Raw genomic sequence first — 57,671 nt, 5'->3', positions numbered from 1 at the left:
TCCCGGGCGCGATCGCAGGCTTCGTTGCGCAGGCCGTTTTCACCGGACTGATCGAACTCTCTGCACGGGCTGGGCCGATTGAGGTAGATCGAGCAGGACACGGCTTTGCCGATCTCGCCGTCCAGCGCGTTGCAGCGGGGGGACTTGCTGTTGGTCCCCTGCATGCAGCGCAGGAACGGGGTCAAAGGCTCCGTCAGGGAAAGAGGGACGGTGCCGCCGCCGTCTTCGGCTTCGGCCCAATAGAATGACACTCGAAAATAACCGCAGCATGCGCCGCAGCTGACACAGGGATTAAGGATTTCGCTCATCTTGATTGCCCGCCGACTCCTCACGGCACCAACCAAAACCAACACGGAAAATGAAATTACCTCAGCCGCAATTTTCTCCGCAACCGAAATTTGAACATGTAGATAATTTGCAACAAAATCGATTTTTTGATGCAGATCAATCCTTGATTTATTAGGCGGTTAGGTAACCTTGTTTTTAGTAGGATTTTAAATTTTTACACATAAGATGTGATCTCGATGGGATCACAAATACCCGAAAGTAGGTATATTCCATCCCGAGAGATTAACCACACAAATGGAATGGATAATGAAAAAGACAACTCTGATGGTATTGGCGACGATGATGGCGCCTATGTTGGCAAGTGCGCATCAGGCCGGTGATTTCCTGTTCCGCGCGGGCACCGCGACGGTGCGTCCAAATGCGGGTTCGGACAACGTGCTGGGGTTGGGTTCGCTGGATGCGAAAAACAACACCCAGCTCGGTCTAACCTTCGGTTACATGGTGACGGACAACATCGGCGTTGAGTTGTTGGCCGCAACGCCATTCCGCCACAAGGTGACGCTGGGCGGCACCGATCTGGCGACCGTTCACCAGTTGCCGCCTACGCTGATGGCGCAATACTACTTCGGCGACAAGCAGGACAAACTGCGTCCTTACCTGGGCGTCGGCGTTAACTACACCACTTTCTTCGATGAGAAGTTCAACGACTACGGCAAAAGCGCCGGGTTGAGCAATCTCGATCTGAAAGATTCCTGGGGTGTGGCGGCGCAGGCCGGCCTGGATTACAACCTGGATGAGCACTGGATGCTGAACATGTCGGTGTGGTGGATGAATATCGAAACCAAAACTCGCTTCAACGATGCGAATGGCGGGCACCACAGCTTCGATACGCGTTTGGATCCGTGGGTGTTCATGTTCGGGGCGGGGTACCGCTTCTGATGAAGGCTCCAAGCAGGGAGGCGTTGCGCCTCCCTGTGTCGGTATTATTTAATCTGCATTACGTTTTCAACCGATTTCACGCCGGCCACGCCGCGTGTGACCTGCACCGCACGGTTGGCGTCATCGCTGGACGTCACGAAGCCGCTCAGCTGTACGCGCCCTTTAAAGGTTTCCACGCTGATTTCGCGTGACTTGATGTTTTTATCCGCCAGCAGTGCCGATTTCACTTTGGTGGTGACCACCGTGTCATCGATATAACCGCCCGTTCCCTCTGATTTTGCCGTCGGCGCGCAAGCGCTCACCGCGACCGCCACAACGGCTGCCATGCACAAGGCCGAAAGGGTTTTAAACAGCTTCATAAATTACTCTCCATGCAATGTTATGGTTGAAATTCGCTACGGTTTTTCGCCGCAGCGGGCGCATTCCCCAAATCAAACGAAGAAATGCATAGCGAACAAAGTTCATTGTGAGACAAGACCTGGGTTTGTTCAAATTTTTGCTGTAAATAAATGGAACAAACTTTGAGGGGAAACAAGCTGTTAAAGCGAGCGCCGGCAGGGCGCTCGCTGAAGAGGATCACGCCCGGGTGGCGCGCTTCATATTGCTGACGAAGGCCGCCAGCTTGGTCAGCATCTCCGCCGGGTTGGCATGGTGCTGTTCGATGATTTTGACGATTGCCGAGCCGGAGATCGCGCCGGCGGCCCCGGCCTGCAGCGCGGCCTTCACCTGCTCGGGTTCGGAGATGCCGAAGCCCTGCAGCGGCGGCGCGGCGTGGTACTCGCGCAGCTTGTTCACCAGGTGATGCAACGGCAGCTGCGCCCGGCTTTCGGTGCCGGTGACGCCGGCACGCGACAGCAGATAGGTGTAGCCGCGGCCGTGCGACGCGATTTCCCGCAGCAGATCGTCATCGGCGTTCGGCGGGCAGATGAAGATCGGCGCGATGCCGTGGCGCGCGGCGGCGGCGCGGAACGACGCAGACTCTTCAAACGGCACGTCGGCGACCAGCACCGAGTCCACGCCCACTTCGGCACAGCGTTGGTAAAACGCATCGATGCCTTTATGGAACACCAGGTTGGCGTACATCAGCAGGCCGATGGGAATGGTCGGGTGCTTCTGGCGGATGGCCGCCAGCATCTCGAAGCACTGGGTCGGCGTGACGCCGGCGGCGAAGGCGCGCAGCGTCGCGCTCTGGATGGTGGGGCCATCCGCCAGCGGATCGGAGAACGGGATGCCCAGCTCCAGCGCGTCCGCGCCGGCTTCGATCAGGGTGTCGATAATCTGCAGCGACAGCGCCGGATTAGGATCGCCCAGCGTCACGAACGGGACGAAGGCGCCTTCCTTGCTGCTTTCCAGACGCGTGAACAGTTGCTGATAACGTTCCATCAGATTTCTCCCCGTGCTTTCAAAATGTCGTGAACGGTAAATATGTCTTTGTCGCCGCGGCCGGACAGGTTGACCACCAGGATCTGCTCTTTCTGCGGCGTTTCACGGATCATTTTCAGCGCGTGCGCCAGGGCGTGCGAGGATTCCAGCGCCGGGATGATGCCTTCATGGCGCGACAGCGCCTTGAACGCTTCCAGCGCTTCGTCGTCGGTGATCGACACGTATTCGGCGCGGCCGGTGCTGTTCAGGTAGGCGTGCTGCGGCCCGACGGACGGGAAGTCCAGCCCGGCGGAAATTGAATAGGATTCTTCAATCTGGCCTTCGGCGGTCTGCATCATCGGCGCCTTCATGCCGAAGTAGATGCCGACGTGGCCGTGCTTGAGCGGCGCGCCGTGCTGGCCGGTTTCGATGCCCAGGCCGGCAGGTTCCACGCCGATCAGCCCAACGTCGGCGTCATCGATAAAATCGGCGAACATGCCGATGGCGTTGGAGCCGCCGCCGACGCAGGCGATGACCGCATCCGGCAGGCGGCCTTCGCGCTCCAGCACCTGCGCTTTGGTTTCTTCGCCGATCATGCGCTGGAATTCACGCACGATGGTAGGGTACGGATGCGGGCCGGCGGCGGTGCCGAGCATATAGTGCGCGGTTTCATAGCTGCCGGACCAATCGCGCAGCGCTTCATTGCAGGCGTCTTTCAGGGTGGCGGAGCCGCTGTGCACCGGGATCACTTCCGCGCCCATCAGCCGCATGCGGAACACGTTAGGCGACTGGCGCTCGACGTCTTTGGCGCCCATATAGATACGGCATTTCAGGCCGAGCAGCGCGCAGGCCAACGCCGACGCGACGCCGTGTTGGCCGGCGCCGGTTTCCGCGATGATCTCGGTTTTGCCCATACGCTTGGCCAGCAACGCCTGGCCCAGCACCTGGTTGGTCTTGTGCGCGCCGCCGTGCAGCAGGTCTTCACGCTTCAGGTACAGCTTGGTGTTGCTGCCGGCGGTGAGGTTTTTACACAGCGTCAGCGCCGTCGGGCGGCCCGCGTAGTTCTTCAGCAGATCGATAAATTCCGCCTGGAATGCCGGATCGCGCTGGGCGCTGACAAAGGCTTCTTCCAGTTGTTTCAGGGCCGGCATCAGAATTTGCGGCACGTATTGGCCACCAAATTCGCCGAAGTAGGGGTTAAGCAGCGTCATGAGAGTTCCCGTTATTATCCGTTATTAATGTTGAGCCGTATTCAGTAGGCGCGCAGGGTCTGGAAGACCGAGGCCAGGCGCGCGGGATCTTTGATGCCCGGTTCGCTTTCCACGCCGGAGTTGAAGTCCAGCCCGGCGCAGCCGAGCTTGGCCGCCTCGACGCAGTTGTCGGCGCGCAGGCCGCCCGCCAGCATCACGTTAGTCAGATCTTCACCTTGTAATACCGACCAGTCGAAGCGTTGGCCGGTGCCGCCGGCGCCGTTGTCGAGCAGATAGCGATCCACATGCTGCAGATCGCGCGCCGGCACCCGATCTTTCACGCTCAGCGCTTTCCAGATGCGGCACTCGGCCGGCAAGCGGGCGCGCAGGGCGTTGATATAGGCCTGGTCTTCCGCGCCGTGCAATTGCACCGCGTGCAGACCGAGGCGCTCAACGGTCAGCGCCACGGTATCGACCTGGGCGTCGCAGAACACGCCGACGTACTTCAGCGGCGCGCCGGAGATCACTTCGCGGGCGCGGGTGATGTCCACATAGCGCGGCGAGCGGCCGACGAAAATCAGCCCACCGTAGATGGCGCCGGCCTGATAGGCGGCGGCGGCGTCCTGCGGACGGGTCAGGCCGCACACTTTGTTGTCGCCCAGGATCACGCGGCGCACGGCGGCGCGCAGATCGGGTTCCGACATCAGCGCGCTGCCGATCAGGAAGCCGTTGGCGTAATGGCTCAGCTCGCGGATCTGCCCGTAGTTGTTGATGCCCGATTCGCTGATCACCGTCACGCCGTGCGGCACGCGCGGCGCCAGCTGACGGGTGCGGTTCAGATCGATGCTCAGATCGCGCAGATCGCGGTTGTTGATGCCGACCACGCGCGCTTCCAGCGCGATCGCGCGCTGCAGCTCTTCTTCACTGATCACTTCGGTCAGCACGCCCATGTTCAGGCTGTGGGCCACCGCCGCCAGCTGGCGGTACTGCTCGTCGGTCAACACCGACAGCATCAGCAGGATGGCGTCTGCCTGATAGTAGCGCGCCAGGTAAATCTGATAGGGATCGATGATAAAGTCTTTGCACAATACCGGTTGGCTGACGGTTTTACTGACCAGCGGCAGGAAATCGAAGCTGCCCTGGAAGTATTTCTCGTCGGTCAGCACCGAGATCGCCGAGGCGAAATCTTTATACACCGTGGCGATCTCTACCGGATCAAAGTTCTCGCGAATCAGTCCCTTGGAAGGCGAGGCCTTCTTGCATTCGAGAATGAAAGCCGTCCGGGTGCCCTGCAGCGCGTGATAGAAGCTGCGTTCGCTCGGTACGATGTCGTTCTGAAAGCCGGCCAGGGGCTGTTGCTGTTGTCGCGCCGCGATCCATTGCGCTTTGTCGCGGACAATCTTGTGTAGCACGGTTTCCTGCATCATTTATCCTCTTGCCGCCAGTGCGATGACACGCTCATAGGCCTGCCCGCTGTTGATCATATCCAGTGCCTGCCGCGCATTTTGGCGCAGGTCTTCATGTCCGAATAACTTCAGAAGCAACGCGACGTTGGCCGCGACCGCCGCGGCGTGCGCCGGCTCGCCTTTACCTTGTAACAGCCGCGCCAAAATGTCACGGTTTTCTTCCGGCGTGCCGCCCAGCAAGGCTTCCAGCGGATAGGTTTCCAATCCGAAGGACTGCGGCGTGAGCTGGTAGCTGCTGATTTCGCCGTTGTTCAATTCCGCCACGTGCGTCGGGGCGTGGATCGCCACCTCGTCCATGCCGCCGCCGTGCACCACCGCCGCACGCTGATAACCCAGCACGCGCAGGGTTTCGGCGATCGGCAGCACCAGTTCCGGGCTGTAAACGCCGATCAGCGCCAGCGGCGGACGCGCCGGGTTGATCAGCGGGCCCAGCACGTTGAACAGCGTGCGGGTTTTCAGCTGCTGGCGTACCGGCATGGCGTGACGAAAACCGGTGTGGTACTGCGGCGCGAACAGGAAACACACGCCGAGATCGTCCAGTGCCTTGCGCGCTTCTTCCGCCGGCAGATCCAGGCGGATGCCGAATGCCGCCAGCAGATCCGAAGAGCCGGAGCGGCTGGAGACGCTGCGGTTGCCGTGTTTGGCGATCTTCGCGCCGCACGCCGCCGCCACGAAGGCGCTGGCGGTGGAAATATTGATGCTGTTGGTGCCGTCGCCGCCGGTGCCGACGATATCGGCGAACGGGTAGTCAGGGCGCGGGAACGGCTGAGCGTCGTCCAGCAGCGCTTTGGCGGCGCCGGCGATCTCTTCCGGGCGCTCGCCGCGGACTTTCATGCTGATCAACGCCGCCGCCAGTTGGCTCGGCTCCAATTCGCCGCGCACGATGGCGCTGAACAGCTGTTGGCTTTCCTGCTGGCTCATCGACTCGGCGCGGTACAGTTTCTCAAGAATAGGTTGCATCGTCGTGTTCCTTATATTACTTCGCCAGCGCCCAGGCCAGGGTCTGCTCAAGCAGGCGCGCGCCGTGGGTGGTCAGAATCGATTCCGGGTGGAACTGGAAGCCGCACACGCGGCGATGATCGTCGCGCACCGCCATCACCATCTCGCCGAACCGGGCGTTGACGGTGAGATCGGCCGGGATATTGCTGCCGACCAGCGAGTGGTAGCGTGCTACCGGCAGCGGGTTGGCCATGCCGGCGAACATGCCTGCGCCATCGTGAACGATCGCCGAGGCCTTGCCGTGCAGGATCTCGCCCGCCTGGCCGACCTGGCCGCCGTAGGCTTCGACGATCGCCTGGTGGCCGAGGCAGATGCCGATGATCGGCAGCCGGCCGCGCAGGCGCTGCAGCAGTTCCGGCATGCAGCCCGCTTCGGACGGGGTGCCGGGGCCGGGCGACAGCATCAGCACCGGCTGGGTCATGTGCTCCAGGCGTTCGATGATCACCTCGGCGGCGATCTGGTTACGGTAAATCACCACCTGGTGGCCGCTGGCGCGCAGCTGATCGACCAGGTTGTAGGTAAAGGAATCGACGTTGTCGAGCAGCAGAATATCGGCCATCAGAACACCTCCTTGGCATGGTGCGCTGTGGCGATGGCACGCAGCACGGCACGGGCTTTGTTGCGGGTCTCGTCGGCTTCCGCCTGCGGGACGGAATCCAGCACCACGCCGGCGCCGGCCTGCACGGTGGCGATGCCGTCTTCAACGTAGGCGGAACGAATGACGATGCAGGTATCCAGATCGCCGGTGGCGGTGAAGTAGCCTACCGCGCCGCCGTAGCTGCCGCGGCGCGTGCCTTCGGAGGCGGCGATCAGCTGCATCGCCCGCACCTTCGGCGCTCCGCTCAGGGTGCCCATGTTCATGCAGGCCTGGTAGGCGTGCAGCACGTCGAGATCGGCGCGCAGGGTGCCCACCACCCGGGAAACCAGGTGCATGACGAACGAATAGCGATCCACCTTGGTCAGATCGGCGACGTAGCGGCTGCCGGCCTGGCAGATGCGTGCCAGATCGTTGCGCGCCAGATCGACCAGCATCAGGTGCTCGGCCAGCTCTTTGTGGTCGGTGCGCATTTCCAGCTCGATGCGGCTGTCGAGATCCAGATCCAGCGAACCGTCCTTACTCCGGCCGCGCGGGCGGGTGCCGGCGATCGGGTAGATTTCGATTTGCCGATTGCTCGCGTCGTATTTCAGCGCGCTCTCCGGCGAAGCGCCGAACAGGGTGAAGTCATCATCCTGCATGAAGAACATGTACGGGCTGGGGTTGTTGTCTTTCAAGGTCTGATAGGCCGCCAGCGGCGCCGGGCACGGCAGGGAGAAGCGGCGCGACGGCACCACCTGGAAAATCTCGCCCTGGCGGATCGCTTCCTGCAGCCCGCTGACCACCGCGCCGTACTCTTCGTCGCTCTGGTTGCAGCTCAGCTGCATGTTCTCCAGCGTTTGGTGCGGGATCGGCTGCGGGGTTTGTTGCAATTCGGCCTGCAGCTGTTCGAGGCGTTGCTGCAAACGCTGCGCTTCACTCGCCTGCTCACTGAAGACGCTGGCCTGCAGACGGGCCGTACCGCGTTGGTGATCCAGCACCAGCAGGGTTTCCGCCAGATAGAAGCAGAAGTCCGGGCAGCGCTGATCCTGGCGCAGCGCCGGCAGGTCTTCGAAACCGGCGACCAAATCGTAGGCGAACAGGCCGCCCAGCATCACGGCTTCGCGCTCGTCCGCCGGGGAGTCCACCAGGGTCAGCAGCGTGCGCAGCGCGTCGAACACCGACAGTGAACGCAGGCGGGCGTCTTCGTCCTGCACCGCGTCGATCGCCGGGAAGCTCAGCTCGCGGCCGTTGGGGCGCGCCTGATTGCGCACCTCGGGCGGCAGCGCTTCGTCCAGCAGCGGCAGCAGCGCCGCGCCGTTGGCGCTCAGCGCCTGCACGCTGACGGTGTGGCCCAGTGCGGTAATGCGCAGCGCGCTGTCGATCACCAGCAGGCTCTGCAGATTCTGTTTGCTGTTGATTTCCGCCGATTCCAGCAGCAGGGTGGCCGGACGGGCACCGCACAGCTGGTGGAAAATGGTGGTGGGATCGCCCCGGTAGCTGGCTTGCGCCTTCAGCAATGTCATTTGTGGTTTGATGTTCATCATCGGTGGTTCCAGTGAATTCTGTCCATAAAAAAGCCCGCATCAGGTGCGGGCTCAGGAAATCTGCATTGTCAGATGACAGCTATGCGCGATTACACCGCCCGCAAGAGGGAGGTACGCCACCAACCGTGAAGAGAAATGTAGTTGTTCATTTGTAGACTCTCTCTGTTAACGCTCATCCGACACGGCCGTTGCCGTGAACTTGTGTACTAGTTAACTGGTTCGAGAGGGCAAAGTCAACCCTCTTTTTGCACAATGTTTTAGCGGTCAGCGTGAATTCTATTCATCATTCCGCCTGGCGTCCGCGGCCGGGGCAGAATAGATTTCCGTCCGGCCGCCGATCGCGGGTATGATAGAAAACCAAGCCATTGCCGGATAGCCGTTTTGACAGACAGTAACCCCCCATCCACCGCCTTTACTCTGTACGACCTCCACAGCCACACAACCGCCTCCGATGGCTACCTGACGCCGACGCAGCTGGTGCAGCGGGCGGTCGAGATGCGCGTGGGCGTGCTGGCGATCACCGATCACGACACCACCGCAGGCCTGGCCGAGGCCGCCGCCGCCATTGCGGAGCAGGCGTTACCACTGCGGCTGGTCAACGGGGTGGAAATCTCGACGCTGTGGGAAAATCATGAGATCCATATCGTTGGATTGGGCATGGACGTCGCGCACCCGGCGCTGGTGGCGCTGTTGGCGGAACAAACCGAACGGCGCAATCGGCGTGCGCAGGAGATCGGCGTGCGTCTGGGTAAGGCGCGCATTCCCGACGCCTATGCCGGCGCCCAGCGGCTGGCGGGTGCCGGCGCGGTGACCCGCGGCCATTTCGCCCGTTATCTGGTGGAGATTGGCGTGGCGGACAACATGGCGCAGGTGTTCAAGAAATACCTGGCCAAGGGCAAAACCGGCTACGTGCCGCCGCAGTGGTGTACAATAGAACAAGCCATTGATGCGATTCATCAATCGGGCGGCCAGGCGGTGATGGCGCATCCCGGCCGTTACGATCTGACCGCGAAGTGGTTGAAACGTTTGCTGGCGCATTTCGCCGAACACGGCGGCGACGCCATGGAAGTGGCGCAGTGTCAGCAGGCGCCGCATGAGCGCTCGCAATTGGCGAAATACGCCCAGGACTACCGCCTGTTGGCCTCGCAAGGCTCTGATTTTCATCAGCCTTGTTCGTGGATCGAATTGGGCCGCAAACTGTGGCTGCCGGGCGGCGTCGAGCCGGTGTGGCGCGATTGGCCGCAGCCTGGCGAGGCGGTCTGATTTTACGCGCGTAGCAACGCGCGCGGGCATCATTTTAGGAGCAAGTCATGAGTCAGCTTTTTTATATTCACCCGGACAACCCGCAGCCGCGTTTGATTAACCAGGCGGTCGAGGTGTTGCGCAAGGGCGGGGTGATCGTTTATCCCACCGATTCCGGCTATGCGCTGGGTTGCATGCTGGAAGAGAAGGCGGCGATGGAGCGCATTTGCCGCATCCGCCAGTTGGACGGCAACCACAACTTTACCCTGATGTGCCGCGATTTGTCCGAGTTGTCGACCTATGCGCACGTCGATAATACGGCGTTTCGCCTGATCAAAAACAATACGCCGGGTAACTACACCTTCATTCTGAAAGCGACCAAGGAAGTGCCGCGCCGCCTGATGAATGAAAAGCGTAAAACCATCGGCCTGCGCGTGCCGTCGAACCCGATCGCGCTGGCGCTGCTGGAGGCGCTGAACGAACCAATGATGTCCACCACCCTGATGCTGCCGGGCAATGATTTTGCCGAATCGGATCCGGAAGAGATCAGCGATCACCTGGGCAAGGTGGTCGATCTGGTGATCCACGGCGGTTTCCTCGGTCAACAGCCGACTACGGTTATCGATCTGACCGAATCCTCGCCGGAAGTGGTGCGTGAAGGGGCGGGCGACGCGGCGCCTTTCCGCTGATGTAAACCGTCGCCGACTTGCCCATTGTCTGAAAATCGGCTGAAGCGACGCTATTTCGGGTGAAAGCAGCTATTCTTGACTACTTCAGAATTGATAATGGGCAGGATGCGCACCAATGATTAAACGGGTTTCTTTTTTAGCGGCCTTATTATTTTCCTCGATGGCAAATGCGGGTTTTTATTCGGGCAGTTCCTTGCTGGCGGAATCCGGCGGTTACGTAAAAAATAAAAACGGTGAGGCCACCGTTGCCGAAGCGCTTAACGGCGGCATGTTTATGGGATACGTCGCCGGCGTATTCGATACTTATTCGATGCAGGGCAACCGCAATATTTGCCCGGAAGCCGGGATGAGTATCGGCACGGCCGCCGATGCGGTGATGCGCTATTTGAACGAGCATCCCGAGCAGTTGCATTACTCTGCGCCTTCGGTGATCATGCTGGCGTTAAGCGCCGCCTATCCCTGCGTGCGCCATTAAATTTGCATTCCATTTAGTGCGCATTTTTTCATAAGGTGCGCTCTCATACTTTCCGCACGAACTTCAATAGATCAATCTCCGCGGCGCTGTCACCTTAGCATCGTCGGCATCCCCCGAACGGGTCGGGGAGAGACGCGCAGGAGGTTATATGACCACATTTCACAGCGCCAACATCGCTCTCGATTATCAGGATATCGGCTCAGGGCCGCTCACACTGGTGCTGCTGCCCGGCTGGTGCGAGCCGAAAACCGTGTTCGATCCCTTCATCGCCCTGGCGGCAGAACGTTATCGGGTGATCAGCATCGACTGGCGCGGCCACGGCCTGTCGTCAAAAACGGCGGAGATGTCGCTCGCGGCGGACGATTTGCTGGAAGATGTGCGTCAGCTACTGACGGCGCTGCGTTTGGACAACGTGGTGACTCTGTCGGTGGCGCACGCCAGCTGGCTGGCGGTGGCGTTGGCCGAAGCGTTGCCGCAGCGGGTGCGGGGCATGGTGTTTCTCGATTGGATCATGACGCAGCCGGAACCGGCGTTCTTTACGGCGGTGAGCCGCATGCAGCAGCCGCAGCAGTGGCTGGCGGCGCGCGACGCCTTGTTCGCCTTCTGGCAGGGCGGCATCCGCCACGAACGGGTCAAACGCCATCTGGAGGTCGAGATGGCACAAGAAGATTACCGGCTCTGGCGTGCCGCCGGCGTGGCCATCGAACAGGCCTACCGGCAATTCGGCTCGCCGCTGCAACGTCTGGCGGGAATGAGCGCGCCGCAGCCGTGCCGGCACATCTACTCGCTGGATCGCCGCGACGACTATCTGCGGCACCAGCAGGCATTTGCCGCCGAGCAGCCGTTTTTCTCCGTGGTGCGTTTGGGGGAGGCTCGCACTCACCTCGGCATTCTGGAACGGCCCGACGCGGTGCTGTGGGCGGTGGAGGATTTTTTGGCGCCGTAAACGCCGCCCGAGGGAGGTCGCCGCCGATAAAGTGGGTTTCAACACCTTAGAAAGCCTGTATAATACGCGGTTCGATCCTGATAAATGTATTGTTACCGTTGTGGCGGTTGGCCGCGGCGGTTATCCCCCCGACGCCTGTGAAGGCGACATTAGAGGTTGCTCAATGAGCGAAAAGTTACAGAAAGTTTTAGCGCGCGCCGGGCATGGCTCGCGTCGTGAAATCGAAACCATGATTGAAGCCGGGCGCGTCAGCGTCGACGGCAAGGTCGCCAAGCTGGGCGATCGCGTTGAAGTGACGCCGGCGATGAAAATTCGCCTGGACGGTCATGTCCTGTCGATCAAAGAGTCTGAAGACGTGGTCTGCCGGGTGCTGGCCTACTACAAACCGGAAGGCGAGCTGTGTACCCGCAGCGATCCTGAAGGCCGCCCGACGGTGTTCGATCGTCTGCCTAAGCTGCGCGGTTCGCGCTGGGTGGCGGTAGGGCGCCTGGACGTCAACACCTCCGGTCTGCTGCTGTTCACCACCGATGGCGAACTGGCCAACCGTCTGATGCACCCGAGCCGTGAAGTGGAGCGCGAGTACGCGGTACGCGTGTTCGGCCAGGTCGACGATGCGAAAGTGAAGCAGCTGAGCAAGGGCGTGCAGCTGGAAGACGGCCCGGCCGCCTTCCGCACCATCAGCTTCCAGGGCGGTGAAGGCCTCAACCAGTGGTACAACGTGACCCTGACCGAAGGCCGCAACCGTGAAGTGCGTCGCCTGTGGGAAGCGGTGGGCGTGCAGGTGAGCCGCCTGATCCGCGTGCGCTATGGCGACATCGATCTGCCGAAAGGCCTGCCGCGCGGCGGCTGGGCCGAGCTGGATCTGCCGGCGATCAACTACCTGCGCGAGCTGGTGGAATTGAAGCCGGAAACGGTCAGCAAGATGCCGGTGGAGCGTGAGCGCCGCCGCGTGAAGGCCAACCAGATCCGCCGCGCGGTCAAGCGCCATTCGCAGGTGGCCGGCAGCGGCCGCCGCAGTGCGCCAGGCAGCAAGCCGGGTAAACCGGGCAAGCCGAGCAAACGCGGCTAATCTCTCATTCTGGCCCCGTTCGGGGCCAGAACTTTTGTTACCAATCGATCCCCTGTTGCGCCTTCACGCCCGCATCAAACGCGTGCTTCACCGGCCGCATCTCCGTGACCGTATCCGCCAGTTCCAGCAGATCGCGATGGCAACCGCGCCCGGTCAGGATCACCGTTTGGTGCGCAGGGCGCTCCAGCAACGCGGCCTTCAGCTCTTCCAGTTCCAGATAGCCGTAGGTCAGCATGTAGGTCACTTCGTCCAGCAGCACCAGATCCAGGCTGCTGTCGGCCAGCATGCGTTTGCCGTGTTGCCACACCGCCTGGCAGGCGGCGGTATCGCCGGCTTTGTTCTGCGTCTCCCAGGTGAAGCCGGTGGCCATCACCTGAAATTCAACGCCGTGTTGCTGCAGCAGATTCTTTTCGCCATTGGGCCATTCGCCCTTGATGAACTGGATCACCCCGGCGCGCATGCCGTGGCCGACCGCCCGGGTGACGGTGCCGAAGGCGGCGGTGGTCTTACCCTTGCCGTTGCCGGTAAACACCAGCAGCAGGCCGCGCGTGTCCTGTGCCGCGGCGATGCGCGCATCGACCTGTTCTTTCAGGCGCTGCTGGCGCTGTTGATGACGATCTTCCGCCATGAAAACGCTCCTTATTCGGCCGCGCCGGGTTTACGGTTCGGTTGGGCGTCGAAGCTCATGCCGGTTTTGCGGCGGCTGTCTTCGCCCATCAGATACAGATACAGCGGCATGATATCGGCCGGGGTTTTCAGCTTGTTCTTGTCTTCGTGCGGGAAGGCAGATGCGCGCATTTTGGTGCGGGTGCCGCCCGGATTGATGCAGTTCACCCGCAAATTGCGGTTTTTATACTCGTCGGCCAACACCTGCATCATGCCCTCGGTGGCGAACTTCGACACCGCATAGGCGCCCCAGTCTGCGCGGCCGGTGCGCCCGACGCTGGAACTGGTGAACACCAGCGAACCCGCGTGGGATTTCAGCAGCAGCGGCAGCAGCGCCTGAGTCAGCATAAAGGTGGCGTTGACGTTAACCTGCATCACCTCTTGCCACATGGTCATCGACAGGTCGGCCATCGGCGCGATGTCGCCGAGCAGGCCGGCGTTGTGCAGCACGCCGTCAAGGCGGGGGATCTGGCGCGCCAGATCGTCGGCTATCTGCCGGCATTGCTCCGGCGTGGCGTGCAGCAAGTCCAGCGTCACCACCAACGCTGGGGCGCCGCCCTGGGCCGCGATCTCTTGTTGTACCGCCAGCAGCTTGCTTTCGGTGCGCCCCAGCAGCACCAACTGGGCACCGAAGCGCGCGTAGGTCAGCGCCGCTTCGCGGCCGATGCCGTCGCCGGCGCCGGTGACCAGAATGATACGTTGTTCGAGCAGATCTTGTTTGGGTTGGTAATGCACGATAAATCCTCGCCTGGGTGGCCGTTCTCCCGCAGATATCGGGGAGCAAGAGTGAAACGCGCGGCCGGGGCGGGAGCGAAGGCTCGACCGTCTGCGGGCCGCGCAGCGAATGCGTCTCATCATATTGATGAATAATGGGTGTTATATGCCTTAATCCGCCGGCATTTTCAATGCGTAGCAGGCTGAAATGGCATTCTTTTGTAACAAAAGCGCGGCGGCGACGGCTTGGTTCGGCCTTGAATCGTCCCCATAGTGATGCTCCGTGCGCAATGAATTTTCATTTAGCCGCGACAGCAGCCGCTGCGGTTGGCTAAAATGGGAAGAATCATACTAACAACCTGTAAATAAAGGCGGAATCTGTGGAGTTTATATCTGTTTATGGCCTGTTTCTGGCCAAGGTTGCCACGGTGGTGCTCGCCATCGCCGCGTTGGCCATACTGGCTGTCAGTCTGGGGCAACGCAAGAGCCGCCAGAAAGGGGAGCTGCAGCTGACCGATCTCGGTGAACAGTATCGCGAGATGCAGCGTGACATGCGCCTGGCGCGCATGGATGCCGCCGAGCAAAAGGTTTGGCTGAAACAGTTCAAGAAACAGACCAAGGCCGACGACAAGCTGAAAAAGCAGCGCGCCAAGTCCGGCGCGGTCGAGGTGGCCAAGCCGTGCCTGTATGTGCTGGATTTCAAGGGCAGCATGGACGCGCACGAGGTAACCTCGCTGCGCGAAGAGATCTCGGCGGTGTTGGCGGTGGCGTCGGCGCAGGATGAAGTCCTGCTGCGGCTGGAAAGCCCTGGCGGAGTGGTGCACGGCTACGGCCTGGCGGCCTCGCAGCTGGAGCGCCTGCGTAAAGGCGGCATTCGCCTGACGGTGGCGGTGGATAAAGTGGCGGCCAGCGGCGGCTACATGATGGCCTGCGTCGCGGATCGCATCGTGGCGGCGCCGTTCGCCATCATCGGCTCGATCGGCGTAGTGGCGCAGATCCCGAACTTCCACCGCCTGCTGAAGAAGAACGACATCGACATGGAGTTGCACACCGCCGGGCAGTTCAAACGCACGCTGACGCTGTTCGGTGAAAACACCGAGCAGGGGCGCGAAAAGTTCCGTGAAGATCTGAACGAAACCCACGAGCTGTTCAAGCGCTTTGTGCATGAGCAGCGCCCGTCGCTCGACATCGACAGCGTCGCCACCGGTGAGCACTGGTTCGGTTCACAGGCGAAAGAGAAGGGCCTGATTGACGCTATCGGCACCAGCGATGACTTGCTGATCGCCGAGCTGGATAACCACGAAGTGATCGCCGTGCGCTATTCGCGCCGCAAACGCCTGATGGATCGCTTTACCGGCAGCGCGGCGGAAAGCGTCGATCGCTTGTTGTTGCGCTGGTGGCAGCGTGGGGAAAAGCCATTGCTGTAACGGCGGCGATAGCGTGAATCAGCGGGGGCCGGGCGCCCCCGTTTTCTTTTCTCAATCGACCAGGTGGTATTTTTCCGAAAGCAGATGGGCCAAATGTTTAAACATATTAAATACCGCGGTGGTTTTGGCGGTGGGCAATCCGTCGGCATCCAAAAAGTATTCGCCGCGGAAAACTAAAACGCCGTTTTTTTGTTCAACGTCGGTGGCGATCATGCCGTGCAGATAATCTTCGTGTTGGCGGATGATGTTATTTGCTTCCGCCAGCAGGGCCTCGCGGCCGATAGGGGCAGTATTCGTGCGCATTTATTAGACTCCAAACTAAAAACTCTGCGCATATTCTAACGCCGGTTCGCTTTTATCCGCAAACCGACTAAGGTTTATTTGCCGTCTGGATGGCCATGCGCGGCCGCCGGTTGGCGAAATCGGTCTTTCCGTGCTAATTAGGTTGCGTGACGCTTTTTATCAGGTACAGTGTGGGATTTTGCGGCGTCGGGTGGAAGGTTTTGTTTACGCCATGAATAAAACTCACACAGCCATACTTTTGGGGCATGGGTGAATAGCAGGCAGGATCAACAACTTGCGTTCAGGTTGAGCGGTTGGGCAACCAAAAGGAAAAAATCTGTTGATCTCTTGCCAGACTGCCGCAATATAAAAAAAGAGACACGAATTGCCGCGGCACGGCGAGATAAAAGACTTCTTTTTAGAAGAAATAAATTAGGTAAAGGTAAATATGGGTAAAGCTCTCGTAATAGTTGAGTCCCCGGCAAAAGCCAAAACTATTAATAAATATTTAGGAAGTGACTACGTGGTGAAGTCCAGCGTCGGTCATATCCGTGATTTGCCGACCAGTGGCTCAGCCAGCAAAAAGAGCGCTGACTCAACCGAAGACAAAGCCAAGAAAAAAGTTAAAAAAGATGAGAAGGCGGCGCTGGTAAATCGCATGGGCGTCGACCCTTACCACGGCTGGAAAGCGCATTATGAAATCCTGCCGGGTAAAGAAAAAGTGGTCGCCGAGTTAAAATCGCTGGCGGAAAACGCCGACCACATTTATCTCGCAACCGACCTTGACCGCGAAGGGGAAGCCATCGCTTGGCACCTGCGGGAAGTGATCGGTGGGGATGACAAACGCTTTAGCCGCGTGGTGTTTAACGAAATCACCAAAAACGCGATCCAGCAGGCGTTCAAACAGCCGGGCGAGCTGAACATTGACCGCGTCAACGCGCAGCAGGCGCGCCGGTTTATGGACCGCGTGGTGGGCTATATGGTCTCGCCGCTGCTGTGGAAGAAAATCGCCCGCGGCCTGTCCGCCGGCCGCGTGCAGTCGGTGGCGGTGCGCCTGGTGGTTGAGCGCGAGCGCGACATCAAGGCCTTCGTGCCGGAAGAGTACTGGGAGCTGCATGCCGATCTGCTGGCGAAGGGTGAAACCGCGCTGCAGATGGAAGTGACCCACGCGCACGACAAACCGTTCAAACCGGTCAACCGCGAGCAGACTCACGCCGCGGTCAAGCTGTTGGAAAAAGCCCGCTACACGGTGCTCGATCGCGAAGACAAACCGACCAGCAGCAAACCGGGCGCGCCTTTCATTACCTCCACGCTGCAACAGGCCGCCAGTACCCGCCTGAGCTTCGGCGTGAAAAAAACCATGATGATGGCGCAACGGCTGTATGAAGCCGGCCACATCACCTATATGCGTACCGATTCCACCAACCTGAGCCAGGATGCGCTCAACATGGTGCGTGGCTACATCGGCGACAACTTCGGCGACAAATACCTGCCGAAGGCGCCGAATCAGTACAGCAGCAAAGAGAATTCGCAGGAAGCGCACGAAGCGATCCGTCCTTCGGACGTGAACGTGCTCGCCGAGCAGTTGAAGGACATGGAAGCGGACGCGCAGAAGCTGTATCAGCTGATCTGGCGCCAGTTCGTTGCCTGCCAGATGACGCCGGCGCAATACGATTCCACCACGCTGACGGTGAAAGCCGGCGATTATCAGCTGCGCGCCAAGGGCCGTACGCTGCGCTTTGACGGCTGGACCAAGGTGATGCCGGCGCTGCGCAAGGGCGATGAAGATCGCACCCTGCCATACGTCGAAATCGGCAGCGAACTGGATCTGCAGAAACTGATCCCAAGCCAGCACTTCACCAAGCCGCCGGCGCGCTACAGCGAAGCCTCGCTGGTGAAAGAGCTGGAAAAACGCGGCATCGGCCGCCCGTCCACCTACGCCTCCATCATTTCGACCATTCAGGATCGCGGTTATGTGCGGGTGGAAAGCCGCCGCTTTTATGCCGAGAAAATGGGCGAGATCGTCACCGATCGCCTGGAAGAAAACTTCCGCGAGCTGATGAACTATGACTTCACCGCGCGCATGGAAGATGGCCTCGATGAGGTCGCCAACAACCAGGCCGAGTGGAAAGCGGTGCTGGACGAGTTCTTCGTCGACTTCAGCGAACAGCTGGAAACGGCGGAGAAGGATCCGGAAGAAGGCGGCATGCGGCCTAACCAGATGGTGATGACCAGCATCGACTGCCCGACCTGCGGCCGCAAGATGGGTATCCGTACCGCCAGCACCGGCGTGTTCCTCGGCTGTTCCGGCTACGCGCTGCCGCCGAAGGAGCGCTGCAAAACCACCATCAACCTGGTGCCGGAAGCGGAAGTGCTCAACATCCTTGAAGGGGATGAGGCGGAAACCAACGCGCTGCGCGCCCGCCGCCGCTGCAAGAAATGCGGTACGGCGATGGACAGCTATCTGATCGACAACCAGCGCAAGCTGCACGTCTGCGGTAACAACCCGGCGTGTGACGGTTACGAGATCGAAGAGGGCGAGTTCCGTCTGAAAGGCTACGACGGCCCGGTGGTGGAGTGCGACAAGTGCGGCTCGGAAATGCACCTGAAAATGGGGCGTTTCGGCAAGTACATGGGCTGCACCAACGAGAACTGCAAAAACACCCGCAAGATCCTGCGTAACGGCGACGTCGCGCCGCCGAAGGAAGATCCGGTGCCGTTGCCGGAGCTGCCGTGCGAGAAGTCCGACGCCTATTTCGTGCTGCGTGACGGCGCTGCCGGCGTGTTCCTGGCGGCCAACACCTTCCCTAAATCGCGCGAGACCCGCGCGCCGCTGGTGGAAGAGCTGGCTCGCTTCAAGGATCGCCTGCCGGAGAAGCTGCGCTATCTGGCCGATGCGCCGGTGGCGGACGCCGAAGGCAATAAAACGCTGGTGCGTTTCAGCCGCAAAACCAAACAGCAGTACGTCTCTTCTGAAAAAGACGGCAAGGCGACCGGTTGGTCCGCGTTCTACGTGGACGGCAAGTGGGTCGAAGGCAAGAAGTAAGGCCAATGTCCCGCCCGCAAGATGAAAAACCAGCCCTGGCGGCTGGTTTTTTATTGGTGAAAAGGGGGAAACGGATCTATCCTTTGCTGTTTTTACCCCTCCGTCACCGCCGTTTCACGTTGATACCAATGCAAAATAATCGTTATCATAGTGTGACGCGGATCTATACTTGAAGCTGCAACGTGGTATAGTGGTTATATAAAAAGTTTTTTTATTATTAAAGCTTATTAACAACGGCGTTTTCTTCACCATCAGGGTAAAACACGGTGTTTATGGCTTGTGAGTTTCAGCATACCGGGGCGACACCGATATACCTGGCTGCGGGTAAGCCGCAGTGTTTAACCTAGGATGGTATAAGATATGAAATTGCAGCAGCTTCGTTACATTGTGGAAGTGGTTAACCACAACCTGAATGTCTCCTCGACGGCAGAAGGGCTCTATACCTCGCAACCCGGCATCAGTAAGCAGGTGCGCATGCTCGAAGATGAGCTGGGCATCCAGATCTTCGCCCGCAGCGGCAAACACCTGACCCAGGTCACCCCGGCCGGCCAGGAAATCATTCGCATCGCGCGTGAAGTGCTGTCCAAGGTGGATGCCATCAAAGCTGTCGCCGGTGAACATACTTACCCGGACAAAGGCTCGCTGTACGTCGCCACCACGCATACCCAGGCTCGCTACGCCTTGCCCAACGTCATCAAGGGCTTTATCGAGCGTTACCCGCGCGTCTCGCTGCACATGCACCAGGGCTCGCCGACGCAGATCGCCGAAGCGGTCTCCAAAGGCACCGCCGATTTCGCCATCGCCACCGAAGCGCTGCACCTGTACGACGATCTCATCATGCTGCCGTGCTACCACTGGAACCGCGCGGTGGTGGTGAAGCCCGATCATCCTTTGGCGGGCAAAAGCAGCATCAGCATTGAAGAGCTGGCGGCTTACCCGATCGTCACTTACACCTTCGGCTTTACCGGGCGTTCGGAGCTGGATACCGCTTTCAACCGCGCCGGCCTGACGCCGCGCATCGTCTTTACCGCCACCGACGCTGACGTGATCAAAACCTATGTGCGTCTGGGATTGGGGGTGGGGGTGATCGCCAGCATGGCGGTGGATCCGGTGCAGGATCCGGATCTGGTGACGGTGGATGCAAGCGATATCTTCACCTACAGCACCACTAAAATCGGCTTCCGCCGCAGCACTTTCCTGCGCAGCTACATGTACGACTTCATTCAGCGCTTCGCGCCGCACCTGACGCGTGACGTGGTCGACAGCGCGGTGGCGCTGCGTTCCAACGAAGAGATCGAGGCGATGTTCAAGGACATCAAGCTGCCGATTAAGTAATCGTTGACGATATCAAATCAAACCCGGAGAGGCGCCTGCCAAACCGGGTTTTTTTAGCCCGGAAATCCGCACCTTGCTTGTTGATCATCCTGAAAAGTCGCCGTCCTCCAGGAACACTCTCTATCAGGTATCTGACTTTCATATCCTTTGGGATGCGCTGCTAAGGCGTAGCTAACCCCCGCTAAAGCCGCGAGGTCTTCCTCGCCAAAGCGCCGCCTCGTTGCAGCGTTTTCGTTGGCGCGCAGCCTAACCCCTTGGCGGCGTTCGGACTTCCTTTGCGCTGATTGTTCCCACCTATCGTTGTGATCAAATCGTGTTGTTATCAAAACGTTAACTTATCTTTGTGGTATCTTTAAACAAGACCTCAGTGATTACCCTGTTTTATCACAATAAGAAATGGAGGAGCTATGTCGTCCGATCTTCGTGAAACAAGTATGGATAAGCTGGTTGCGCTGAATAGCGAATATTACTATTACAGTCTGCCGCTGGCGGCGAAGCAGCTGGGTGATATCGACCGGTTGCCGAAATCAATGAAAGTGCTGTTGGAGAACCTGCTGCGCCATGTGGATGGCGATACCGTGCAGGTTGACGACCTCAAGGCCATCGTTGCCTGGCTGCAAACCGGCCATGCCGACCGTGAGATAGCCTACCGCCCGGCGCGCGTGCTGATGCAGGATTTTACCGGCGTTCCGGCGGTGGTGGATCTGGCCGCGATGCGCGAAGCGGTGCGGCGGTTGGGGGGCAACGTCGATCAGGTGAACCCGCTGTCGCCGGTGGATCTGGTGATTGACCACTCGGTCACCGTCGATGAATTTGGCGATGACAACGCCTTTGAAGACAACGTGCGTATCGAAATGCAGCGCAACCACGAGCGCTACACCTTCCTGCGCTGGGGGCAGAAAGCCTTCAACCGCTTCCGCGTGGTGCCGCCGGGCACCGGCATCTGTCACCAGGTCAACCTTGAATACCTTGGGCAAACGGTCTGGCACAGCGACGAAAGCGGCCGCCGCGTGGCTTATCCCGATACGCTGGTGGGCACCGACTCCCACACCACCATGATCAACGGCCTCGGCATCCTCGGCTGGGGCGTCGGCGGCATCGAAGCGGAAGCGGCGATGCTGGGTCAGCCGGTGTCAATGCTGATCCCGGACGTGGTCGGCTTCAAGCTGATCGGCAAGCTCCGCGAGGGCATTACCGCCACTGACCTGGTGCTGACCGTCACCCAAATGCTGCGCAAGCACGGCGTTGTCGGCAAGTTCGTCGAGTTTTACGGCGATGGCCTGGCCGATCTGCCGCTGGCGGATCGGGCAACCATCGCCAACATGTCGCCGGAATTTGGCGCCACCTGCGGCTTCTTCCCGGTGGATGACGTTACGCTCGGCTATATGAAGCTCAGCGGCCGCAGCGCAGAACAAATCGCGCTGGTGGAAGCTTACGCCAAGGCGCAGGGCATGTGGCGCAACCCCGGTGATGAACCGGTCTTCACCAGCTCGCTGGCGCTGGACATGTCGACGGTGGAAGCCAGCCTCGCCGGGCCGAAACGCCCGCAGGATCGCGTTGCGCTGCCAAATGTGCCGCAGGCGTTCAAGGCCGCCACCGAGCTGGATATCGGCGGTCAAAAGGCCAAAGCCGACGGCAAAACCTTTACGCTGGACGGGCAGCAGCACGAACTGCGCGACGGCGCGGTGGTGATCGCGGCGATCACCTCCTGCACCAACACCTCCAACCCGAGCGTGATGATGGCGGCCGGCCTGCTGGCGAAAAATGCCGTCAAGAAAGGGCTGCGCAGCAAGCCCTGGGTAAAAACCTCGCTGGCGCCGGGATCCAAAGTGGTGACCGACTACTTCGACAGCGCCAAACTCACCGCCTATCTGGAAGAGCTGGGGTTCAATCTGGTGGGCTATGGCTGCACCACCTGCATCGGTAACTCCGGCCCGCTGCCGGATCCGATCGAGCAGGCGATAAAAGAGGGCGATCTGACCGTGGGCGCGGTGCTGTCGGGCAACCGCAACTTCGAAGGGCGCATCCACCCGCTGGTGAAAACCAACTGGCTGGCCTCGCCGCCGCTGGTGGTGGCTTATGCGCTGGCGGGCAGCATGAAGATTGACCTGACCAAAGAGCCGCTGGGCGAGGGCAACGACGGTCAACCGGTCTATTTGAAGGACATCTGGCCGAGCAGCCAGGACATCGCTCAGGCGGTGGAAGAAGTGCGCACCGAGATGTTCCATAAGGAATATGGCGAAGTGTTCGACGGCGACGCTAACTGGCAGGCGATCCAGGTGACCGGCTCGGCGACCTATCAGTGGCAGGAGGATTCTACCTATATTCGTCATCCGCCGTTCTTCAGCACCATGAAGGTGACGCCAGATCCGGTGCAGGACATCAAAGACGCGCGCATTCTGGCGATTCTGGCCGACTCGGTGACCACCGACCACATCTCGCCGGCGGGCAACATCAAGCGCGACAGCCCGGCGGGGCGTTACCTGAGCGAGCATGGCGTGGCGCCGCAGGATTTCAACTCTTACGGCTCGCGCCGCGGCAACCACGAAGTGATGATGCGCGGCACCTTCGCCAATATCCGCATTCGCAACGAAATGGTGCCGGGCGTGGAAGGGGGCTATACCCGCCATATCCCGTCGCAGCAGCAGCTGTCTATCTACGACGCCGCCATGCAGTATCAGCAGGAAAAGGTGCCGCTGGCGGTGATCGCCGGTAAAGAATACGGTTCCGGATCCAGCCGCGACTGGGCGGCGAAGGGGCCGCGCCTGCTGGGCGTGCGGGTGGTGATCGCCGAATCCTTCGAGCGCATTCACCGCTCCAATCTGATCGGCATGGGGATTTTGCCGCTGGAGTTCCCGCAAGGGGTGACGCGCAAAACCCTGGGGCTGACCGGGGATGAGCAGATCAGCGTCGGCGGCCTGCAGCAGCTGCAGCCGGGCCAGACGGTGCCGGTGCATATCACCTATGCCGACGGGCGCAAGGAAGTGATCGACACCCGTTGCCGCATCGATACCGGCAATGAGCTGACCTACTACGAAAACGACGGCATCCTGCATTATGTGATCAGGAAAATGCTGTAATTAAGCAATAAAAAGGGCGCCGCAAGGCGCCCTGATTGTTTCCGCCGCGGCGGCGATCACTTCTGGTCGAGCAAATGGCCCATTTTGGCGGCCTTGGTCGCCAGATAGTGTTCGTTCTTCGGGTTACGGCCGACGATCAGCGGCACGCGCTCGCTGATGTTGATGCCGGCTTCGGTCAGGATCTCGACCTTTTTCGGGTTGTTGGTCAGCAAGCGCACCGCGTCGACGCCCAGCAGTTTGAACATGTCGGCGCACAGGGTGAAGTCGCGCTCGTCGGCGGCGAAGCCGAGCTGGTGGTTGGCTTCCACGGTGTCTGCGCCCTTATCCTGCAGGGCATAGGCGCGGATCTTGTTCAACAGGCCGATATTGCGGCCCTCCTGGCGATGATAAAGCAGAATGCCGCGGCCTTCTTCGGCGATTTGCTCCAGCGCGGCTTCCAGCTGAAAACCGCAGTCGCAGCGCAGGCTGAACAGGGCATCGCCGGTAAGACATTCGGAATGCACGCGCGCGAGCACCGGCGCTTCGCCGGAAATATCACCGAATACCAGCGCCAGATGGTCATGCCCGGTCGCCAGTTCTTCGAATCCTACCATCAGGAAATCGCCCCAAGGTGTCGGCAGTTTAGCCTCTGCCACCCGTTTAAGCTGCATGTCACTCTCCACAAAAACCTACGATTCAATCATTGTCGCGCATCCTAAGTCCGGTTCGGTAAATTGACCAAGACTAAAACGTGCTGCGCCGATCTCTATTTCGTTAATTATCGGCTATTTTGCCACAACTTCTTGCCGGGCGGTGCTCAGCAAACCAGCAGATGGCGTTTTCCGGCTACCTATTATTGCGATAGGTTGCCTATCTGTTTAATTTTTCGCGTGTTATCAAGATTACACTCTTGTTACACTGCAGTCTGATTCACGCAGAGGAAAACGGGAATGTATGAGATAGCAAAACGCACGGCGGGCGGCGCGCTGCTGCTGCTGTTGATGCCGCTGGCGGTCTGGGTATCCGGCTGGCACTGGCAGCCCGGCGGCAATGATCGGCTGCTGAAAGCGCTGTACTGGGTGACCGAAACCGTGACCTCGCCGTGGGGCATTTTGACCAGCGCTATCCTTTGCGGTTGGTTTTTGTGGTGTCTGCGCTTTCGGCTCAAGGCGGCCATCGGTCTGGCGATCCTGCTTTCCGCCGCGTTGGTGATTGGGCAGGGGATCAAGTCGCTGATCAAGGATCGGGTGCAAGAACCGCGGCCGTTTGTGGTATGGCTGGAGCAAAACCACGGCGTGGACGGCAAATACTTCTATTCGCTGCATCGCAAAGAGCGCAGCGCGCTGGTGCGCGAGCAATTGCAGGATCAGACCCTGGTGCCGAACTGGCTGCGCAAGCACTGGCAGTTTGAAACCGGCTTCGCTTTCCCGTCGGGGCATACGATGTTCGCCGCCACCTGGGCGCTGTTGGGCGTAGGGCTGCTGTGGCCGCGCCGCCATTATAAAACCGTCGCGCTGCTGATGGTGTGGGCAACGGGGGTGATGGGCAGCCGTTTGCTGCTGGGCATGCACTGGCCACGCGATCTGGCGATGGCCACGCTGATCAGTTGGCTGTTGGTGGTGGTCACCTGCTGGCTGGCGCAGCGCTGGTTTGGCCCGCTGACGCCGCCGCCGCAAGAGCAGCAGGAAATCGCGGCGCGCAAGCCGGAATAAGCATTCTTCTCGCAGGCGCCCGTCAGGCGCCTGCCACCAACACCTTTACTCCCACCTTCTCAAAGGCCTGTATGGCGGTATTGCTGATACCGTCGTCGGTGATCAAATAGTCGATATGCTGCCAGTCACAGGGCAATGCGAACATCGACACCTTATCGATTTTGCTGGAGTCGGCAACCACATACACCGTGTTGGCTGCGTTGATCATCGCCGTTTTCAGTTTGATGTCGGTCTCGCTTGGGAAACTGAGGCCGTGGCGGGGTGAGATGCAGGCCGTTGCGAGGAACAGTTTCTGGGCCAGAACGTTCTCGAAGAAGCCGGCGGCTTTGTCCCCCGAAGTGGAAAGCGTCGGAAATTTGAACGAGCCGCCGGTCAGCAAAATGTTCACGCCCGGTTCGCCGCCCAGCTGCAGCGCGATATTGACGCCGGTGGTGATAACGGACAGTTTCTTGATGTGGCTCAGGTGATTGGCGATAGCCGTGGTGGTGGTGCCCGAATCAAGAATGATGGTGTCGCCCGGTTCGATAAAACCGGCGGCGAGCTTGCCGATGCGATCCTTGGCGGTCAGGTTGACCTGGCGTTCCAACAGCATGGCATGGGTGTTTTGCTTGCCATCGACCAGGGTTGCGCCGCCGTGGAAACGCTGCACATAACCTTGTTGCTGCAGGATCCGCAGGTCGGTGCGAATGGTCGCTTCGGTCAGCTTGAAGGTATCGGTCAGCATTTTGACCGTCGCCGAGCCGTCTTCGCGGATCATGTCGAGGATCTTTTCGCGCCGTTGCTGCATTTCCGCCAGCTGTTCGCTTTTGCTTTTCAATCGAAAGACTCCTGCACCTGTCAGTTCCCGCCGGGCGGTTTGCCACGGCAACTCCTTATTGATGCGCTGAATTTTAGCTCGCGATTATTGATAAAGCTATGGATAAACCCGGTCAATCCCTATTGATTTTTATTCGAAAGTCTATGGTATCAGCGAAAGTCACCGGGTAAAACGAATTTTAAGTTATTTGAATGCTTGCATTTCATTGTTATTCATTGCTTTTTGTGAATTGTGATTCCGCCTGCTGCGTGCTTTTTCTTGAAATTTGATCTTGCCCACATTAATTATCGTTTTTGCTACATATGATTTCCATTCGAAAACCAAAGGCGGGTTAGCGGATCGTTTTAGAGGCGATAACGATAATCAACGTGCTCAAACAGAGGTGACGATGGACTTCCAGGCGATTAAAAACACGGCGCGCCAGGCGCGCCGATATGTGGTGACCATGAACCATAAGGCAGGCAAGGGCCATACCGGCGCCGATCTGTCGGAAATCGACATCATCTGCACCTTGTATATGGCGGTGATGGATCGCGGCAATGCCCGGCCCGATCAGGATCGGTTCATTTTGTCTAAAGGGCACGGCGCCGGCGGTTTTTACTGCAGCTGCGCGGCGATGGGCCTGCTCGATCCGGCGGTGCTCGATCAGTTCATGGGCGACGACACCTTGCTGGCCGGGCATCCGGTGCGGCAGAAGCTGCCGGAGCTGGTGGAGATCAACTCCGGCGGTTTGGGGCATGGCCTGCCGATCGCCGTGGGGCTGGCGCTGGGCAACAAACTGGCCGGGCGCGCACATCGCCGCGCGTTCGTGCTGCTGGGCGACGGCGAGCTGGCGGAGGGATCCAACTGGGAGGCGGCGATGGCGGCCAGCAAATTCAAGTTGGATAACCTGATTGCCATCGTCGATCGCAACCGGCTGCAGCTGGCGGGCAAGACAGAGGCCATCATGCCGCTAGAGCCGCTGGCGGAAAAATGGCGCGCTTTCGGTTTCGAAACCCTGGAGTGCGACGGGCACGATCCGGCGGCGCTGGTGGCGGCGATCCAACGCCCGAGCCAGGACAAGCCGCGGGTGATTTTGGCCAATACCGAAAAGGGGCACGGCGTGTCGTTTATGGCTAACGTTGCCGCCTGGCATCACGCGGTACCGGACGAACAACAGCTGGCGCAGGCGCTGGCGGAACTGGAGGGGTGAACATGCAGGACTTACGCGATGCCGTGGTGACGGCGTTGATCGAAGAGCAGCTGGCGGGGGCAGATCTGAGCGTGATGGTGGCGGACTCCACGTCCACGTCGAAAATCGCGCCCTTTGAGCAGGCTTATCCGGAGCGAGTGGTGAACGTCGGCATCGCCGAACAAAATATGGTGGGCATGGCCGCCGGCATGGCGCTCAGCGGCCGTACGGTCTTTACCGCCAACGCCGCGCCTTTCCTGTTCGCCCGTTCTAACGAGCAGATGAAAAACGATGTTTGCTACACGGAAACCAACGTGAAAATGCTCGGCCTGAATGCCGGATTCGGCTATGGGCCGCTGGGGGCGACGCACCATTGCATGAACGATATCGCCATCGCCCGCACGCTGGGCAATCTCAGCGTCTATGCGCCGGCGGATGCGCGACAAGCGGCAGAGATTGTCCGTTATGTCATCGCGCAACCCGGCCCGGCCTATATCCGTATGGACAGCGACAAGCTGCCGGTGCTGAACGCGAGCTATCACTTCCGCCCCGGAGAGCCGGAGGTGCTGCATCAAGGCTCTGACAGCCTGGTGTTTTGCCTGGGGACGGTGGCGCATGAGGCGATGAAGGTGCTGGAATTGGGCGATAACCCGACCATCGTCTCGCTGCCTTCGCTCTGGCCACTCAATGAGGCGGCGGTAGTGGCGTTGATACGTTCGCACCGCCGGGTGCTGACCATGGAGGAGCACGCCCTCAGCGGTGGCCTGGGCACCATCATCGGTGAGCTGTTGCTGCGGCATCAGCTGCCGCGGCCGTTTACCGCGCTGGGCGTGCCGGCTTATGAATTTACCCACAGCAGCAGCCGGGCGGCGCTGCGGCGGCAATACGCCATCGACGCCGCAGGGTTGCATGCTCAGTTAACGCCATAGGGGGAATGCGATGGAGCGGAACGAATACGACGTTAATTTACGCTACGGTGTCGATAGCCGGATGTCGCTGGCAGGGAAAGTGGCGGTGATCACCGGCGGTCTGGGCGGCATCGCGATGGCTGCCAATCGCCTGCTGCTGGAAAAGGGCGCGCGCCTGGTATTGATGTATCCGGCCTTTGAACAGGACAAGGCCGCGGCGGCGCTGCGGGAGTTGGGGGAAGAACAGGTGTTCTGCCAGGTGTGCGACGTGACCGATTCCGATTCGGTGGCCGCCGCCTTCAACGCGGCTCAATCTCGCTTTGGCCGGCTCGATATCCTGGTCAACTGCGCCGGCTACGTCAATCTGCAACCGGCGACGGAAGTGACGCTCGAGGAGTGGCAGCGCCACTTGGCGGTCAACCTCACCGGTCCTTTTTTGTGCTCGCAGGAACTGGCGCGCCGTGCGATAGCCGCCGGCCACGGCGGGAAAATCATCAACATCGCGTCGCAGGCGGCCTCCATCGCCATTGACGATCACTGCGCTTACACCTCCGCCAAGGCGGGGCTGCTGGGCATGACCAAGGTGATGGCCAAAGAGTGGGCGCCGCACGGCATCACCGTCAACACGTTATCGCCCACCGTAGTGCTGACGCCTATGGGAGAGAAGGCCTGGCGCGGCGAGAAGGGCGAGGCGATGAAAAAGCTGATCCCGCTGGGGCGTTTTGCTTATACCGACGAAATTGCGGCGGCGATCCTGTTTTTTGCCAGCAACGGCAGCGACATGATCACCGGCGCGGACCTGATGATCGACGGCGGTTTTACCATTTGGTAAGCGGCAACCGCAGCGATCGCCAACACCAGACGATGTTCAACACAACGATAAGAGAACACCATCATGAGAAAAATAGCCACTTACCTTACCCTGCTCACCGGTTTTGCCTGCACCTCTGCCATGGCGGCGGAAAAAGGCACGATCGCCATTCTCGTCAACTCGCTGGACAACCCTTATTACGCCGCGGAAGCCAAGGGGGCCGAGGCCAAAGCCAAGTCGCTCGGCTACCAGACGCTGGTGCTGTCGCACGGTGAAGACGTTAAGCGCCAGGGGGAGCTGATCAGCCTGGTTATCGGCCGCAAGGTTCAGGGCATCATTTTGGATAACGCCGATTCTCAGGCCAGCGTCGCCGCCGTGCAGCAGGCGAAAAACGCCGCTATTCCGGTGGTACTGATCAACCGCGAGATCCCGGTCGATGGCGTGGCGTTGGCGCAGATCACTCATAACAACTTCCAGGCCGGCTCGGACGTCGCCAACCAGTTTGTAGAAAAAATGGGGGAAACCGGCAAATACGCCGAGCTGACCTGCAACCTGGCGGACAATAACTGCGTCACGCGCTCGCAGTCGTTCCACAACGTGATCGACCAATACCCTGAGATGGTCAGCGTGGCGCGTCAGGATGCCAAGGGCAATCTGCTGGAAGGGAAACGCATCATGGACAGCATTCTGCAGGCGCATCCGGACATCAAAGGCGTGATCTGCGGCAACGGCCCGGTGGCGCTGGGCGCAGTGGCGGCGCTGAAGGCCGCCGGCCGGCAGGATGTCACCGTGGTGGGCATCGACGGCAGCAACGATGAACGCGACGCCATTCTCAACGGCAGCCTCTACGCCAGCGTGATGTTGCAGGCGCAGGCGATCGCCGCGCAGGGCGTTGAAATCCTCGACGGTTATTTCCAATCCGGCAGCTATACCGGCAAGGAGCGCGTGATGTTCCGCGGCATCCTGATCGGCAAAGACAATGCGCAACGGGTCAGTGACTTCAACTTCAAACCGTAATCCGCGCTGAGCGGCGTCTTTCACCACCCCGTCCCGGCGGCGGGGTGCGATCGGAGGTGTTGTTATGTCGATGCGCATTGCGCTGGCCGTCACCGTCGTCCTGGCGTTGAGCGGTTGCCGTATCGTTTCGGAGAAAAAGCTGGCGGAGCTTCGCTCCCCGGTGAATCCGCATGTGGCGCAGGCGGCGGAAATTTACCGCAGCCAAATCGCTCCGCAAGCGGTCAAAACGGCGCAGCCGCTGGGCGAGCTGCTCGCCCGGATCGCCCAGGCCAAGGATTTTGACAGCGCCTGCGATCTGCTGGGGTACCGCGCTCAACCGGAGTTCCCTTGTTATTTCAACGTTAAGGTCAGCGGTGAAGTCGTGGCGGTCAACACCCGTTCGCGCAGCGGAAAATTAACGCTCAAGCTGACCGATGCACCGCTCAGCAGCGTGGAGGTGCAGATCGGGCCGGTTTATCGCGGTACGGCATTGCGCGACAGCTATCGCGGGCTGAGCTACGGCGATTTCAATGACCAAGCGCTGTTCGGCGATTTTGCCAGGGCGATTAATCAGGCTTCGATCGACGAACTGGCCGGATCCCCGCCCAAGGTGGGTGACCACATTACCGTGTACGGCGTATTCAGCAGCTGGCAGGCGCCTGCCGAGCCGCTGTTGATCACGCCGGTACGCATTCAACCTTAAGGGGGCGTGATGAGCGATCCGGTCATTATTCAAACGCGCAACGTTTCGCGTCTCTATCCTGGCGTCACGGCATTGGATAGCGTGAGTTATCAAGTGTTTCGCAATCAGGTCAACGTGCTGATCGGCGAAAACGGCGCCGGCAAGTCGACCATGATGAAGCTGCTGGCGGGGGTGGAAACCCCGTCCTCCGGCACCATCGAGCTGGAGGGTAAAGCGGTGACGCTAACTTCCACGCAGCAGGCGGAGCGGCTCGGGATCAGCATTATTTTCCAGGAGCTGAACCTGTTCCCCAACCTGTCGGTGATGGACAACATTTTTATGGCCAACGAGTTCTTCCAGCGTGGCCGCATCAATGTGGACTATCAATATCAGCTTGCCAAATCCTTGCTGCAGCGGCTGGAGTTGGACATCGATCCGCATACGCCGTTGGGCAGTCTCGGCATCGGACATCAGCAGTTGGTGGAAATTGCTCGCGCCTTGGCGAAGGACACCCGGGTGCTGATCATGGATGAGCCGACGTCGGCGCTGAGCCAGGCTGAAGTGCGCACGCTGTTTCGGGTGATCGCCGATCTGAAAAAACGCGGCGTCACCATTATCTACATTTCTCACCGTCTGGAAGAGCTGATGGAGATTGGCGATCGCATCACGGTGTTTCGCGATGGGCGTTTTGTTGCCGCCGAGCCGGTCTGCAACGTCAGCATTCCGTGGATCATCGAAAAGATGGTCGGGGAAAAGAGCAAGCACTTTGATTATTGCGCGGCAGAGCAAGGGGATGAAGTGCTGAAGGTTGAGCAGTTGACGCTGCCGCGTGAAAACGGCGGCTATTGCCTTAACGACGTCAGTTTTTCACTGCGCAAAGGGGAGGTGATCGGCATTTATGGCCTGTTGGGCGCCGGCCGCACCGAACTGTTCAAGGTGATCAACGGCGTGATGCGCCAGACGGCAGGCCGCATTCTGCTCAACGGCAAAAGCGTGGAGCGGTTGGGGTTTCGTCAGCGCATGGCGTTGGGCATGGCGCTGGTGCCGGAAGACAGGCAGGCGGAGGGCTTGGTGCAGATGATGTCGATCAAGGCCAACATGACGCTGGCCAGCCTGGGGCGCAACGCGCTGCGGCCGTTGGCGTCGGCCGGGGAGTGTGCGTTGGTCGACGGCATGATCGAAAAACTGGCGATCAAGGTGAGTGACCGGGAGCTGCCAATCACCAGCCTGAGCGGCGGCAATCAGCAGAAAGTGGTGTTGGGCAAGGCGCTGCTGACCGGGCCGCAGGTAGTGTTTCTCGATGAGCCGACGCGCGGAATCGACGTCGGCGCCAAAACGGACGTTTATCACCTGATTGGCGCGATGGCACGTCAGGGGCTGGCGGTGATGTTCTCTTCGTCGGAGCTGGATGAGGTGGTCTCACTGGCCGACCGGGTGATGGTGATGGCGGACGGGAAACTGACGGCCGATCTGCCGCGCGAACGGGCCGATCGCGAAACGCTGATCCGCGCCTCAACCCCACACGCATAAGGATAAGGCAATGCAAACCAAGTATCGGTTGTATATGTATTTGCTGCAGGCGCGCACCTTCATCGCCCTGTTGCTGGTGGTGCTGTTCTTCAGCGGCATGGTGCCGAATTTTCTGACCGTCTCCAATCTGCTGATCATGACGCAGCACGTGGCGATTACCGGGCTGCTGGCGGTTGGCATGACGCTGGTGATCCTCACCGGCGGCATCGATTTGTCGGTCGGCGCGGTGGCGGGCCTGTGCGGGATGATCGCCGGTGCGCTGTTGACCGTCGGTATCCCGCTGTGGGATGGCAACCGGCTGTTTCTCAACGTTTTCGAAGTGATCGGCGCGGTGGCGCTGTTGGGCGTGTTGTTGGGTTTGATCAACGGCACGTTGATCACGCGGCTCGGCGTTGCGCCGTTCATCTGCACCCTGGGCGCAATGTACGTGGCGCGCGGAGCGGCGTTGTTGACGGCGGACGGCAAAACCTATCCCAATCTGGTGGGCATGGAAGCGCTGGGCAACACCGGTTTTGCGGCCCTGGGGTCCGGCACCTTTCTCGGGATTTACAACCCGATTTGGCTGATGTTGGCCATCGTGTTGTTGGGGATCTATCTCACCAAGAAAACGCCGCTGGGCCGTTATATCTATGCGATTGGCGGCAATGAGCCGGCGGCGCGGCTGTCGGGGGTGCCGATCGTCAAAGTGAAAATGTTCGTCTATGCCTTCTCCGGGCTGTGTGCGGCGCTGGTGGGGCTGGTCATCGCTTCTCAGTTGCAAACCGCGCACCCGATGACCGGCAATATGTTCGAGATGGACGCCATCGGCGCGACGGTGCTGGGCGGTACGGCGCTCAGCGGTGGCCGCGGCAGGGTATTCGGTTCGATCATCGGCGCCTTTGTGATCGTTTTTCTGGCGGACGGTCTGGTGATGATGGGCGTCAGCGAGTTCTGGCAAATGGTGATTAAAGGGCTGGTGATCGTTACCGCCGTGGTGATTGACCAGTTCCAGCAGCGTTTGCAGAGCAAGGTCATTTTGATGCAGCGTCAGGAGAAAAAAGCGGTGCAGCCGCTGGCTGAGGTGAGCCATGGTTAAAGCGGATTGCATTGTCGCGTTGGACGAAGGCACCAGCAACGCCAAGGCCGTGGTGGTGGATGCGCAGGGGGCGATCGTCGCCAGAGCCAGCAGGCCGTTGACGCTGCAGACGCCGCAGCCCGGTTGGGTGGAACAGCGGGGCGAGACCTTGCTGGCAGCTTCTCTGGCGGTGCTACGGGAAGCGATTGCGTTGGCCGGCGCATCCCGTATTGCCGGTATCGCCATCAGCAACCAGCGTGAAACCGCCATCGGTTGGCGGCGTTCCGACGGCCAGCCGATCGGGCCGGCCCTAACCTGGCAATGCGCGCGCGCCGCCGATTTCTGTGAACGGCTGCGGCACGATCGGCAGGCCGAAGTGGTGCGTCGCGCCACCGGCCTGCCGCTTTCACCGCTGTTCTCGGCGGCGAAAATGCGCTGGTTGCTCGATCGCTGCGAAGGGGGGCAACGGATGGCGGAGAACGGGGAAATCTGCCTTGGCACTATCGATGCCTGGCTGCTGTGGCAGTTGAGCGGAGGACAGGCATTCGGCTGCGATACCTCCAATGCCGCTCGCACCCAGCTGTTGAACCTTGCCTCCGGCGATTGGGACGAGCGGATGCTGGCGCTGTTCAACATTCCCCGCCAGGCGCTGCCGACGATCTCCCCCTCCAGCCATGTGTTCGGCGCGACGTTGGGATTGGAAGGCATTGCCGACGGCATTCCGATTGGCGCGATGGTCGGTGATTCGCATGCGGCGCTGTACGGCCATGCGCTCGGCCAGGCGGGGCAGGTTAAGGCCACCTATGGCACCGGTTCATCGGTGATGGCGCCGATCGCCGAAGCGCAATGCGACACGAGCGCTCTGGCAACGACCGTGGCCTGGCACGATGGCGAGCGTATGCAGTATGCGCTGGAGGGCAATATTCCCCACACCGGCGACGCCATTGCCTGGATGCTGGATATCACCGCCATGCCGGCGGGGGACGAGACGCCGTTAAGTGAACTGCCTGTTTGCGTGGCCGACAGCGGTGGCGTCTATTTTGTGCCGGCACTGACCGGGGTCGGCGCACCCTGGTGGGATGAGCAGGCGCGCGGCGTGATCTGCGGCCTCAGCCGCGGCACGCGGCGGGAACATTTGGTGCGGGCCGCATTTGAGTCGGTGGCTTATCAAATCGCCGATGTGATCGGCGTATTGCGGCAACAGCCGGGTTTTGCATTGCAGGGGTTAATGGCCGATGGCGGCCCCAGCCGCAATGACTGGCTGATGCAGTTTCAGGCCGATCTGCTGGGTTGCCCGGTGTGGCGCAGCAACACGGCGGAACTCTCGGCGCTGGGGGCGGCGCTGATGGCGATGCGCAGCCTGTGGGGGACTACCGATCGGCAACTGGCGGCATTGTTGCCCCAACATGATGAATTTAAACCCGATATGCAGCGCCACCGGCAGCTGCAGGAAAACTACAGCGCCTGGCGGCAGGCGGTGCAACGCACCTTGTGGCGGCCGCAGGCGAGCTCATTGATGACAGGAGAACAACCATGAATCGTGATTTCACGGGGAAAACCGTGGTGATTACCGGCGCATGCCGCGGCATTGGGGCCGGCATCGCCGAGCGCTTCGCCCGTTTGGGCGCCAATCTGGTGATTGCATCGAATGCGGAACGCATTCTGACCACGGCGGAAACGCTGCGCCAGCGTTATAGTGTGGATATTCTGCCGGTGATCCTCGACGTCACCGATGAGGCGCAGGTGGTTGATTTTTATCGTCAGGCTTGGGAGCGATTCGGCGCGATCGACGTTTCCATTCAAAACGCCGGGGTGATCACTATCGATCGTTTTGACCAGATGCCCAAAAGCGATTTTGAGAAAGTGTTGGCGGTAAATACCACGGCAGTGTGGCTCTGCTGCCGGGAAGCGGCAAAATATATGGTCGGCCAGCGCCAGGGGCGGCTGATCAACACCTCTTCCGGTCAGGGGCGTAACGGATTCATTTACACACCGCATTACGCCGCCAGCAAAATGGGCGTGATCGGCATTACGCAAAGTTTAGCGCTCGAGCTGGCACCGTATGGCATTACCGTCAATGCATTCTGCCCCGGCATCATTGAAAGCGAGATGTGGGAATATAACGACCGCGTTTGGGGAGAAATTCTCAGTGGGCCGGAAAAAACCTACGGCAAAGGGGAGTTGATGGCCGAGTGGGTGGCGGGCATTCCGCTCAAGCGCGCCGGTCAGCCCGAGGACGTGGCGGGTCTCGTGGCCTTTCTTGCCTCGGACGATGCCGACTACATCACCGGCCAAACCATCAATGTGGACGGCGGGTTAATCATGTCATGACGTGACTGTGTCACAAAAACGCGGCGTCGGAACGGCGCCGCATTAACCGCTTACATTTTCCCGCCATTGCAATCCGCGCCGTCGCCCCCATATCCTTATAAATTCGACGTTTTGAGAAGCTTTCTCATCAATTTGTTCGCTAAGGCCGTTTACTGCCGAATATGCCAGCAGATATGTGGTTTTATCGTGCCGCAGGGTTTCCCTGCCGCAGTGGGAAATGCTAACTTAAGGGTTAGGGACGCCACGTTTTGGCATCGTTCATCCGATTCACTCGGCATCGCGGGAAAGAATGTGAAATATTTGCTGATTTTTTTGTTGGTTCTGGTGATCTTCGTGATTTCCGTCACCTTGGGTGCGCATAACGATCAGGTGGTCAATTTCAACTATCTGGTTGCGCAGGGTGACTATCGCGTATCGACCCTGTTGGCCACGCTGTTTGGCGCCGGTTTTGTTCTCGGCTGGATCATTTGCGGCCTGTTCTACCTGCGCACGCGCATTGCGTTGGGCCGCGCCGAGCGCAAGATCAAAAGGCTGGAGCTGCAGCTTGAGCAGCCCGCTGAACCGGCGGCTCAGCCCGTTGTCAGCAAGGAATAATCCTCTATGTTAGAACTGCTGTTTCTGTTGCTGCCCGTGGCTGCCGCGTACGGTTGGTACATGGGGCGCAGAAGCGCTCAGCAGGATAAACAGCAAGAAGCCAACCGCCTGTCGCGTGAATACGTGGCAGGGGTGAACTTTCTGCTTTCCAACCAGCAGGACAAGGCGGTCGATCTGTTCCTCGACATGTTGAAGGAGGACAGCAACACCGTTGAAGCCCACCTGACGCTGGGTAACCTGTTCCGTTCGCGCGGCGAAGTCGACCGCGCCATCCGCATCCACCAGGCCTTGATGGAAAGCGCCTCCCTGACCTTTGAACAGCGCCTGCTGGCGGTACAGCAGCTGGGCCGCGACTATATGGCGGCCGGGCTGTACGATCGCGCGGAAGACATGTTCAGCCAGTTGACTGACGAAGCGGATTTTCGCGTATCGGCGCTGCAGCAACTGCTGGTGATCCATCAGGCCACCAGCGATTGGCAAAAAGCGATCGACGTGGCGGAAAAGCTGGTCAAGCTGGGTAAAGAGAAACAGCGCGTCGAGATCGCGCACTTCTATTGCGAACTGGCGCTTCAGGCGATGGGCAGCGACGATCTCGATCGGGCGATGAGCCTGCTCAAACGTGCGGACGCAGCCGATAAACAGTGTGCGCGCGTATCCATCATGTTCGGGCGCATCTACATGGCGCAAAACGACTACGCCAAAGCGGCAGAGTCGCTGCAACGCGTGCTGAGCCAGGATAAAGAGTTGGTCAGCGAAACGCTGCCGATGCTGCAGGAATGCTACACGCATCTGCCGGAGCAACAGCACAGCTGGGTTGAATTCCTGAAACGCTGCGTGGAAGAGAACACCGGCGCCACCGCCGATCTGATGCTGGCCGAGATAATCGAACAGCACGAAGGGCGCGACGTGGTGCAGGTCTATATCAACCGCCAGCTGCAGCGCCATCCGACCATGCGCGTGTTTTACCGGCTGATGGATTATCACCTGGCGGACGCCGAAGACGGCCGGGCGAAAGAGAGCCTGCTGCTGTTGCGCGATATGGTCGGCGAGCAAATTCGCACCAAGCCGCGTTACCGCTGCCACAAATGCGGCTTCACCGCGCACTCGCTCTATTGGCATTGCCCGTCGTGCCGAGCCTGGTCATCGGTCAAACCGATCCGCGGTCTGGACGGGCAATAACGCGGCGGCGGGGCAAAACAAAACGGGGCGATTATCGCCCCGTTTTTTCGTTTGCCGCTTACTTTTTCTTGCCGCCTTTGGCGCCGGTTTTCAACAGCTGGCGCAGTTTCTTCAGTTCTTTCTGGCTCAGCGGCTGTTCAACCTCTTCTTCGGTGCTTTGATTGTCGATCTCGCCGTGGTGCAGCTCATCCGCCTTTTTGGCCGGCTTTTCTGCCTTGGCGGCGGGCGCGTTGAAGCTGTTTGCCAGGCGCTGGCATACTTCCACGCTCAACGAAAATTCGTTTTCAGCGGCGGCGGCGCGGATTTTTTCCTTCAGTTCCAGAGGAATTTTGATGGTAAGTGTCGATATCTCGCTCATTTTGAAAGCCTTTCTGCAGGAAGATGCCTTCAAGCTAAGCCACTGGCGATCGGGTGTCTAGTGTGTAATAAAAATTTAATATTTTTGTAACAAAGAAGGGTAAGGCAAACGCGGGTTTTTTAGGCGAGAAACAGAGGCAGGGCCCGAGCGTGCGGGCCCTGTACCGGAAACATTATTTATAGATGATCGCGGTGCCGCTCAGCATGTTGTTACCGCCGGCGGAGATGATGCGGTAGCTGCCGGCGCCTTGGGCATCGGCTTTAGCGGCCAGTTTTTTCTCCAGGCTGCTGAGGGTGGTCGCATGGCCCGCGGAAACGATGCCGCTGGCGGTCAGGCTGTCAGCCTGTTGGCTGTTGACCGGCTCAGCGGCAAAGGTAGCGAAAGAGGTCAGTGCGATAGCGGCAGCGGCTGCAAAATATTTGATGGTTTTCATAGGTGACTCCAGTCTTTTTATTTAGGAAGGAAGCCATTCGCTTCCGATGTGGTGAATAATAAAGCATCTGGGCCGTTTGAAAATCTGATAATGCTGAGCAAGTTGTTCAAAATGTTTGATTGATAATTTACGCATCTTTACGACGTTTTACGCTGCGTGGTTTATCGCTGACGCGCTTTCGTTGACGCGCCATGACAAAGGTGAGAGGTAACATGACAGAGCGGCGGTACGCGCTGCGGCTGGGATTTCTGGCCCCCGGCATGTAGAATGCGGCGGTCAGTTTCGCGGGTGAGTACCTGATTATGTCCATTTTACAGAAGGTAGAAGAAATGAAGTCTGAAAATAACACTAATAACAATGACTTAAAATCATCTCCAATCGTTGTGGCGTTAGATTACGCCGATAAGAACGCTGCGCTGGCGTTCGCCGACCGTATCGATCCGCAAGACTGCCGGCTGAAAGTGGGCAAAGAAATGTTCACGCTGTTTGGGCCGCAGCTGGTGCGCGATCTGCACGGGCGCGGTTTCGACGTGTTTCTCGACCTGAAATTCCACGATATTCCCAATACCACCGCGCATGCGGTTGCGGCGGCGGCCGAGCTGGGCGTTTGGATGGTCAACGTCCATGCCAGCGGCGGCGCGCGCATGATGACCGCCGCTAAAGAAGCGCTGCTGCCTTACGGAGCGGATGCGCCGCTGCTGATCGCCGTGACGGTGCTCACCAGCATGGAAGCGGAAGACCTGCGCGGCATTGGCATCGAGGCCAGCCCGGCGGAACACGCCGAGCGCCTGGCGCGCCTGGCCCGCGACTGCGGGCTGGACGGCGTGGTCTGTTCGGCACACGAAGCGCAGCGCCTGAAGGCCGCCTGCGGGCAGGCTTTCCAGCTGGTTACGCCGGGGATCCGCCCTGAAGGCAGCGCGGCGGGCGATCAGCGCCGTATCATGACGCCGGTGCAGGCGCAGGCCGCCGGCGTGGACTACATGGTGATTGGGCGTCCGATCACCCAATCTGCGGATCCGGCCGCGACGCTGCGCGCGATCCGCGCCTCTTTGGCCTGAGGAAGCAATGATGAATGACGATAACAGCCGCCTGGTGTATTCCACGGACACCGGCCGCATCAAGCAGGAAGACGTTAAACCGCAACGCGCCAAGGGCGACGGCATCGTGCGCATCCAGCGTCAGACCAGCGGCCGCAAGGGGAAGGGGGTATGCCTGATCGCCGGCGTCGATCTGGATGATGCCGCGCTCGACAAACTGGCGGCCGAGCTGAAAAAGAAATGCGGTTGCGGCGGTTCGGTGAAAGACGGGATTATCGAGATCCAGGGCGATAAACGCGATCTGCTCAAACAGCTGCTGGAAGCCAAAGGCATGAAGGTCAAACTGGCGGGCGGTTGAGGTGAATCGCCATGCCGCGGTGCAATACTGCGGCATGGCTTGAGGTTGTTGCTGCCGGGGGTTAGCCCGTTAACGGCAAAAGAACCATAGACTTAAAGTAAAACAGACCTGAAATCATCGTTATTCTGGTTAATACGTCAAAGCGCCGAGGCGCTTTTGCCAGCCTGTCGGCCGAGGTCTCTCGGTCAGGTTATTTGCCAACCTGGTGACCGATGATGCCCCCTACCGCAGCCCCACCCAGCGTGCCCAGCGCGCTGCCGTCTGTCAGCACTGCGCCGCCGACTGCACCGGCGCCGGCGCCGATAGCGGTGTTGCGATCGCGTTTGGACATGTTGGAACAGGCGCTGAGTGAAAACGCCAGAGTCAGTGCCAGCGCGGCGGTGGCGAAACGTTTATTGATAATCATCATAATGACTTCTCCTTAGCATTGGCTATATGGAAGTGCCCTATAAGTATAGGCGTTAACCATAAATCAGGCCTGCCGTTGATTCCCGTACAGTATCGATATAAAAAAATGGCATTTTTTGTTAACGGCCGAATAATTAGCAAGTTACGGCCCAAAAGTCGCCGAAACTGAGTATAGGTTTCTCGGGAAGGATAAACAGGTAAATAGTCTTAAAATCCCGCTGCGCAAGGGGAAGGCGCGCGGTGTAGCCCGCGCGGTGCGGCGGTGACCTGCGTTATTCGTTGACCAGCTCCACCTGTACGCCCTGACGTTTCAGCTGATGCTGATACTCCAGCGCCAAGCGCGAATCGGTGATCACACGACTGATCTGGCCGGTCTGCGCCAGCGGGTTGGGCTGGATCTGGCCGAATTTGCTCGAGTCCGTCAGCACAATATTCTCCACGCCCTTGGCCAGCACCGCGCTGACCACGTCGGCGCGCATCATGTCGCGGCCGGTAAAGCCGGTTTCGGCCTGAAAGCCGTCAATGCCGATAAACGCCTTGTTGAAATGCACCTGCTGAATGCACAGCCGCGTAAGCGGGCCGACCACTGTCTCGCTTTTCTTCTGGTACATGCCGCCCAGCACAATCACGTCGCAGTCGGTTTCTTTCAGCAGGTTGGCGATGTAGTGGCTGACAGTGATCAGCGTAATGCGCTTGCGCTCGGCGATGTAGCGCGCCAGCAGGGCATTGGCGCTGCCGCTCTCGATGAAGATCGTCTCGCCGTCGTTGACCTGCGCGGCGGCATATTGCGCCAACCGTTGTTTGAGGGTGAAATTGGACATCATGCGGGCGTCGACGTCGTCGCTCTCCAGCGCCACGGCGGAACCGTGTACCCGCTTCAGATAACTGCGCTTTTCCAGCAGGTTGAGATCCTGCCGGATGGTGACTTCCGAGACGCCCGAGGCGCGCGCCAGCTCATTGACGCTGATCCGCCGGCGATCGTTAACCAACTGCAATATGGTCTGTTGTCGTAAATTCATATCGGCCTGATGATGCGGCCGCCAAGGTGCGGCCGCTAAGAGTCAAAGGTTTAAAGAGTATGTTCTGTGCGCGCAATAATATCATCCTGCGCCTCAGGGGATAATGCGGTAAAGAAGGCGGAATAGCCAGCTACGCGAACCACTAAATCACGATATTGGTCAGGGTGTTGCTTCGCCGCCAGCAGCGTTTCGCGCGACACGATGTTGTACTGCACATGCCAGCCGCGATAGCTCTCGAAGAAGGTGCGCAACATCAGCATCAGCTTTTCCCGATCGCGCGGGTTGTCCAGCGTCGCCGGGTTCAGCTTTTGGTTGAGCAGCACGCCGCCGAGGATTGCCTCGGTAGGCAACTTGGCGAGCGAATTGAACACCGCGGTCGGCCCCAGGTGGTCGGTGCCGGACGCCGGGCTGGCGCCTTCCGCCAGCGGCTGGTGCGCCTTGCGCCCATCCGGGGTGGCGAGGGTGGCGGCGCCGAAGGGCACGTTGGCCGAGATAGACGAGGTGCCGGCGTAGTAGCCGCCGCCTATCGGCCCGCGGCCGAAGCGGGTGTTGCGATACTGCTTCAGTTCGTCGATGTAGGTTTGGTAGGCGCGCACCAGCAGCCGATCGACCTCGTCCACGTCGTTGCCGTATTTGGGCGCGGCGTTGAGCAGCCGCTGGCGCAGCTGTTCGCCATCCAGCCCGGCGAAGTCGTCGGCCAGCGCCGCCGCCAGCCGCTGCTGGCCGATCGCCCCTTGCTCGAACACCAGTTTGCGCACCGCCGCCAGGCTGTTGCCGAGGTTGGCGATGCCGACCTGCAGGCCGGAAACCCAGTCGTACTTGGCGCCGCCTTGCTTGATGCTTTTGCCGCGTTCGATGCAGTCATCCACCAGCGCGGAACAGAGAATATCGTGGGCGTTCTCCTCCAGCACGCTGTCCACCACGCATTCGATCTCAATTGACTTGCGCGTGTAGTAGCGGATTTGTCGGTCCCAGGCGGCCATCACCTGCTCGAAATCGGCGAAGTTTCCTTTGGACAGCGCCTGTTCCTGCGGCAGGAAAATCTGCCCGGAGGTGGCGTCGCGGCCCTGTTCCAGCGCCGCCAGCAGCACGCGGGCAAAGTTGATGAAGCTCATGCCGGTGCAGCGATAGCCCCATTTGCCGCCGACGGCGGTCTCGATGCAGCCGATGGCGGCATAGTCGTAGGCGTCCTGCGGTTCAACCCCCAGCTTGATGAACTCGGGAATGACGATTTCGTCGTTGTTGAACGCCGGCATGCCGAAGCCGCAGCGGATCACCTGCACGCAGGCGTCGAGGAAATCGGCGCTCATTCCTGCGTGGTAACGCACGCTGAGGTTGGGTTGGGTGGAGCGCAGGCGGCCGCAGGATTCGAGAATGGCGTAGGACAGCGGGTTAACCGCGTCGCACGGCCGGCCGTCGAGCAGCTTTTGGCCGCCGATGGTGACGTTCTGGTACAGCGGGCTGCCGGCGGAGGCCTTGGAGTGCGAGCCGGAGCGGATCTTGTTGACCTCCAGCAGCTTCAGCCAGCAACTGTGCAGCAGCTCGATGGCGTCTTCCCGCGCCAGGTTCTGCTCCAGCTCGACGTCGCGCCGATACCAGGGATAGAGATATTGGTCGAGGCGGCCGAAGGAAACCGAATGGCCGTTGGATTCGATCTGCAACGTCAGCTGGATGAAATAGCACAGCTGCAGCGCCTGCCAGAAGGTGTGCGGCGGGCGATGGGCGATCAGATCGCAGTTGTCTGCGATAGCCAGCAGCTCGGTGCGCCGCCAGTCGCGGGTTTCGCGCTGCGCCATGTCGCGCGCCAGGTGAGCGAAGCGCAGTATGTGTTCGCTCAGCGCCGCCAGCACGATGTCGATGGCGTTGAGAAACTGCGCTTTATGCAGATCTTCCCACTCGGTCAGGCGCAGGCGGCTGCGGCGCGCGTTCACCTTTTCACGCAGGCCGTCGAGGCCTAGTTCCAGCAGCAGCGGGAAGTTGACCGCCAGGTGGGCGTCGCCGGAGGTCATGTTGCCCTCGGCCTTGATGATGCCGGTGGCGAGCAGCGCCTTCTGTTCGTCGGTAAACATGCCATAGCAGCGATCCTGCACCGTTTGGCCGCGCCACCAGGGGCAAAGACGGTGCAAAATCGCCTTGTTCTCTTCGCTGACCGAGAAGCCGGCGCCCGGCCGGTCGGCCAACTGGTCGATCTCGTTTTCTATCCAGCCGACGGTGTATTCGGGGAAGATCGGCGCGGCGCGCAGCTCGCTGGCCTGGTTGCCGACGATCAGCTCGTCGTTGGCGATCCAGATGCTGCGCTTCGCCAGATGGTTGGCCAGCGCCAGCGCGCGGCGCACCGGCAGCGGCCGATCCTGATGCTGTTGATAGGCCTCGGTATAGTGCTGAGCGCGTTCGGTGCACACCGGCGGTTTGACGATGTGAATCAGCGCGTTCTTATGCGCCTGGATGCGGGCGCTGAGGGTGGTCAAATCCAACGTAGTCATGGCGTTATCCTCGCAAAATGGCGCTCAGGCCTTTGGCGCCGGCGTACGCTTCGGCGAAGGCCAGCAGATCGGGCGCGTCCAGCGGCGTGCGGGCGGCGCGGTAAGGTTCGCCGAGCAGGTGATACTTGTTGATGCCCAGCGTGTGGTACGGCAAAAAATGGATCTCCGACACGCCGATCTCGTCGGCGGCGAAGTCGACAATCGCGCGGACAGAATGGCGATCGGCATTGAAATCGGGGATCAGCGGCACGCGCACGGTCATTGGCACGCCGTGCGCCGCCAGCCGGCGGAAATTGTTCATCACCCGACGGGCGGAGCCGCCGGTCCAGGTTTTGAAACGCGCTTCATCGGTGTGTTTGAGATCGGCCAACAGCAAATCCAGCCAGGGCAACGAAGGGGCGATGTAACGCCACGGAACGTGCAGACAGGATTCGACAGCGGTGTGGATGCCGGCTTCGCGGCCGCGCCGCAGCAGCTCCGCCGCGACCTCCGGCTGCATAAAGGGTTCGCCGCCGGACAGCGTTACACCACCGCCGCTGCGCAGGTAGAAAGGCTTATCCCGCATCACCTCGGCCATGATATCGTCGAGGTTGACCGCGCTGCCGCACAGGCTGAGCGCGCCGGTCGGGCAGGCGGCGGCCAGCGCCGCATAGTCGTCTGCGCTGATGGCTTCGCGCCGCAGCGTCAGCGCGCCCTCGTCACGCTGCAGGCCTTGCGGGCAGCGCTCGGCGCACAGCGTACAGCCGCTCAGGCACAGGCGTTCGTCAAACAGCAGATCCGCGTGGCGCGAGCGGCTTTCGGGGTTCTGGCACCAGCGGCAGCTCAGCGGGCACCCTTTTAAAAAGACCACGCTGCGGATACCGGGGCCGTCATGGGTCGAGTAGCGCTGCAGATTGAAGAACATGAGTCACCCGTTTGGCGTTGCTGAATCTTTCGTCATTAAAGGTGTTTCGAATGAAAGTTGAATTGATTTTGGTCAAAGGTTGACGGGGTTTTTGCCCTATGATGATCAGAGTTTGAATCCGCCCACAGAACATGACACAGGAGTCCGTGATGGAGCTTTATCTCGATACCGCCGATGTGACGGCGGTAAAACGCCTGGCGCGCATTCTGCCGCTGCACGGCGTCACCACCAACCCAAGCATCGTGGCGAAGGAAGGCAAGCCGATCTGGGAAGTGCTGCCCGCGCTGCGCGACGCCCTCGGCGGCACCGGCAAGCTGTTCGCGCAGGTGATGGCGGCCGATGCGGAGCGCATGGTGGCGGAGGCCGCGCTGCTCAGCCAGCGCATACCGGGGCTGGTGGTCAAGATCCCCGCAACCGCCGAGGGGCTGGCGGCGATCAAGAAGCTTAAAACGATGTCCATCCCAACGCTGGGCACGGCGGTATACGGCGCCGGGCAGGGGCTGCTGGCGGCCTTGGCCGGGGCGGAATACGTGGCGCCTTACGTCAATCGGGTGGACGCGCAGGGCGGCGACGGCATCGAAATGGTGCACGAGCTGCAGCAGCTGCTGAGCCTGCACGCGCCGTCGGCGCAGGTGCTGGCCGCCAGCTTCAAAACGCCGCGCCAGGCGCTGGAATGCCTGCTGGCGGGCTGCCAGGCCATCACGCTGCCGGTGGATGTGGCGGAGCAGTTCCTCAGCGCGCCGGCGGTGCAGGCCGCGGTCGAGAAATTCGAACAGGATTGGCAGGGGGCGTTCGGCAGCAATTTGCTGGGCTGATAGCTGTCCGTCTCGTTTACTGATTTTCCTCCCGATCGACAATTAATTTTAAAGGATGGCGCATCATGGCGTCATCCTCCCGCCGTTTCGCCATTCTTCTCATGCCCGCCGCCTTCCTTATGGTTTTGTCAATCGCAGTGCCATAAAGCTGTTGATTTTTCCCCCTCGAAGCTCATAATTCGCCCAAGAGTGAGTTTTATTTACATTAATTTACTTAACTTATGATTTTGACCAAATAGATAACTATAAGTAACGGTGAGGAGCCAAGGATGCGCTCAGATTCAGATACTGCTCGTGCTTTACTTTATTCTATCCGCTGCGGGCTGTCGGGATTATTGATCGGCGTCGTACCCCTGTTTTCCGCTTCGGCGTCTACCAGCGATGGAATGGCGTCCATTGATGCCCGCGAACAGCAGCGCCAGCAGGAGCGCGAGCGCGCCCTGCAACAGCAAAATGCCCCACAGGCCGATGCGCGCCTTTCCCGTCCCGACGTTGTGCTGCCCGATTACCCAACCGATGAACGCCCTTGCTTCATCATCAATCGGCTAACGTTGGTCGGCGAGTCTGCCGATCGCTTTCAATGGGCGTTGAACGCCGCGGCGGATGCCAGGGGCCGCTGTCTGGGTAGCCAGGGCATTGTGCTTGCCATCAACAAGGTACAAAACGCCATACTGGCCAAGGGCTATGTCACCACACGCGTGATGGCGCAGGAGCAGGACTTGACCACGGGCGTATTGACGCTGACGCTGCAGCCGGGGCGTATCGGTGACATCCGCTTTGAGGAGCCGGTCTCCTGGCGTGGGCGGCTGTGGAACGCTATTCCGGCCTCACGCGGTGATATCCTCAACTTGCGTGATATCGAACAGGGGCTGGAGAACTTCAGGCGGGTGCCCAGCGCCAATGCCGATATTAAAATCGTACCCGGCGCCGAGGACGGAACCAGTGACCTGCAGGTCAACTGGCACGAAGGGCGCCCGGTGCGGCTCAGCCTGGGGCTGGACGACAGCGGCTCCAAAAGTACCGGGCGTTATCTCGGTTCGGCCACTCTGGCTATCGATGCGCCGTTTGCACAGAATGACCTGTTTTACGCCAACATCGGCAAGGATGTGTTTCAGCACGGGCCGTTCGGCAACCGTTCACATACGCTGAACTACTTTTTCCCGGTGGGATATTGGGCTTTCTCGGCCAATTACAACGACTACACCTATCACCAGAACATCCCCAACGCCAATGAGGTGCTGCGCTACAGCGGCAAGAGCGACAACATTCAGTTGACCGTCTCCCGGTTGCTGTACCGCGACCAGTCGCACAAGTTAACGCTCAACCTGCGCGGCTACCGCAAGCACTCGACTAACGCCGTGGACAACGTTGATATTGTGTCGCAAAAACGTCGGACCGCCGGCTGGGAGCTGGGGCTGAATCAGCGCAGCTACTTCGGTACCACTACGCTGGACGCCAATATCAACTGGCGCCGCGGCACCGGCGCATTCAATGCCCTGCCTGCCCCGGAAGAGTCGCGTCATGAAGGCAGCGCACGTACCGGCATTTTGCTCGGCGACCTGGGCATCAATCAGCCGTTCTCCTGGGGCGTTCAGCCCTGGCGGGTATATACCAGCGTAAGAGGCCAGTGGAGCCCGAACGCGCTGACGCCGCAGGAGCGGATGGCCATTGCCGGGCGTTACACGGTGCGTGGCTTTGACGGCGAACAGATGCTGTCCGGCGAAAAGGGCCTGCTATGGCGCAATGAAATCGCCTGGAACGTGTTTTCTCGCGGGCATGAATTGTATCTGGCCGCCGACTACGGCCGGGTGGACGGCCCAAACACCCGCCACTTGGTTGGCCATCAATTGGCGGGCAGCGCGCTCGGCGTGCGCGGCGCGCTGTGGGGGCGATTCAGCTATGACCTGTTTGCCGGCGTTCCGCTCTACAAGCCTGCGGGGTTCCACACCTCAGGCGCGACCGCGGGTTTTAGCGTAAATCTGGAAATCTGAACATCGCGATACCGGCAGCGTTGCTGCGCTGATCTGAACGGACTGACTTTTCTCACGGATGTGACCTATGAACAAACATTGCTATCGCCTTATCTTCAGCCGCACCCACGGGGAGTTGCGGGTGGTGTCCGAACTGGCCCGCAGCTGCAGCAGCGAGCCGGGGCAGCGCATCGGTTCAGGAATAACAGGTGGAAGTCGTCTGTGGGTCACCGTGCGTCGGTCAGTGTGGCTGCTTGGGCTGTTGATGTTCGCCGGCCCCGTCATGGCAGACGGCATTGTCGCGGACGGCGGTGCCAATCCTTCCCAGCGGCCGGAGGTCATCACTACCCAGAACGGCTTGCCGCAGGTCAACATCACCGCCCCCAACCAGGCTGGGGTTTCACATAATCAGTATCAGCAGTTCGACGTCGACGCCAAAGGCGCCATCCTCAACAACTCGGCGGTGATGACCGCGACCCAGATGGCCGGGATGATCCAGGGTAACCCTAATCTCAATCCCAATTCCGCGCCGGCTCGCGTCATCCTCAACGAAGTCAACAGCAACAATCCCAGCCAGCTGCGCGGTTTTATGGAAGTGGCCGGCGGCAAGGCGCAGGTGATTGTGGCCAACCCCGCCGGCATTGTCTGCAACGGCTGCGGCACCATCAACGCTGGGCGCATGACGCTGACCACCGGCAAACCGCAACTGAACGCCGATGGCAGCGTGGCGGGCTACCAGGTCGAGCGCGGCGTGTTGCGCATCGAGGGCGGTGGGCTCAACGGCGATACCCGTCATGATACCGAGTACGTCGACATTCTGGCGCGCGCGGTGGAGGTCAACGCCGGCGTCTGGGCTAAAGAAGGCGTGACGCTGGTGGCCGGTCGTAACCGCGTGAGCGCGGACGGTAAAACCGCCGCGCCGCTTTCGGACGACGGCAGTGCCAGGCCTGAGCTTGCCATCGACATGGGGCAGATGGGCGGCATGTACAGCGGCAGTATCCGCATGATCGGCACCGAAGCCGGCGTCGGCGTGCGTAACCAGGGCGGACAGGTCCGGGCGGGCAAAACGCTCACCGTGAGCAGCGAAGGCAAGCTCAGTTGGCGCTCTGATGCGCCGGATGCGGCCACCCAGGCCGGCGGCGATATTCAATTGGCGGCAAAAGGCGACATCGAGACGCACGGCAAAGTGTATAGCGGTGGCCAACTGGCCGTGCAGAGTCGCGAGGGAATGTTGACGCAGTCCGGTACGCTGGCGGCGGCCGGGAATGTGCACCTGAACGCCGCGCGCGGCATCCAAAGCAGCGGCCACCTGCTGGCGGGCAGTAATGTCGAAAGCGCGCTGGTCCATGATGCCAATCTGCAGCTTGATAGCCAGGGCGATATCCGCGCCAGTGGCAGTCTGCTCGGTAAAAAGAACGTCAACGCGTCCGGGCGCCGGGTGGATATCAGCGGCGCGCAGGTTGCGGCCGGCCGCACCGCGCTGGCGGCCCGCGAGGGCGGCGTGGCCTTGCGCCAGTCCACCGTAGACAGCGGTGAGCTGGCCGTGAGCACGAAGGGAAATGTGGATGCGCAGCAGGCCAAGGTCAAGGCCGGGCGCTGGGCGGTCGATGCTGACAACCTGTTCAACCAACAGGCTACCTGGTCTCAGACCGGTGATGGTGAAAGCCGTTTCACCCTGGCAGGCGCGCTGGATAACAGTGACGGCACCATCGAGACGCAGAGCCTCCGGCTTTCGGCCGGTCAGTTAGTCAATCAGCGCGGTCGCCTGGTGGCGTTGGGGGAAACGGCGCAGCACTGGCGAGTGGGTGGCCTGCTCGACAATGGCGGTGGCACGATGGGCAGCAACGGAGCTCTTCGCCTCGACGCCGGCCGCCTCGATAACCAGCGCGGCACGATAAAAACCCAGGCGGGGCTCACGCTCCATGCTGATGGCGCGGTGAATAATGCCGGCGGCAACCTGCTGGCGGGGAACGGCCTGGCGCTTGAGGCAGGTAGCGATCTGAATAACCAGTCCGGCACCCTGAGCGGCGATGACGTGCGTCTGGCGGTACAACGGCTGGATAACGCGCAGGGGCAGGTCATCGGCCAGGGAAATCTCGAAATGACGGCCGGCCGCCTGGATAACCAACGCGGCCTGATTGGCGCCGGCAAGGCGCTGAATGTGCACGCCGGCGACTGGGACAACCGTGGCGGCACGGCGCAAGGTGAAACGGCCGTCACGGCAACGGCGAGCAATCTCAACAACGACGGCGGTAAGCTGCTTTCAGGCCATACATCAACCCTGCAGACCTCGGGCAACGCCACCAACCGCGGCGGTGAAATCAGTGCTACGGTGCTGACGGTGCAGTCAGACCGTCTCGACAACAAGCAGGGCAAGGTGATTGGCCGACAACGGCTTAACCTGCATGCCCGTCAGGGGCTGGACAACACGCAGGGGCTGCTGGGCGCCGATGAGATGCTGACGGTGAGCAGTGAGGGCGAGCTGAGCAATCATCACGGTAGGGTGCAGGGGAATGGGCAAACCACGGTGTCAGCGCGAGACATCCGCAACGAGGCCGGCAAGCTGCTGGGCGGACAGAGACTCTCTCTCACTGCGTCGGGTGTGCTTGGCAACCGCGAGGGGGAAATCAGCGGCGAGTCGCTCACGCTAACGGCGCAGCGCCTCGATAACGCTCAGGGCAAGGTGGTCGCCAGGCAGGATGCGAACCTGACGGCGAAGCAAGGGTTGAGCAACGCCGCCGGCTGGCTTGAAGGCGGCAGCGCACTCGCCGTCAACACCGATGGCGATTGGGACAATCAGGGCGGCACCGCACAAGGTGGCCGGCAGGTCACCGCCAACGCGCAGTCGCTCGACAATACCGGCGGGCGGCTGCAGTCCGGCGGAGGCCTGACGCTGGATGCGACTGGCAATATCCTCAACCGTTCCGGCAAACTGACCGCGCAGCAGGCCCTTGCCGTTAACGGCGGAGCAGGCAGCCTGTTCGATAATGACGGCGGCTCCCTGCAGAGCGGCGGCGATCTGTCTCTGCAGGGAGGCCAGTTGACCAACCGCGCCGCAGGGGTGGTGCTGGGCGGCCAGGCGCTTTCTCTGAATCTGGCGGGGGGCTGGGATAACCAAAACGGCACCTTGACCGGCAATGGCCGCACGCAGGTGCGCGCCGCCAGTCTGCTCAATGCTCAGGGCGCCATCAACGCGCTGGATAGCCTGGACATGCAGTTCACCGGCATACTGGATAACCGCCAGGGGCGTGTTTTCAGTCAATCGTCTCAGGTGTTGCAGGCACAGGATATCGTCAACACGCAGGGCTGGATGGGCAGCCTGGGGAGCTGGCGGGCCATCAGCGGCGGTTTTGACAATACGCAGGGCAGCGTACAGAGCCGGCAGGAAACACAGCTTACGGCTGACTGGTTGGATAACGCCCGGGGCGTGATGCAATCGGCGCAAAACCTGGCGCTGCGCATCAAACAGGATATCGATAACCGCAGCGGTAAGGTCTCGGCGCAGGGGCAACTGACCGTACAAGGGGCCGCTGACGGCGAGCACGCCGGCGCCATCAATAACACCGGCGGCGAATGGCTGGCGGGCCAGGCGCTGACTATCGCCGCCCGCAGCCTTGATAACGTCCAGGCGGGGCAACTCTACAGCCAGAAGCAGCTGCGGCTCAATTTGAACGGCGGGCTGGACAACCGCGGCGGGAAAATACAGGGCGGCGATGCGCTGGCGCTTGATGCGCAGGCGCTGAATAATGCCGGCGGGACGATAGACGGCCAGCAACGCGTGGCGCTGCGCATTCTTGGTTTGCTGGAAAATACCGGCGGTGCAGTGCGCAGCAATGGCGGGCAAGAGGTGTCGGCCGCCGGTATCAATAATACACGCGGCGTATTCAGCAGCCGCGGCGGCATCGCGGTGGCATCAAAGCAGCTGGATAATACCGGTGGTACGCTCATCAGTCAGGGGGCGGGCACCTACCGACTCGACCGGCTTAACAATCAGCATGGCAAGGTGCACAGCGGCGACGCGCTCACGCTTGAGGGGGCGCAGGTCAACAACCGGGGTGGGCAATTAGTGTCAACCCAGGGGCTGGCGCTCAAGGCCGGGACGCTCGATAACAGCGGTCAGGGCACGCTCAGCAGCCAGGCGGAACTGGATGTGCAGGCCGAGCGCCTGAACAATCGCGATGGCGGGTTGATACTGAGCACCACGCGCACCGATATCACCTCTCGTGATATCGACAATACCGCAGGCCGCCTGCAGAGTAGCGGCCAGATGACCCTCTCGGGGGTCACGCAGCTGGACAACCGCCAGGGGCGGATCCTGGCCAACGGCAACCTCAATATCAATACTGACCGGTCACGGACCGACTCGCCGCTGGCGCTGCTCAACCAGGGCGGGCGAGTGGAGAGCGCCGGGCAACTTACCTTGCATGCGCGTACCTTGGATAATCAGAACGGTACCCTGCTGGGGCTGCAGGCGCTGACGCTGTCCGCGCAGCAGGACTACACCCATCAGGCCGGCGAAACGATCAGCAGTAACGGTACGGTGACGTTCTCCCTGAGCGGCGCCTTCACCAACCTGGCGGATTGGTTGCTGCCCGGCAAGCTGGCGCTCCATGCGGCCAGCATCACCAATCCGGCGGCGCTGGTGGGCAAAACGCTGCAGCTGACGACCGGAGCCTTGCAAAACACCGGGCGCCTTGAGGCGGACAGCATGGCGCTGAACGTCGATACCCTGGACAACGCCGCGGCGCTGATGGGCGACGACATCACCGTGAACGGGCGCATTATCGACAACCACGGTGCGCCTGCGGTGATGGCGGCGACCCACAGCCTGACGGTGCAGGCCGGTGAGCGGCTGACCAACCGGGAGGGCGCGCTGATTTACAGCGCCGACCGTCTGCACCTGCACAGCGATGACCTGATTGAAAACCGGGCCAGCTTTATCGAAGCGGACGGTGACGCCACCGTGGAAGCGCGTCGCCTGAACAACCTGCGCGAAGGGCTGGTGATTGAGCGTAACGCCGAGAAGAGCGACTACAAATGGCACCGCTACAACTACTACTGGCGCTCCTACGGTTCAAAGGTCAATCCCGATAAAATCACCATGGCGCCGACCACCCAACAGCTGACCTATCAGGATGACGCGGCGGCGCAAACCAACCGCTACGGCACACTGCTGGCCATTGATGCGGCGGGCAAGCGCGCACAGGTGCGGGTCAAGGACAATAAGGGCCAATTGACCGACCTGTGGGTCAACTACCTGGCGCTCAAGCCGAATGCCGATGGCAGCTATGCGATGACGTTCTATGAAACGCGTGGGGGCAATCAGCTGGCGACCATTCCGACGCCTTATCAAAACGGCTTCCATTGGGAGCACGACTGGACGCAGGTGATGACCTGGGATCCCGAAAAGCATGTCGATATCGACAGCGCGCCGTTCATCACCGATTACAACAACTTCCGCGAACGTACCGAGAGCGGCACGGTGACGCGCGACAAGCTGGTGAGTGAGGGGATCGGCGCGCGTATTCTGGCCGGCGGCAACATGGTGCTGCGCATCACGGGAACGTTGCTCAATGACGCCAGCGTCATTACGGCCAACGGCAACCTGACGCAGGACGGCGGCGGCAGCGTGGACAACCGCGGTTACTCGGTTAACGAGCGGCGTCAGGCGGCTATCGTTGACCATTATGACAAGGACACGCATCACTGGTACCCCACGTTCAACCGGGACGAAACCACGGCGCTGGCGACCGTTGACGGGCTGATCACCGGCAATGGCACGGTCACCATCAACGGAGCCCGTATCACCAACACCACGGTCAATCAGGCGCAAATCAGTCAACTGGATGCGGCGTTAAAGGCGGTGGATGCCGAACGCGCCGAGCTTGAGCGCAATCCGCTGGCCTTCACGGTAGAGGGCGCTGCCCGACCTGACGGCGATACGACGCTGGCGCCGGGCGAGCAAATGACAAGACCGGGCGCCACGCCGTCCTCGCCGCTGGGGCGCCCACTGCTGCCGTCTGAGCTGGCGCTGACGCAGTTACAGCATCTGGGCAATGTGGCCACCGCCATCCCCAATAACGGCTTGTTTAGTCAACATACGGCGATCGGCAGCCCGTTCCTGGTGGTAACCGATGAACGCTTTACCCGCCGCGACAACTTTATCAGCAGCGACTACATGCTCGAGCGCGTAGGGTATGACCCCGCGCAGGCCCATAAGCGCCTGGGGGACGGCTTTTACGAGCAGCGTCTGGTGCGCGAGCAGGTGCTGGCGCTGACCGGCAAACCGTCCGTCAAGGGCTGGGATGCGATGGAGCAGTACCAGCAACTGATGAACAACGGCAGCAAAGTCGCCCAGGACTTCCATCTGGTGCCGGGCGTGGCGTTGACGCCGGAGCAGATTGCGGCGCTGCAACAGGATATCGTCTGGCTGGTGAGCGAGACGGTGCAAACGGAAGGCGGCCCGCAAACGGTGTGGGTGCCGAAGGTGTATCTGGCACAGACTACGCTGCGCCTGACCGGCGATGGCGCGCTAATTGGCGGCGGCGACCTGCAACTCTCGGCAAACAGCATCACCAATGCCGGCAACCTGTTTGCCGAAAAAGCCCTGACGGTTGACGCCGGGCAGTTCCTGCATCAGGGCGGCGACGTCAGGGCAGGCAGCATTGACGTGCAGGCAGACAGTCTGGCCATGAGCACTAACCTGCAGGACGCGCTGCGCCAGGCGACCATGAGCGCCGGCGACATTCGCCTGCGCGGCACCGATATCACGCTCACCGGAGCGAAACTGGATGCGACCGATACGCTCAGCCTGAGCGCGCGTAACGATCTGACCATCACCGCCGCGAAAAGCAGCCATACCGCCGATCTTGAGGTTATCTCCGGTTCAATGGGTAACCGCACCCGCGGCGGCACGGAAGCGGCAGGCTCCCGGATGGCGCACGTCAGCGGCGAATGGCAGCAGGCTCTGGGGAGTGAGCTTAACGCCGGCGGCAACCTCACGCTCAATGCCGGGCGAGACGTCACGTTCACGGGCAGCCAGGCCAGCGCCGCCGGCAGCACCCGCGTGCAGGCCGGCGGCGATATCAACATCAGGGCCGAAAGCACCACCAACACCACGCACCTGGACGCCAACAGCCGTACTTCATCAGTCAGCAACGACCGCCAGGAAGAGCGCCTGACAGTAAGCGCACTCGGCGGAGACCAGGGCGTCACCCTGGTGGCGGGCAACCGCCTGTTGGCCGAAGGCGCGCAGATTGACAGTAAAGAGGGGCGTATTGGCGTCAGCGCGCGGGACGTGACCATTAAAGACGCGCGTACCCGCACGCAAGATCTGGACAGCGAAAACAAGCGCGAAGGCAAAACCAAGAGCCATCGCGAAGAGCAAACCGAGCGCGAAATCAGCACCGGCAGCACCTTCAGCGGGCGCGAGGGTGTGACCGTGATCGGGCGTGAAGGCGACGTCACGGTTACCGGCAGCGCCCTGCACAGTGACCAGGGCGCCATCGCCCTGCAGGCGAAGCAGGATGTGACCCTCAATACCGCCACCGAACGCGAGTCGGCCCTCAGTGAAGAGCGGTCACAGAAAAAAGGTTTCCTGAAAAAAAGCAGTAGCCACAGCATGGCGCATGACGCCACCACACGCGAGAAAGGCAGTCTGCTCAGCGGCAACAGCGTCAGCGTCAGCGCCGGCAACGATCTGACGGTCACCGGCTCGGCCATTGCCGCCGACCAGGACGTGAACCTGCAGGCCGGCCGTAACGTCGACATCGGCGCGGCCACCGAGACCGACACGCATTACCGGCTGGAAGAGAAGAAAAAAAGCGGCCTGCTGGGCAGCGGCGGCATCGGCTTCACCATTGGCAAACAGTCGAGCAAACACGAAATCGACGAGAAAGGCCGGACCCAAAGCCAAAGCGTCAGCACCGTCGGCAGCAGTCAGGGCAGCGTCAACGTCACGGCGGGCAACCAACTGCACATCGGCGGCGCCGATCTGGTGGCGGCCAAGGATCTGGCTCTTACCGGCGACAGCGTGACTATCGATCCCGGCGTTGATGCGCGCACGCGTAAAGAGACCTACGAGCAGAAGCAGAGCGGCCTAAGCGTGGCGCTGTCGGGCACCGTGGGCGGCGCACTCAACACCGCCGTCAGCTCGGCGCAGCAGGCGCGAAAAGAAGGCGATGGGCGCCTGAACGCGCTGCAAAACACCAAGGCGGCGCTGTCCGGCGTGCAGGCTGCACAGGCCTGGGAGCGGGATAATGCGCTGACCGCCTCGGCGGAGGCGAAAAACGCCGCTGCCGGCTTGCAGCCGGGGGACGAAGGTGCGGCGCAGGGCGCCACCAATACGGTGGGTATCAGCGCCTCCTACGGCAGCCAATCGTCGAAGAGCGAAACCCGCACCGACAGCCGCCAGTCGCAGGGCAGCACGCTCACCGCCGGGCAAAACCTGTCGATAACGGCGAGCGGCAAGAACCACAACGCGCAAAGTGGCGATATCGTCGTCACCGGCAGCCAGCTGAAAGCGGGCAAAGATCTGTCGCTCGATGCGGCGCGGGACATTACCCTGCAGTCGGCGCAGAACCGCGAAAGCACCGTCGGCAAAAACAGCAGCAAAGGCGGCAACGTCGGTGTCGGCATCGGCGCAGGCTCTGGCGGTTATGGCATCAGCGTCTCGGCCGGCGTCAATGCCGGCAAGGGGCATGAGAACGGCAACGGCCTGACGCATGCCGAAACCACCCTGGATGCCGGCAGTAATCTCAAGGTGACCAGCGGCCGCGACACCCGGCTTACCGGCGCGCAGGCCAGCGGAGAAAAAGTCACCGTCGACGTGGGCCGTAACCTGGCGCTGGAAAGCCAGCAGGACAGCGACCGTTATGATGCCAAACAGCAAAACGCCAGCGCGGGCGGCAGCTTCACCTTCGGCTCGATGACCGGCTCAGCCAACGTGAGCGCCAGCAAGGACAAACTGCACAGCAACTTCGACTCGGTAAAAGAGCAGACCGGGCTGTTTGCCGGCCAAGGCGGGTATGACGTCAAGGTCAAAGAACATACCCAGCTCGACGGCGCTGTGATTGCAAGCCAAGCTGACAAGGAGAAAAACCGCCTCGATACCGGCACTTTGGGCTGGACGGACATCCACAACCAGGCGGACTACAGCGCGACGCACAGCGGCGGGTCATTCAGCACCGGCGGGCCGGTGGGCAAGGATCTGCTGACCAACATGGCCGGCGGCATGCTGTCGGGCGCCAACCACAGCGGGCACGCCGAGGGCACGACAAAGGCCGGGGTTAGCGAAGGTACGCTGATAGTTCGCGACACCGGCAAACAGCAGCAGGATGTGGCGCAGCTGAACCGGGATACCGAGCATGCCAACGCCGGCAGCATCAGCCCGATATTCAACAAGGAGAAGGAGCAAAACCGGCTCAAGCAGGCGCAGTTGATTGGGGAGATTGGCGGCCAGGCGATGGACGTCATCCGCACGCAGGGCGATATCGCCGGGCTGAAGGCACAGAAAGACCCGGCGGCGCTGGCGCAGGCCAGGGAACAGCTTGAGAAGAGCGGCAAACCAACGAACGAAGCGGCGGTGATGCAGCAGGCATACGACAACGCGATGCGGCAATACGGCACCGGCAGCGACCTGCAGAAGGCGGCGCAGGCGGTAACGGGGGCGCTGACGGCACTGGCGGGCAATAACCTGGCGGGTGCGCTGGCGAGCAGTGCCTCGCCGTATCTGGCGACGGAAATCAAGAAACTGACCACCAATCCGCTGACCGGTGAAGTCGACGTTGCTGCCAACACAATGGCGCATGCAGTGCTGGGCGCGGTGACGGCGCAGTTGAACAACCAGTCGGCCGCGGCAGGGGGACTGGGCGCGGGGGGCGGTGAACTGGCGGCGCGCTACATTGCCGGGCAGCTGTTCCCGGGCAAGACGGCGCAGCAGCTGAGCGAAAGTGAGAAACAGCAGGTGAGCGCGCTGAGCCAGCTGGCCGCAGGGCTTGCAGGCGGGCTGGCGACGGGGGATACTGCGGGAGCGGTGACCGGCGGGCAGGCAGGGAAGAATGCGGTAGAGAATAACTCGTTGTCAGGAGATAAGGCGCGGGAGTCTGTTAAACAGGCCGCCGAGTCTCTGAAAAATCAGGTTAGGGAAAAGCTGGGTGAAGGCACCACTTCTGCTATCGCGAACGCCATTATCAATGGCCTTGCTGATACAGGTGATGCTGCACTAGGCTCGGCGGACTACGCCGCTGATGCTGCAATGGCACTGGCTTCATGTGCTGCGGGCGACAGCTACTGCAGCAAGGCGATGAGCGACCTGGCCGGGAAGAATCAGGCAGTGGCGGATACCGTTACTGCCCTGATGCAAAGTGAAACCTGGTCAGCGGTGAAAGACACGTTAGTTCAGGCATCTGAAGGGAATCAGGCAGCGCTGGAAGCAACAGGAGGGTTGATTGCTGGAATCATCCTTCCAGGTAAGAAAGTTCCATATGTTCCTAATGCTGGCTCTGTCGGAAATATGGGGGAGTTCTTTAAGCAGGCTGGTTTTGGTGTCTTGGCAAAAGATAGTTCACAGAAAACAAGCAAAATTTATCAAGGACAAACAGTTTATAAAGCTTCTAGTAACATCAGTGATGAGATCCGTAAGGGAGATCAATTTTATCTGGATGCTAGCCATAAAAATCATCTTGAAGTTTTTGATAGCAAAGGTAACTTTAGAGTTGTTTTAAATCTGGATGGCTCAGTTAATGTAGATAAAACAAAAAGTGCTGCTACTGAAGGACGGAAATTA

44 protein-coding genes, 1 pseudogene and 1 other annotated feature (1 of these 46 running past the window's edge) are annotated in these 57,671 nt (G+C 60.6%); of the genes and pseudogenes, 27 read left to right on the top strand and 18 right to left on the bottom strand.

The features are described from left to right. Positions 1 to 308 carry the 5' portion of a YkgJ family cysteine cluster protein gene (locus ACJ8IN_RS00225; protein WP_033634766.1) on the bottom strand. The gene continues 133 nt to the left of window position 1, outside the view, so the window shows 308 of its 441 coding nt (coding positions 1–308); its start codon is at positions 306 to 308; its stop codon lies off the left edge, out of view. 286 nt (positions 309 to 594) lie between these two features. Here ACJ8IN_RS00225 and ompW point away from each other — a divergent pair, with 286 nt between their 5' ends. After that, entirely contained in the window at positions 595 to 1,227 is a 633-nt protein-coding gene (gene ompW, locus ACJ8IN_RS00220) for an outer membrane protein OmpW (RefSeq protein WP_004932076.1), read from the top strand. A 44-nt stretch (positions 1,228 to 1,271) separates the two neighbouring features. Here the strand turns inward: ompW and ACJ8IN_RS00215 are convergent, their stop codons facing one another. From ACJ8IN_RS00215 to ACJ8IN_RS00190, 6 genes and pseudogenes are all read right to left on the bottom strand, one after another. Then, entirely contained in the window at positions 1,272 to 1,586 is a 315-nt protein-coding gene (locus tag ACJ8IN_RS00215) for a BON domain-containing protein (RefSeq protein WP_025303053.1), read from the bottom strand. A 217-nt stretch (positions 1,587 to 1,803) separates the two neighbouring features. Then, positions 1,804 to 2,610 carry a tryptophan synthase subunit alpha gene (gene trpA, locus ACJ8IN_RS00210; protein ID WP_060421034.1) on the bottom strand — a complete coding sequence of 269 codons (807 nt, stop codon included), beginning with the start codon at positions 2,608 to 2,610 and terminating at the stop codon, positions 1,804 to 1,806. After that, complete coding sequence (gene trpB / locus ACJ8IN_RS00205; RefSeq protein WP_033634762.1) at positions 2,610 to 3,800, bottom strand: tryptophan synthase subunit beta; 1,191 nt, start codon at positions 3,798 to 3,800, stop codon at positions 2,610 to 2,612. Before trpB ends, trpA begins: the two co-directional genes overlap by 1 nt. Positions 3,801 to 3,841: 41 nt before the next feature. Further along, the gene (gene trpCF / locus ACJ8IN_RS00200; RefSeq protein WP_080431997.1) at positions 3,842 to 5,203 is read right to left on the bottom strand and encodes a bifunctional indole-3-glycerol-phosphate synthase TrpC/phosphoribosylanthranilate isomerase TrpF; all 1,362 of its coding nucleotides are present in this window, start codon (positions 5,201 to 5,203) and stop codon (positions 3,842 to 3,844) included. 3 nt (positions 5,204 to 5,206) lie between these two features. Continuing rightward, positions 5,207 to 6,803 (bottom strand): annotated as a pseudogene (gene trpD, locus ACJ8IN_RS00195) (bifunctional anthranilate synthase glutamate amidotransferase component TrpG/anthranilate phosphoribosyltransferase TrpD). Then, positions 6,803 to 8,365, bottom strand: coding sequence for an anthranilate synthase component 1 (locus ACJ8IN_RS00190; protein ID WP_060421026.1), 1,563 nt, complete (start codon positions 8,363 to 8,365; stop codon positions 6,803 to 6,805). The pseudogene trpD and the gene ACJ8IN_RS00190 overlap by 1 nt, the downstream one beginning before the upstream one ends. 24 nt (positions 8,366 to 8,389) lie before the next feature. Continuing rightward, positions 8,390 to 8,493 (bottom strand) — a sequence feature (Trp leader region). Between the two features lie 253 nt (positions 8,494 to 8,746). On the opposite strand from ACJ8IN_RS00190, the gene rnm reads away from it, so the two are divergent. The 5 genes from rnm (at position 8,747) to rluB (ending at position 12,786) form a co-directional block, all read left to right on the top strand. Next, positions 8,747 to 9,628, top strand: coding sequence for an RNase RNM (gene rnm, locus ACJ8IN_RS00185; protein WP_033634757.1), 882 nt, complete (start codon positions 8,747 to 8,749; stop codon positions 9,626 to 9,628). Positions 9,629 to 9,675: 47 nt separating this feature from the next. Then, positions 9,676 to 10,296: an L-threonylcarbamoyladenylate synthase gene (locus tag ACJ8IN_RS00180; protein ID WP_033643268.1), complete on the top strand. Its 621-nt coding sequence runs from the start codon at positions 9,676 to 9,678 to the stop codon at positions 10,294 to 10,296. Between the two features lie 115 nt (positions 10,297 to 10,411). After that, positions 10,412 to 10,771 carry a Rap1a/Tai family immunity protein gene (locus ACJ8IN_RS00175; protein WP_033634755.1) on the top strand — a complete coding sequence of 120 codons (360 nt, stop codon included), beginning with the start codon at positions 10,412 to 10,414 and terminating at the stop codon, positions 10,769 to 10,771. Positions 10,772 to 10,919: 148 nt separating this feature from the next. Further along, complete coding sequence (locus tag ACJ8IN_RS00170; protein ID WP_060421023.1) at positions 10,920 to 11,717, top strand: alpha/beta fold hydrolase; 798 nt, start codon at positions 10,920 to 10,922, stop codon at positions 11,715 to 11,717. 163 nt (positions 11,718 to 11,880) lie between these two features. After that, the gene (gene rluB / locus ACJ8IN_RS00165; RefSeq protein WP_033647574.1) at positions 11,881 to 12,786 is read left to right on the top strand and encodes a 23S rRNA pseudouridine(2605) synthase RluB; all 906 of its coding nucleotides are present in this window, start codon (positions 11,881 to 11,883) and stop codon (positions 12,784 to 12,786) included. A 37-nt stretch (positions 12,787 to 12,823) separates the two neighbouring features. Here rluB and cobO read toward each other — a convergent pair whose 3' ends face one another. Both cobO and ACJ8IN_RS00155 read right to left on the bottom strand, forming a co-directional pair. Beyond that, the gene (gene cobO / locus ACJ8IN_RS00160; protein ID WP_033647573.1) at positions 12,824 to 13,414 is read right to left on the bottom strand and encodes a cob(I)yrinic acid a,c-diamide adenosyltransferase; all 591 of its coding nucleotides are present in this window, start codon (positions 13,412 to 13,414) and stop codon (positions 12,824 to 12,826) included. Between the two features lie 11 nt (positions 13,415 to 13,425). Continuing rightward, positions 13,426 to 14,187, bottom strand: coding sequence for a YciK family oxidoreductase (locus ACJ8IN_RS00155; RefSeq protein ID WP_047567160.1), 762 nt, complete (start codon positions 14,185 to 14,187; stop codon positions 13,426 to 13,428). Positions 14,188 to 14,546: 359 nt separating this feature from the next. Between ACJ8IN_RS00155 and sohB the strand changes: the two genes are divergently transcribed. Next, on the top strand, positions 14,547 to 15,593 hold the full coding sequence (gene sohB, locus ACJ8IN_RS00150) for a protease SohB (RefSeq protein ID WP_060427440.1): 1,047 nt from the start codon (positions 14,547 to 14,549) through the stop codon (positions 15,591 to 15,593). Between the two features lie 51 nt (positions 15,594 to 15,644). Here sohB and ACJ8IN_RS00145 read toward each other — a convergent pair whose 3' ends face one another. Next, a complete protein-coding gene (locus ACJ8IN_RS00145) occupies positions 15,645 to 15,896 on the bottom strand; it encodes a YciN family protein (protein ID WP_033634749.1) in 252 nt (83 codons plus the stop codon). Between the two features lie 427 nt (positions 15,897 to 16,323). On the opposite strand from ACJ8IN_RS00145, the gene topA reads away from it, so the two are divergent. From topA to acnA, 3 genes are all read left to right on the top strand, one after another. Continuing rightward, positions 16,324 to 18,921 carry a type I DNA topoisomerase gene (gene topA / locus ACJ8IN_RS00140; protein ID WP_033647571.1) on the top strand — a complete coding sequence of 866 codons (2,598 nt, stop codon included), beginning with the start codon at positions 16,324 to 16,326 and terminating at the stop codon, positions 18,919 to 18,921. A gap of 360 nt (positions 18,922 to 19,281) precedes the next feature. After that, on the top strand, positions 19,282 to 20,256 hold the full coding sequence (gene cysB / locus ACJ8IN_RS00135) for an HTH-type transcriptional regulator CysB (RefSeq protein ID WP_033634747.1): 975 nt from the start codon (positions 19,282 to 19,284) through the stop codon (positions 20,254 to 20,256). Between the two features lie 407 nt (positions 20,257 to 20,663). Beyond that, positions 20,664 to 23,336, top strand: coding sequence for an aconitate hydratase AcnA (gene acnA, locus ACJ8IN_RS00130; protein WP_308325772.1), 2,673 nt, complete (start codon positions 20,664 to 20,666; stop codon positions 23,334 to 23,336). Between the two features lie 56 nt (positions 23,337 to 23,392). Here the strand turns inward: acnA and ribA are convergent, their stop codons facing one another. Continuing rightward, positions 23,393 to 23,986 carry a GTP cyclohydrolase II gene (gene ribA / locus ACJ8IN_RS00125; RefSeq protein ID WP_019452695.1) on the bottom strand — a complete coding sequence of 198 codons (594 nt, stop codon included), beginning with the start codon at positions 23,984 to 23,986 and terminating at the stop codon, positions 23,393 to 23,395. A gap of 279 nt (positions 23,987 to 24,265) precedes the next feature. Between ribA and pgpB the strand changes: the two genes are divergently transcribed. Beyond that, positions 24,266 to 25,027: a phosphatidylglycerophosphatase B gene (pgpB, locus tag ACJ8IN_RS00120; RefSeq protein ID WP_033647569.1), complete on the top strand. Its 762-nt coding sequence runs from the start codon at positions 24,266 to 24,268 to the stop codon at positions 25,025 to 25,027. 22 nt (positions 25,028 to 25,049) lie between these two features. Here pgpB and ACJ8IN_RS00115 read toward each other — a convergent pair whose 3' ends face one another. Beyond that, positions 25,050 to 25,844, bottom strand: coding sequence for a DeoR/GlpR family DNA-binding transcription regulator (locus ACJ8IN_RS00115; RefSeq protein WP_060421018.1), 795 nt, complete (start codon positions 25,842 to 25,844; stop codon positions 25,050 to 25,052). A gap of 388 nt (positions 25,845 to 26,232) precedes the next feature. Between ACJ8IN_RS00115 and ACJ8IN_RS00110 the strand changes: the two genes are divergently transcribed. The 11 genes from ACJ8IN_RS00110 (at position 26,233) to lapB (ending at position 37,100) form a co-directional block, all read left to right on the top strand. Next, positions 26,233 to 27,036, top strand: a complete 804-nt coding sequence (locus tag ACJ8IN_RS00110; RefSeq protein WP_033634732.1) for a transketolase — start codon at positions 26,233 to 26,235, stop codon at positions 27,034 to 27,036. Between the two features lie 2 nt (positions 27,037 to 27,038). Beyond that, positions 27,039 to 27,944, top strand: coding sequence for a transketolase family protein (locus ACJ8IN_RS00105; protein WP_060418851.1), 906 nt, complete (start codon positions 27,039 to 27,041; stop codon positions 27,942 to 27,944). Between the two features lie 10 nt (positions 27,945 to 27,954). Beyond that, a complete protein-coding gene (locus tag ACJ8IN_RS00100) occupies positions 27,955 to 28,755 on the top strand; it encodes a GolD/DthD family dehydrogenase (protein WP_060428145.1) in 801 nt (266 codons plus the stop codon). 63 nt (positions 28,756 to 28,818) lie between these two features. Next, positions 28,819 to 29,751, top strand: a complete 933-nt coding sequence (locus tag ACJ8IN_RS00095) for a D-ribose ABC transporter substrate-binding protein (protein ID WP_033634729.1) — start codon at positions 28,819 to 28,821, stop codon at positions 29,749 to 29,751. A 64-nt stretch (positions 29,752 to 29,815) separates the two neighbouring features. Continuing rightward, on the top strand, positions 29,816 to 30,433 hold the full coding sequence (locus ACJ8IN_RS00090) for a DUF2291 family protein (RefSeq protein WP_043147550.1): 618 nt from the start codon (positions 29,816 to 29,818) through the stop codon (positions 30,431 to 30,433). 9 nt (positions 30,434 to 30,442) lie between these two features. Further along, positions 30,443 to 31,942 carry a sugar ABC transporter ATP-binding protein gene (locus ACJ8IN_RS00085; RefSeq protein WP_033647561.1) on the top strand — a complete coding sequence of 500 codons (1,500 nt, stop codon included), beginning with the start codon at positions 30,443 to 30,445 and terminating at the stop codon, positions 31,940 to 31,942. 10 nt (positions 31,943 to 31,952) lie between these two features. Further along, on the top strand, positions 31,953 to 33,017 hold the full coding sequence (locus tag ACJ8IN_RS00080; RefSeq protein ID WP_047567194.1) for an ABC transporter permease: 1,065 nt from the start codon (positions 31,953 to 31,955) through the stop codon (positions 33,015 to 33,017). Next, positions 33,010 to 34,533, top strand: coding sequence for an FGGY family carbohydrate kinase (locus ACJ8IN_RS00075; RefSeq protein ID WP_308325771.1), 1,524 nt, complete (start codon positions 33,010 to 33,012; stop codon positions 34,531 to 34,533). Before ACJ8IN_RS00080 ends, ACJ8IN_RS00075 begins: the two co-directional genes overlap by 8 nt. Continuing rightward, positions 34,530 to 35,327 carry an SDR family oxidoreductase gene (locus ACJ8IN_RS00070; protein ID WP_308325770.1) on the top strand — a complete coding sequence of 266 codons (798 nt, stop codon included), beginning with the start codon at positions 34,530 to 34,532 and terminating at the stop codon, positions 35,325 to 35,327. The genes ACJ8IN_RS00075 and ACJ8IN_RS00070 overlap by 4 nt, the downstream gene beginning before the upstream one ends. Before the next feature lie 291 nt (positions 35,328 to 35,618). After that, a complete protein-coding gene (locus ACJ8IN_RS00065) occupies positions 35,619 to 35,921 on the top strand; it encodes a LapA family protein (protein WP_004930650.1) in 303 nt (100 codons plus the stop codon). 6 nt (positions 35,922 to 35,927) lie between these two features. Next, the gene (gene lapB, locus ACJ8IN_RS00060; protein WP_033634721.1) at positions 35,928 to 37,100 is read left to right on the top strand and encodes a lipopolysaccharide assembly protein LapB; all 1,173 of its coding nucleotides are present in this window, start codon (positions 35,928 to 35,930) and stop codon (positions 37,098 to 37,100) included. Between the two features lie 58 nt (positions 37,101 to 37,158). On the opposite strand, the gene ACJ8IN_RS00055 is transcribed toward lapB, so the two are convergent. Next, entirely contained in the window at positions 37,159 to 37,458 is a 300-nt protein-coding gene (locus ACJ8IN_RS00055; protein WP_060421002.1) for an Arc family DNA-binding protein, read from the bottom strand. A gap of 172 nt (positions 37,459 to 37,630) precedes the next feature. Continuing rightward, the gene (gene bhsA, locus ACJ8IN_RS00050) at positions 37,631 to 37,891 is read right to left on the bottom strand and encodes a multiple stress resistance protein BhsA (protein ID WP_060420999.1); all 261 of its coding nucleotides are present in this window, start codon (positions 37,889 to 37,891) and stop codon (positions 37,631 to 37,633) included. A 329-nt stretch (positions 37,892 to 38,220) separates the two neighbouring features. Here bhsA and pyrF point away from each other — a divergent pair, with 329 nt between their 5' ends. Together pyrF and yciH are read left to right on the top strand one after the other, a co-directional pair. Beyond that, positions 38,221 to 38,949 carry an orotidine-5'-phosphate decarboxylase gene (gene pyrF / locus ACJ8IN_RS00045; protein ID WP_049232982.1) on the top strand — a complete coding sequence of 243 codons (729 nt, stop codon included), beginning with the start codon at positions 38,221 to 38,223 and terminating at the stop codon, positions 38,947 to 38,949. A 10-nt stretch (positions 38,950 to 38,959) separates the two neighbouring features. After that, a complete protein-coding gene (gene yciH / locus ACJ8IN_RS00040; protein ID WP_033647552.1) occupies positions 38,960 to 39,286 on the top strand; it encodes a stress response translation initiation inhibitor YciH in 327 nt (108 codons plus the stop codon). Between the two features lie 190 nt (positions 39,287 to 39,476). On the opposite strand, the gene osmB is transcribed toward yciH, so the two are convergent. The 4 genes from osmB to ACJ8IN_RS00020 form a co-directional block, all read right to left on the bottom strand. Next, complete coding sequence (osmB, locus tag ACJ8IN_RS00035) at positions 39,477 to 39,695, bottom strand: osmotically-inducible lipoprotein OsmB (protein ID WP_004945176.1); 219 nt, start codon at positions 39,693 to 39,695, stop codon at positions 39,477 to 39,479. A gap of 271 nt (positions 39,696 to 39,966) precedes the next feature. Beyond that, positions 39,967 to 40,713: a DeoR/GlpR family DNA-binding transcription regulator gene (locus ACJ8IN_RS00030; RefSeq protein WP_033647550.1), complete on the bottom strand. Its 747-nt coding sequence runs from the start codon at positions 40,711 to 40,713 to the stop codon at positions 39,967 to 39,969. A gap of 50 nt (positions 40,714 to 40,763) precedes the next feature. After that, complete coding sequence (locus ACJ8IN_RS00025) at positions 40,764 to 43,196, bottom strand: formate C-acetyltransferase/glycerol dehydratase family glycyl radical enzyme (RefSeq protein WP_060420996.1); 2,433 nt, start codon at positions 43,194 to 43,196, stop codon at positions 40,764 to 40,766. 4 nt (positions 43,197 to 43,200) lie between these two features. Beyond that, complete coding sequence (locus ACJ8IN_RS00020; protein WP_049232979.1) at positions 43,201 to 44,100, bottom strand: glycyl-radical enzyme activating protein; 900 nt, start codon at positions 44,098 to 44,100, stop codon at positions 43,201 to 43,203. A 149-nt stretch (positions 44,101 to 44,249) separates the two neighbouring features. On the opposite strand from ACJ8IN_RS00020, the gene fsa reads away from it, so the two are divergent. The 3 genes from fsa to ACJ8IN_RS00005 all read left to right on the top strand — a co-directional run. Beyond that, positions 44,250 to 44,915 carry a fructose-6-phosphate aldolase gene (gene fsa, locus ACJ8IN_RS00015; protein ID WP_161764419.1) on the top strand — a complete coding sequence of 222 codons (666 nt, stop codon included), beginning with the start codon at positions 44,250 to 44,252 and terminating at the stop codon, positions 44,913 to 44,915. 269 nt (positions 44,916 to 45,184) lie between these two features. Beyond that, entirely contained in the window at positions 45,185 to 46,906 is a 1,722-nt protein-coding gene (locus ACJ8IN_RS00010) for a ShlB/FhaC/HecB family hemolysin secretion/activation protein (protein ID WP_060428155.1), read from the top strand. 67 nt (positions 46,907 to 46,973) lie between these two features. Next, positions 46,974 to 57,671, top strand: a 10,698-nt coding sequence (locus ACJ8IN_RS00005) for a hemagglutinin repeat-containing protein (protein ID WP_442519477.1), incomplete at its 3' end; no start/stop codon positions are given.

Source organism: Serratia sp. CY31944 (genome assembly GCF_052169175.1).
Lineage (GTDB): Bacteria > Pseudomonadota > Gammaproteobacteria > Enterobacterales > Enterobacteriaceae > Serratia > Serratia sarumanii.
This window is presented reverse-complemented; position numbering and strand designations above follow the sequence as displayed.

Coding starts and splice junctions, on each gene's coding strand:
- fsa (WP_161764419.1), top strand. CDS start 44,250: ATGGAGCTTTATCTCGATACCGCCGATGTGACGGCGGTAAAACGCCTG.
- ACJ8IN_RS00055 (WP_060421002.1), bottom strand. CDS start 37,458: ATGAGCGAGATATCGACACTTACCATCAAAATTCCTCTGGAACTGAAG.
- trpA (WP_060421034.1), bottom strand. CDS start 2,610: ATGGAACGTTATCAGCAACTGTTCACGCGTCTGGAAAGCAGCAAGGAA.
- bhsA (WP_060420999.1), bottom strand. CDS start 37,891: ATGAAAACCATCAAATATTTTGCAGCCGCTGCCGCTATCGCACTGACC.
- trpCF (WP_080431997.1), bottom strand. CDS start 5,203: ATGCAGGAAACCGTGCTACACAAGATTGTCCGCGACAAAGCGCAATGG.
- trpB (WP_033634762.1), bottom strand. CDS start 3,800: ATGACGCTGCTTAACCCCTACTTCGGCGAATTTGGTGGCCAATACGTG.
- osmB (WP_004945176.1), bottom strand. CDS start 39,695: ATGATGATTATCAATAAACGTTTCGCCACCGCCGCGCTGGCACTGACT.
- ACJ8IN_RS00190 (WP_060421026.1), bottom strand. CDS start 8,365: ATGATGAACATCAAACCACAAATGACATTGCTGAAGGCGCAAGCCAGC.
- acnA (WP_308325772.1), top strand. CDS start 20,664: ATGTCGTCCGATCTTCGTGAAACAAGTATGGATAAGCTGGTTGCGCTG.
- ACJ8IN_RS00010 (WP_060428155.1), top strand. CDS start 45,185: ATGCGCTCAGATTCAGATACTGCTCGTGCTTTACTTTATTCTATCCGC.
- ACJ8IN_RS00100 (WP_060428145.1), top strand. CDS start 27,955: ATGGAGCGGAACGAATACGACGTTAATTTACGCTACGGTGTCGATAGC.
- ACJ8IN_RS00105 (WP_060418851.1), top strand. CDS start 27,039: ATGCAGGACTTACGCGATGCCGTGGTGACGGCGTTGATCGAAGAGCAG.
- pgpB (WP_033647569.1), top strand. CDS start 24,266: ATGTATGAGATAGCAAAACGCACGGCGGGCGGCGCGCTGCTGCTGCTG.
- ACJ8IN_RS00075 (WP_308325771.1), top strand. CDS start 33,010: ATGGTTAAAGCGGATTGCATTGTCGCGTTGGACGAAGGCACCAGCAAC.
- ACJ8IN_RS00030 (WP_033647550.1), bottom strand. CDS start 40,713: ATGAATTTACGACAACAGACCATATTGCAGTTGGTTAACGATCGCCGG.
- yciH (WP_033647552.1), top strand. CDS start 38,960: ATGAATGACGATAACAGCCGCCTGGTGTATTCCACGGACACCGGCCGC.
- ACJ8IN_RS00170 (WP_060421023.1), top strand. CDS start 10,920: ATGACCACATTTCACAGCGCCAACATCGCTCTCGATTATCAGGATATC.
- ACJ8IN_RS00175 (WP_033634755.1), top strand. CDS start 10,412: ATGATTAAACGGGTTTCTTTTTTAGCGGCCTTATTATTTTCCTCGATG.
- topA (WP_033647571.1), top strand. CDS start 16,324: ATGGGTAAAGCTCTCGTAATAGTTGAGTCCCCGGCAAAAGCCAAAACT.
- cobO (WP_033647573.1), bottom strand. CDS start 13,414: ATGGCGGAAGATCGTCATCAACAGCGCCAGCAGCGCCTGAAAGAACAG.
- ACJ8IN_RS00090 (WP_043147550.1), top strand. CDS start 29,816: ATGTCGATGCGCATTGCGCTGGCCGTCACCGTCGTCCTGGCGTTGAGC.
- ACJ8IN_RS00070 (WP_308325770.1), top strand. CDS start 34,530: ATGAATCGTGATTTCACGGGGAAAACCGTGGTGATTACCGGCGCATGC.
- ribA (WP_019452695.1), bottom strand. CDS start 23,986: ATGCAGCTTAAACGGGTGGCAGAGGCTAAACTGCCGACACCTTGGGGC.
- ACJ8IN_RS00020 (WP_049232979.1), bottom strand. CDS start 44,100: ATGTTCTTCAATCTGCAGCGCTACTCGACCCATGACGGCCCCGGTATC.
- ACJ8IN_RS00025 (WP_060420996.1), bottom strand. CDS start 43,196: ATGACTACGTTGGATTTGACCACCCTCAGCGCCCGCATCCAGGCGCAT.
- ACJ8IN_RS00085 (WP_033647561.1), top strand. CDS start 30,443: ATGAGCGATCCGGTCATTATTCAAACGCGCAACGTTTCGCGTCTCTAT.
- ACJ8IN_RS00180 (WP_033643268.1), top strand. CDS start 9,676: ATGAGTCAGCTTTTTTATATTCACCCGGACAACCCGCAGCCGCGTTTG.
- ACJ8IN_RS00095 (WP_033634729.1), top strand. CDS start 28,819: ATGAGAAAAATAGCCACTTACCTTACCCTGCTCACCGGTTTTGCCTGC.
- ACJ8IN_RS00215 (WP_025303053.1), bottom strand. CDS start 1,586: ATGAAGCTGTTTAAAACCCTTTCGGCCTTGTGCATGGCAGCCGTTGTG.
- pyrF (WP_049232982.1), top strand. CDS start 38,221: ATGAAGTCTGAAAATAACACTAATAACAATGACTTAAAATCATCTCCA.
- lapB (WP_033634721.1), top strand. CDS start 35,928: ATGTTAGAACTGCTGTTTCTGTTGCTGCCCGTGGCTGCCGCGTACGGT.
- ACJ8IN_RS00110 (WP_033634732.1), top strand. CDS start 26,233: ATGGACTTCCAGGCGATTAAAAACACGGCGCGCCAGGCGCGCCGATAT.
- rluB (WP_033647574.1), top strand. CDS start 11,881: ATGAGCGAAAAGTTACAGAAAGTTTTAGCGCGCGCCGGGCATGGCTCG.
- cysB (WP_033634747.1), top strand. CDS start 19,282: ATGAAATTGCAGCAGCTTCGTTACATTGTGGAAGTGGTTAACCACAAC.
- ACJ8IN_RS00080 (WP_047567194.1), top strand. CDS start 31,953: ATGCAAACCAAGTATCGGTTGTATATGTATTTGCTGCAGGCGCGCACC.
- ompW (WP_004932076.1), top strand. CDS start 595: ATGAAAAAGACAACTCTGATGGTATTGGCGACGATGATGGCGCCTATG.
- ACJ8IN_RS00145 (WP_033634749.1), bottom strand. CDS start 15,896: ATGCGCACGAATACTGCCCCTATCGGCCGCGAGGCCCTGCTGGCGGAA.